This is a genomic window from Streptomyces sp. NPDC059696, assembly GCF_042733745.1.
Lineage (GTDB): Bacteria > Actinomycetota > Actinomycetes > Streptomycetales > Streptomycetaceae > Streptomyces.
In genome coordinates this window covers 1-55,580 of sequence record NZ_JBHWFG010000042.1, presented here as the reverse complement: position 1 = coordinate 55,580, position 55,580 = coordinate 1, and the positions used below count along the sequence as shown (strand labels likewise).

Below are 55,580 nucleotides of genomic sequence, written 5' to 3'. Positions count from 1 at the left end.
ACAGGTGGCGGCCGGACCGCGGGGGCCGGGCGAGGGCGCCCGCGGCGACGACGGCGGAGTGCGCCTCGGCGGCCAGGAGCGCGTGCAGGCGCACGGCGGCGGCCACGCGCGCGGTGACCGCTTCGGGCTCCCCCAGGGCGTATCCGGCCGCCGCGGCGACGGGCGCGGCGACCCGGGCGTCGAGGGCGGTGAGGATGTCGAGGACGCGCGCGTGCAGGCCGGCGCCGTCCTCCCCGGCGGGGAAGCGGGCCACGGCGGCCGGCCAGCCGGGCGGGAGCAGTGCCCCGGCCAGGTCGGTGACGACGGTGACCCGGTCGGGCACCATCTCGGCGGGGCTGAGCAGCACCGTCTCGCGCGGGTCGTGCAGGGTGTCGCGCCATGTCTCGTCACTGACCAGGTGCAGGCCGGCCCCCTGGGCGGCCTCGACGGTCTCGTGGAGCAGTTCCGGCGGGGCGACGGACGCGGTGGGGTCGTCGGCGACGGACAGCACGAGCAGCCGCGGGTCGCCGCCCTCGTCGCGCACCCGGCGCACGGTCTCCAGCAGGGCGTAGGGGTCGGGCACCCCGCCGCTCTCCGGCGGGGTCGGCACGTGGAAGGCGGGGCGTCCCAGCAGCCGTGCGTACGGCGCCCACCAGGCGGCGCAGGGCCTCGGCACGAGGACATCCCCGTCGAGGGCCGCGGTCAGGGCGAGCAGCAGGGCGGGAGAGCCGGGGGCGGCGGCCACCCGGTCCGGGTCGCAGTGCAGGCCGCGCCGGTCCCAGTAGCCGCAGGCGGCCTCGCGCAGGGCCCGGCCGCCGCCGACCGGCTCGTGGCCACCGCGGGACGCCGCGGCGGCCAGCACCGCGGACAGTTCCGGCAGGACGGGCAGCCCGTCGTCGGGGAGCGGCGGCCCGAACCGGACGGGGCCGTGACCTTCCGGGGCCGTCCGCCGCATCCGTACCTCCGCAGTGCCAGTGCCTGGTGCCGCCGTGTCGTGCCGCCCCGGCGCGTGCGCCGTCCGTACTCCGGTGGCCCGTGCCGTGCGGCGCGGGCCCTCGGCCACTGAGTACCCAGGGCGCCGCCGCCCCATGGGCGCCCGGCGGGTCGCGACCGTCACAGCATGAGCGGGCCGTGCCGGGGAAGCCGTGGTCGTCCGGGGTGGTGGACCTGGGGCTTCCGGGGGTGGAGACCCGGCCCTGCGGGGCGGTGGGCCCGGGTTTCGGGTGGTGGGGACTCGGCCGTCCGGGGCAACGGGCCGGGCCCCCGGGGTGGTGGAACTCGGCCACCCGGGCGGTGGACCGGGCCCTCCGGGGTGGTGGGATCCGGCGCTCCGGGGCGGTGGGCCGGGCCCGGCGGGTTCGGCGGGTCAGTGGTGGGGGTCGCCGGGCCGGTTGCGCAGCCGGTGCACGGCGGCTCCGAACGCGCCCGCGATCAGCACCCCGCCCGCGGCCAGGGCGGGTACGGAGTCGGTGAAGGCACCCCCGTCACCGGCCCGCACCCCGCGCTGCACCGGCGCCTCGCCGCACTCGGTGTGCCACGTCTCGCGGTGGTGCGAGGGCTCGGGGCAGGGCTTGTGGGTGGGCGGGTGCGTGGGCTTGTGGGACGGCTTGTCGGGCGCGGAGCCGTGGGTCACGGTGAACGTCGCGCTCCACGGTTTGCCCTCACCTCCGGGGGCGGCCGGGCAGGTGCCGTCGACGGTCCACGCCGACTCCTCCCCCGAGGCGTCCGGATCGCCCTCGAAGCTCTCCGCGGAGGCGATGAGGGCCGTGCCCCGGTAGGCCGGGCCGGAGACCTCGTCGTCGTTGCCGGTGACCCGTTGCAGGGGCACCGTGCCCTCCTCGAAGGCCTGCGAGGTGGCGTCGATGCTGTCGGGTGGCGGTCCCCCGGTCGGGTCACAGCTGACCGAGACGGTGAGTGTGTCTCCGGGCCGGACGGTGGCGGGACTGACCTCGGCGGCCGGTTCGGAGAACTCGGCCGGTGCGAAACCCACCAGGGCCGAGCCGGCCAGGACGGTGACGGACAGGGCATACAGGCTGCGGCGCATCGAGGGGACTCCTTCGGTGGTCAAACCCCTCTGCCATGACAGCCAGGCCCTCATGGCGTCGCGCGCGGCACGGCCCCATTGGCGGGACAGCGCCACTCAACCGAGTGAATCGGAGCGTTCCGGGGAGTCCGGCGCACCCGGACCGGCCGTCCGGACCGGCCGCCCGGGGCGCGGGAAGGGGCGGCGCGGCACGCCCGGGCCCGCCCGCACCCGGTACGTCCGCACCCGTACGTCCGCACCCGTACGTCCGCACCCGTACGTCCGCACCAGCACCCATACGTCCGCACGCATCGTCCGGGCAACCTCGTCGGTGTCGTCCAGTCCGCGGTCGGCGTCACCTGGTGCGACGCTAGGCGACGACGTCCCGCATGACCTGCTCCCGTACCCGGCCGCAGCACCGGCTGATCAGGCGGGACACGTGCATCTGCGAGATCCCCAGCTCCTCGGCGATCCGGCTCTGCGTCATGTCCCCGAAGAACCGCATGTAGAGAATGGCCCGTTCCCGCTCGGGCAGGGCGGCCAGCCGGGCCCGCACGGACTCGCGGTCGACGACCGTGTCCAGGGCCGGGTCGGTGGATCCGAGCGCGTCGCTCAGGGAGTACCCGTCCTCGCTGCCGGGCAGCTCCGCGTCCAGGGACAGCGCGGAGAAGCTGTCCAGCGCCTCCAGACCGGCCTGGACGTCCTCCTCGCTCATGTTCGCGTGCTCGGCGAGTTCGGCCACGGTGGGCTGCCTGCCGGAGACGGTCTGGGACAGCTCCTGGCCGGCGACCCGGACGCGGTTGCGCAGGTCCTGGACGCGGCGGGGTACGTGCAGGGTCCACATGTGGTCCCGGAAGTGCCGCTTGATCTCGCCGGTGACGGTCGGCACGGCGTAGCTCTCGAAGGCGTTGCCGCGCTCGGGGTCGTAGCGGCTGACCGCCTTGACGAGGCCGAGGGCGGCGACCTGGCGCAGGTCCTCGAAGCTCTCGCCGCGGCTGCGGAAACGTCCGGCGAGGCGGTCCGCCATGGGCAGCCAGGCCTCGACGATCTCGTCGCGGAGCGCGTCGCGCTCCGGGCCTGCGGGCATCGAGGTGAGCCTGCGGAAGGCCTCGTCGGTGTCGGGAGCGTCGTCGTGGGGGTGCTGCTTCCTGCTGGTTCGGGTCGGCATGATGCGTCCCCATTCCCTTGGTCGTGCTCGGGCTGGACGGTCACCGTGGAAGCGCGTCCGCTGTGGGACAGGGGCCTCGATGGCGGCGCGCGACACCGCTTCCACGGGCGTGCCTCCTGTCCGAAGCACTGGGGGGCGCCTGCCCCCGGCCCCCACCCCCAAACACGGAGAACGACGCCGGCCCGCGGGACCAAATGCCGTGAACCATCGGCTCGATCGGCCCCGACGGGTCGCGGGCCCGGGGAAGTGTCAGCGGGACGTGACCGGCGTCCCCGCAGGTGCGGGCGAAGAGGCGACCACCGAGCCGGCGGACGGAACGGCTGCCGGCTGACCGCGGTCGGCGTCCTCCTGTGGCAGCAGCAGTTCCTCGTAGCGGCCCAGGAACAGCACCACTGCGAGCATGAGCGGCGGTATGAGCACAGCGAGCAACGCCATGGCCGGTCCTTCCCCAGAGAGGTGTGGGGGGTGCGGTCCGGGTCTCCCGCAGGGCGTGGCGCAAACCAGTACGTGCGGCGGCGATCGGGCTGACGGAACCCGTGTCGCCCCGCGGTGTTCGGGTACGCGGTGCGGGCCCCCGAACGTCTGGAGGGAGACATGCAGCGAGGAAGCGACCGGCTGAGCGTCCACCGGGACGAGGAGATGAAGCACGAACTGCAGGGTCTGCTCAGGTCCGGGCACCCCACGCGCAGTGAGGAGTGGCACGACCCGGAGCCGACCGCCGAGGACGACCCCCCGGTCGCCCACGGGCCGGTGACGCCGAGCCGTGCGCCGACGTCACTGGAGTCCATCCGGCTGGAACTGGCCCGGATCCTGGGCCGCAAGGCGTTCCCGGCGACTGCGCGGGAACTGGCCCGCGAGCTGCGCGAGCACCAGGCGCCCGACGGCCTCGTCGAGGCGGTGGAGGGCCTGCCGCGCCAGGAGCGCTACGCCAATGTCCAGGAGCTGGCCCAAGCCCTGGTCCGGGCTCGTGAGACCGGGCCGCAGGAGTACGCGTAGGGGCAGCGGCGGGGGCGTCGCCGTAGTCGGCGGCGCCCCCCGTCGGCCCGGAAACGGAGGGAAGTGCCGAGTGATGGCCGAGTACGTCAAGGACGTGATGACGGCGGGTGTGGTCGCTGTGCGCCCCGATGCCTCGCTCGTCGAGGCGGCGCAGCTGATGCGCACGCAGAACATCGGCGACGTGGTGGTGGCCGAGGGACAGGACGTGATGGGTGTGCTCACCGACCGTGACATCACCGTACGGGCCGTCGCGGACGGCGCCGACCCGATGACGGTCAGCGTCCGGACCGTGTGCACCGCGAATCCGGTGACGGTGACGCCCGACGACCGGGTGGCGACCGCGGTGACGCTGATGCGCGAGCACGCGGTACGCCGCCTGCCGGTGGTGGAGAACGGGCTGCCCGTCGGGATGGTCAGCCTGGGGGACGTGGCCGAGGCCGAGGACCCCGCGTCGGCGCTCGCGGACATCAGCCGGGCCGAGCCCGACAGCCGGGGTGACGCGTGAGCACGGACCGGTCCCGGCAGATCAGTGCCTCCGGCGTCACCGTCGACGTCGGTGACGTCACGACCCGGTACCTGCTCTACGGACTGCTGCCCGGCTGGTTCGTGCCGGGCGTGGCCGACTGGGTGATGCACCGGCGGACCCGTATCGAGGACACCGCGGGCACCAAGGAGTCCCTGATCCACTCGCTGATGATGGCCGAGGTGGGTCTCCCGATCGCTCTGACGTTGCGCTACGAGGTCAATCCGCTGTTGCTGAGCGTTCAGCTGGGCGGGGCCGCGGTGCACGAGGCGACGGCGCTGTGGGACGTCCGCACGGCCGTGGACAGCGAGCGCGAGGTCAAGCCGGTCGAGCAGCACATCCACAGCTTCCTGGAGTCGTTGCCGTTCGGTGCGCTGGCCGCCCTGATGTGCCTGCACGCCGATCAGGTCGCGTCGCTGCTGCGCGGCGGCAGGGGCGATCCCGACGCGTGGCGGCTGGTGCCCCGCAGGCGGCCGCTGTCACGCGGCTACCTGGCGGGCATCGCGGCGGCCATCGGCACGTGCGTGCTGCTGCCGTACGGCGAGGAACTGCTGCGCTGCGTGCGCGCGGGCCGCAGGCGCAAGAAGAACGAGCACCACAGGAACCACAAGAACCACGAAAACCACGAGAACCACGAGAACCACGTGTGGGGCGACGCGGCGCACCGGAGCGCCGTTCGCTCCGGGAAAGGACGTTGAGCATCATGCGCATCGCGTTTCTGGTCGCACCCGAGGGCGTCGAGCAGGTCGAGCTGACCGATCCGTGGCAGGCGGCGAAGGACGCCGGTCACGAGCCCGTCCTGGTGTCGACGCAACAGGGTGAGATCCAGGCCTTCAACCACCTCGACAAGGCGGACACCTTCCCGGTGGACGAGGTCGTGGGCGACACCGCGCCGGACGCGTTCGGTGCGCTCGTCCTGCCGGGCGGCGTGGCCAACCCGGACTTCCTGCGGATGGACGACAAGGCCGTGGCCTTCGTGCGGGACTTCTTCGAGCACGGCCGGCCCGTGGCGGCGATCTGCCACGCGCCGTGGACGCTGGTCGAGGCCGACGTCGTGCGCGGCCGGGTCCTCACCTCGTGGCCGAGCCTTCAGACGGACATCCGCAACGCGGGCGGCACCTGGGTCGACCAGCAGGTGCAGGTCTGTGACCACGGGGCGAACAAGCTCGTCACCAGCCGCAAGCCGGACGATCTGAAGGCGTTCTGCGAGACCTTCCTGGAGGTGTTCGCGCAGGAGACCGCCTGACCGGATCCCGGCCTGCCGCTGCCGGCCCTGCGGGGCGTGGAGAGGCGGTGTTCCCGCCGGAGGGCGAGGGGCTCAGGTGCCGGGGGTGGTGGGAGTCGCCGACTCCCCGCTCCCCCGCTCCCGGGCCCCTTCACGGGTGCGGCCCGCGGCCACCGGACGGTGGGGGTTGCGGCGCAGGTACTCGCCCTCGAGCTGCGCCATGCGCTCGTTGTGGGCGCGCAGCGCGTCGTTCGATCCGTAGAGCAGTGTGTCGTGACGCGTGCGGTGGATGGTCTCCAGCTCTTTCATGAGCTGCTGGTCGTCCAGCCGGTCAGGGTCCACTCCGGTCATCGTGTCGCCCCGTTCGTCGTGTTCGTTCATGCGGCCCGGGTACCCGCCCCCGCAACAACTGAGCACTGCCCCCGAGCGGCATCCGGGAGGAACCATGGATCTCGCCTTTCTGCACCCACTGTACGAACACCCCGGGCCTTGGGCCTCCGTGTACGTCGACACCTCACGTCACACGGAGAGCACCCCGCACGAGCGTGAGCTGACCGCCCGGGCGATGGCCGGGTCGCTGGCCGAGCAGGGGGCGGACGAGGCGACCTGCCAGGCCGTGCGCAGTGCGATCGAGGAGCTGCGGCACTCCTCCGAAGCGCACGGCCGGGCCCTGTTCGCGCGGGCCGGCGAGGTCGTTCTGGACCCGCCGCTGATCCGTCCCCCGCAGGGCGGTGACTGGGCCGCATGGGCGCCGCTGCCGCGGGTCACGCCGCTGCTGGAGCTGGCCGGGGAGGACCCGGTGTGCGTGGTGGCGTACGTCGACCGCAAGGGCGCGGACTTCGAGCTGCGCAGCTCGCTGGGCCGTCAGGACGCCGGGAGTGTCACCGGGCGGGAGTGGCCGGTGCACCGGACGAGCTCCGCGGACTGGTCCGAGCGGCATTTCCAGCTGCGGGTGGAGAACACCTGGGAGCACAACGCGGCGGAGATCGCCGACGCGCTCGCCGTGTGCCAGGAGGAGACCAAGGCCGACCTGCTGATCCTCGTGGGCGACGACCGCGAGCGGCGGTCCGTGCACGAGCACCTGCCCAAGCGGCTGCACGACCTGGTGGTCGAGGCACCGCACGGCGCGGGCAGCCGGTTGCTCGACGAGGACGTGGAGCGGGTCAGGGCCGAGCACGTGGAGCGGCGCGCGGAGGCGGAGCTGGAACGCTTCCGGGCCGCCCGCACCCCGGACGACGAGGGCCGGGCCGCGGCCGTCGAGGGCGTGCCCGCCCTGGTCGACGCGGCGCGCGAGCACCGCATCGACGAGCTGCTGATCAGGGTGGACGGGCCCGACGCGCACCGTGAGGTGTGGATCGGGGAGGACCCCGACCAGCTCGCGGTGCGCCGTACGGATCTGAAGGTGCTGGGCGAGCAGCACTCCTGGCCGGCCCGGGCCGACGACGCGCTGATCCGTTCCGCGGTGGCCACGGACGCGCCCGCTCTCGCGGTTCCCCAGGAGGAACTGCCGGTGGGGGGCCTCGGGGCGCTGTTGCGCTGGAAGTGACCTTCCGCGCGCCCGGCCTCCCCGGCGGGGCCTCTTGTGCCGCGTGTGCGGGTACGTCGTGGACGGTCGCGCGGTCGCCCGCGCCCCCGGAGGGGCGCGGCGCCCTAGCGGGCGCGTTCCACTCTGCGTTCGTCCCAGACCGGGTCCGGGGTCTCCCGGACCCGGCCGTCGCTGCCGAAGACCAGGAAGCGGTCGAAGGAGCGGGCGAACCAGCGGTCGTGGGTGACCGCGAGGACCGTGCCGTCGAAGGCCTCCAGGCCCTCCTGGAGCGCCTCGGCGGACTCCAGGTCCAGGTTGTCGGTGGGCTCGTCCAGCAGCAGGGCGGTGACGCCCTGGAGCTCCAGCAGGAGAATCTGGAAGCGGGCCTGCTGACCGCCGGAGAGCCGCTCGAACGTCTGCTCGGCCTGCTGGGTGACCTCGTAGCGGCGCAGGCGGGACATCGCGGCGCCGCGGTCCTGTGCGTGCTCCTTCCACAGGATGTCGAGGAGGGTGCGTCCCTCCAGCTCCGGGTGAGCGTGCGTCTGCGCGAAGTGGCCGGGCACGACCCTGGCGCCGAGCTTCCACTCCCCCGTGTGCGCCACGTCGTCGCCGGCGAGCAGGCGCAGGAAGTGCGACTTGCCGGAGCCGTTGGAGCCGAGGACGGCGACCCGCTCGCCGTAGAAGACCTCCAGGTCGAAGGGCTTCATCAGGCCGGTGAGCTCCAGATGCGCGCAGGTGACCGCCCGGACGCCGGTGCGGCCGCCCTTGATCCGCATCCGGATGTCCTGCTCGCGCGGCGGCTCCGGGGGCGGTCCGGCCTCCTCGAACTTGCGCAGCCGGGTCTGCGCGGCCGCGTAGCGGGAGGCCATCTCATGGCTGACCGCGGCAGCCTGACGCAGCGTCAGGACCAGCTTCTTCAACTGGGCGTGCTTCTCGTCCCAGCGCCTGCGCAGCTCCTCGAAGCGGGCGAAGCGCTCCCGCCGGGCGTCGTGGAAGGTGGCGAAGCCGCCGCCGTGCACCCAGGCGTCGGCGCCCGCGGGGCCGGGCTCCAGAGAGATGATCTTCTCGGCGGCCCGGGCGAGGAGTTCGCGGTCGTGGGAGACGAACAGGACCGTCTTGCGGGTCTCCTTCAGCCGCTCCTCCAGCCAGCGCTTGCCGGGGACGTCGAGGTAGTTGTCGGGCTCGTCGAGGAGCAGCACCTCGTCGGTGCCGCGCAGCAGCGCCTCCAGGACGAGCCGCTTCTGCTCGCCGCCGGAGAGGGTGCGGACCTCCCGGAACTGCGCCTTGTCGTACGGCACCCCGAGCGCGGCCGTGGTGCACATGTCCCACAGCGTCTCCGCCTCGTAGCCGCGGGCCTCGGCCCAGTCGGCGAGGGCCTGCGCGTACTGCAGCTGGGCGGCCTCGTCGTCGACGGTCATGATGGCGTGCTCGGCCTTGTCGACGGCCTGCGCGGCCTCGCGGATGCGAGGTGTGGCGACGGACACGAGCAGGTCCCGCACGGTCGTCTCGTCGCGTACGGATCCCACGAACTGCCGCATGACCCCCAGGCCGCCGCCGACGACCACGGATCCGCCGTGCGGCTTGAGCTCACCGGCGAGCATCCGGAGCAAGGTGGTCTTCCCGGCACCGTTGGGCCCCACGAGGGCCACGACGGCCCCCTCGCCCACCCGGAACGAGACATCACCCAGCAGCGCCCTTCCGTCGGGCAGGTAGTACTCCAGGTGCGCGGCTTCGAGATGTCCCATGGGCGCGATTCTCCGGTCGCCCGGGGGCTCGGGGCAAACGGGTTTCGGCACCGGGGCGCGGGCCGGGCCGGCCCTCCGTGACTGACACCATGTCAGTCCATATACCGGGATACGGGTCTCACCATGTGGCGAGCGGGCGTACGGTGATCTCCTGCCGACCCGACCGGAAGGGGTGGGATCCGCCATGCCGGAACCTCGCGAGACCGCCGTCTACACCCATGGGCACCACGAGTCCGTGCTCCGCTCGCACACCTGGCGGACCGCGGCCAACTCGGCCGCCTACCTGCTCCCCTCGCTCAAGCCCCACATGAGGATCCTGGACGTCGGCTGCGGGCCGGGCACCATCACCGCCGACCTGGCGGCCCTCGTGCCCGACGGGCGGGTGACCGGCGTCGACCGCGCGCCGGAGATCCTGGATCAGGCGCGCGCCACGGCCGCCGGGCGGGGACTCGTGAACGTCGATTTCGCCGTCGCCGACGTGCACGCCCTGGACTACCCGGACGACACCTTCTGCGTGGTCCACGCCCACCAGGTGCTCCAGCACGTGGGCGATCCGGTGCGGGCGCTGCGCGAGATGAAGCGGGTCGTCAGGCCCGGCGGGATCGTCGCCGTACGGGACGCGGACTACGAGGCCATGACCTGGTATCCGGACATGTCAGGGCTCGACGCCTGGCTGGACCTCTACCGCCGGGTCGCCCGGGCCAACGGCGGCGAGCCGGACGCCGGACGCCGGCTGAAGGCCTGGGCGCTGCGGGCCGGCTTCACGGACATCACGGCGACCTCGGGGACCTGGACCTTCGCCACGCCCGAGGAGCGGGCCTGGTGGAGCGGGCTGTGGGCGGACCGCACGCTCGCGTCGGCGTACGCGGACCGGGCCCGGCTGGGCGGGCACGCCGGCGACGGGGAACTGCGGGCCGTGGCCGGGGCCTGGCGGGAGTGGGGCACACGCGAGGACGGCTGGTTCAGCGTGCTGCACGGAGAGATCCTCTGCCGCAAGGAAGCCTGAACACCGCCCGGGCGCATGCTCGCGTCTCCCCGGGCCTTCGCCGGGCCCGGGGAGACCGGTGGGCGTCGTCAGTCCCGCGGAAGCAGCGGTCCCAGCGGCCCGAGATCCAGGTTGAGGTCCTCGGGGCGCAGTCCGTAGCGCTCGCGCAGTTCGGTCATCCGCTCGTCGAGCAGCATGAGCGTGAGCCCGATCCGCTCCTCCTGCTCCTCGCTCAGGTCCCCCACGTCGAACCGGCGCAGCGCCTGGCGCTCCATGAGCTGGCGCAACAGCTCCACCACCGTGAGGACGAGCTTGACCAGGTCCCGCTCGACGGTGTCGGGCTCCAGGTCCATCCGGTGGGAGCGCGGCCGGGGGCCTTCCTGCTCGGTCACAGCAACTCCTCGAACGGTGAGGGCACCTGGGCGTTCACCGAGCTGATCAGCGCGTTGAGGTCGATACGGACGAGGTCGACGTCGGCGATGCGCAGGGTGATGTCCCCCGTGATCACCACTCCGCCGGCGAGCAGCCGGTCGAGCAGGTCCACGAGGGCGACCTCACGGCGTTCCACCACGGTCACGGATTGTCCCCCTTGTTCATGTGGCCTCCCCGGCGAAGGAATAGGCCGCCCAGGGGCCGGTGAGTTCGATGCGCATGCCAGGCATCTCGCCCTTCGTGCGGTCCACCAGTTCCACGAACTCCTCGGACTTCGCACGCGGCACGAGATAGGCGGCGTTCAGCACGTTCCGCCCGGTCGCCTTGGAAAGCGCGGGATTCTGCGGGGGATGCATCCGGGAATCCTCCGCGAACGCGGAGAGCTCCTCGTGCAGGCGGTCGGAGAAGGCCTCGGCCTTCTGCCACCTCTCTTCGTGGGACCTGGTCTGCATACGCCGCTGCCGCAGGTAGTCCCGGCCCGACGCGGGCTTCTGCGGGGGCCGGGCGCTCTCCTGGGGTTCGGACTCGGCGTAGACCTTGACACCCCACTCCACCCGGCCCTCCAGCCGGTCCAGGGTGCGGTGGAAGTCCTCCTCCCGGGCCTCGATCATCGTCCGCACGCCGCTGTCGTCGTGGAAGACGGTGCCCAGACGCAGCGGCAGCGGGGTGGTGACGGTGGTGAGCGCATCGATGACGCCCTGGTGGGCACGGGCGGTCTCGGTGAGCCAGTCCAGGTCCTCCAGATGGCGCCGGAGCGGCTCCTCGGCGAAGTCCCGCTCCGGCACGTGGCTCACCACGGCCACCAGGCCGTGGTGAGCCAGTGCTCTGGGCGGATCACCCGCGACGCCGGTCAGCTGGGCCTGGAGCGGGGTGCCGAAGGGGCGGCAGACGGCGTAGACGTACCGCAGTCCGGTCACGGTGCCTCCTTCTTCTCCGCGCGGCCGGGCTCCAGTTCCTCCAGCCGGGCCAGCCTCTCGCGCAACTCGGCGTTCTCACGGGACAGTTCGTCCCGGCGGGCCCGTGAGCTCAGGGCCGGGTCGGTCTCCCACCAGTCGATGCCCATCTCCTTCGCCTTGTCCACGGAGGCGACGATCAATCGCAGTTTGATGGTGAGGAGTTCGATGTCGAGCAGATTGATCCGGATGTCGCCCGCAATGACGATGCCCTTGTCCAGCACCCGTTCGAGGATGTCGGCGAGATTCGCACTGCTTCCCTGACCGTAGGGCTCGGGCATCCTGCTGGGCGTCGTCATCGCCGGCTCCCCGCCTCGACTTCCTCGTCCTCGTCCTCAGGTTCGTACTCGTCGTCCTCGTACTCGCCCTCGGGTTCCTCCTCGTCCTCGGGCTCCTCCTCGTCGTCGTACTCGTCCTCCGCGTCCTCGTCCTCGGGCTCGGGACGCTCTTCGTCTTCCTCGTCCTCGTCCTCGTACTCGCCCTCGGGCTCCTCGTCCTCTTCCGGCTCCTCGTCGCCCTCGTACTCGTCCTCGGCGTCCTCGCCCTCGGGGCGCTCCTCCTCGGAGCTCTCCTCGGACTCCTCCTCGGCGAGGGCGTCCTCGTGACTGCGGACGACTTCGCCGTCGCGGATCTCGCCGCGCCAGCCGTCCTCCGCCTCGCCCTTGAGGGTGATGAAGCGGACGAAGTTCTTCAGGTCGAGCCGGGCCCTGCGGCCCTGGGCACGCCAGATGTTGCCGGTCTTCTCGAAGAAGCCGGAGGGGTAGTACTCGATGACGAGCAGGACCCGGGTGAGGTTGTCGGTGAGCTGGTGGAAGGAGACGACGCCCTTCGTGGTGCCCTTGGCCCCCTCCGAGGTCCAGGCGATGCGATCGTCGGGGATCTGCTCGGTCGTCTTCGCCTTCCAGCTGCGGTTGGACCACCAGATCTTCGCCTGCCAGTCGGAGTGGGTGTCGTCGTCGCGGCTCGCGCTCTTGACGCCCTTCGCGAAGGTGCTGAAGTCCTGGTACTGCGTCCACTGGTCGTACGCCGTGCGCAGCGGCACGCCGACGTCGATGTGCTCGATGATGACGGTGGGCTTGTTGCCCGAACGGCCCTTGCCCTTCTTGCCCTTGCCCCCCAGGTTCTTGAAGGCGCCGGTGACCTTGTCCTTGAGGCTCGAACCGCCCAGCTCGACCGCCGAGCGCAGCGGGCCCTTGCCCTCGGCGATCTTGCGGCCACCGTCGAGGGCGAGCTTGGCGAAGCCGGGGCTGTTGCCCTCGGCGATGTCGTTCAGCTTGCCGGTGGTCTCCCCGAGCTTGCGGCCGACGCCGGTGAGCATGCGGGTGGCCTGGGCCGCGAGGTATTCCTGCAGTTCGGCCTTGAGCCGGTCCACCGCCTCGCTGTGGGCGAGGTCGGTGAGCGGGTTCTTCGCCTCTCCGTTGGCGGCGGACTTCGCCGAGCCGAGTGTCTCGCTCATCCCTCACCGCCTCCCTTCGGCATCCGCGAGCGGGCGCTGCCGCCCCTGCTCGCGGACGTCGCCTTCTTGGCGGCCGTGGTCTTCTTCGCCGCCGTCTTCTTCGCGGGCGCCTTCTTCGCGGCGGCCTTCTTGGCGGGGGCCTTCTTGGCCGCCTTCTTCGCCGTCTTCTTCGCGGACGGCCTCTTGGCCGGGGCCTTCTTCGCCTCCGGCTCCTCTTCCTCTTCCTCGTCCTCGTCCTGCCGCGGCGCGGAGTCCTCGGACTCGTCGTCCCGGGGCTCGTCGTCCCGGGGCTCGTCGTCCTCCTCCGGTCCCTCGTCCTCGTACTCGTCGTCCGCCTCGTCGTCGTCCCGGCCGCCGGGCACCGCGCCCGTCAGCTGGTCCCGCATCTGGGCGGTACGGCCGTGCAGCCGGTCGGACAGGGCGTCCAGCTGCCGCTCGACCATGGCACCGGAGGCCGCCTTGCCCACGCCGCGCAGGTCCTCGCGCAGCTGGTCCCCGATCTCCTTGAACTGCGGGTTGTTCCGCAGCTGCTGCTGGAGAAGCTCCGCGACCATGCGCGGACTCAGATTCAGCTTCTTCCCGGCGACCAGGCCTCCGACGGCGACCGCCATCTTGAGTTTTTTGGTGCGTCCCAGGAGATATCCGGCCCCCACCGCGAGGCCCAGTCCCATTCGGTTCATTGTGTCGTCCCGTTGCCTGTTCCCGCGCTCCTGCGCGAAGCGATCTCCAGCCGGTCGAGGAGTTCGTCCTCGAGGCGGTCGAACTCCTCTTCCGTGATCTCTCCGGCCTCCAGCTGTTCTTCCAGGCGGCCCAGTTCGGCCCGTACCGTGGCGGGGTCGTAGTAGATCCGCTCGGCTTCCTGGACGACCTGCTTGATGGCCCAGGCGCTGCCGCGTACCGGTGCGAACGGCAGCAGCAGCACCTCAGAGATCAGGCCCACGTCGTCACCCCGCTCCGGTGTCCGTGCCACTCACCGCGGTGCCCGCGGGCTCGGCCTGGCCGGGCTCGACGAAGCTGTACGGCGGCAGCGGTCCGTTGACCCGCACCTCCAGGTGCGGCATGTCCTTGCGGAGCTGTTCGACCGCGGCCAGGAAGGCCTCGGCCGACTCGCGGTCCACCAGGAACGACACGTTCGCCAGCCAGCCGGTCGACTCGGGGCCGACGCTCGTGTCGTCGGCGGCCGGCTCCAGCGCACGCCGCACCGCGGCACCGTCGTCGGCCTCCTTGGCCTTGACCGCGGCCGCGACCAGCTCGCCGAGCCGGATCTTGTCGTCGTAACTGCCGCCGCCCGCCTGCCGGTTGGCCTCCGCGAGCCCGCGGATGTCGGGGCTCTCGGCCATCACCTGGTGCAGGACGGCCTCTTCGACGTGATTGGCCTTGACGTTGTACTCGACCCGGTTGTCCAGGGCCCGCAGCCGCTCCTTGTAGTGCTCGGCGCGCTCGGCCAGCACCGCCGTGATGGAGTTGTCGTCCGGTGCGACGCTGCCGAACCGCATGGGCAGCACGCAGCCGGCCGCGCCGGCCTCGCTGAGCACGTTCTGGTGGGCCAGCAGGTCCTTGCGCTTGGGCCGCAGGCCCTCGGGTGCCTCACTGACGACGGCCGCCAGGTCGCCCTCCCGCAGAATGCGCACCTCGCGGGGCGGGTCGCCGACGCCGCCCATGCCCTCGGGCAGGGAGGGGTGCGAACTCGCCGCGATGCCGTAGACGTAGGTGCTCACTCCTGCTCCTCCTTACGGCGGGACGTGCTCTTGCGGGCTCGCGGACGCGACTCGGTCTCGCCCTCGCTCCGCGCCTGCTTGAAGGCGTCGGAGATGGTCTCGGCGGCGCCGGACAGCGCCCCCTTCGACTTGCCGCGGGCACCGGACTCGGTCATCTCCCCGACCAGGTCGGGCAGGCCCGGGTCCTTGCGCGGTCCGGCCTCCAGGTCGAGCCGGTTGCACGCCTCGGCGAAACGCAGATAGGTGTCGACGCTGGCGACGACGACGCGGACGTCGATCTTGAGGATCTCGATGCCGACCAGGGAGACACGGACGAACGCGTCGATGACGAGCCCCCTGTCCAGGACAAGCTCGAGCACGTCATAGAGACCGCTGCTGCCGCCTCCGCCGCCGGACTGCTGTGCCGGTACGACAGTCATGCCGGATGTTCCTCCTCGTGTGTGGGTGCGGGTCCGTTCAGGCGGCCTAGCGGCCGCCGGGCCTGCGCGCGTCGGACCGACCGCGTTCGTAGCGGCGGACGCGCCGGTACCCCGTGAGCTGCCCCTCGGCGTCGAGCTCCACCTGATAGCTCGCCATGAGGCTCATCGTGTCGGGCACGCGCTCGAGTTCGAGGACCTCGACCTCCAGCGCCCAGCCCTCCTCCGTCTGCTCGAAGGACGACACGGACTCCGCTTCCATGCCGGTGAGCTCCGCGAGCTGGCCGCGCGCCTGGCGCAGCACCTCCATCGGGCTCGGTCGGCTCTGGCTCTTCTGGTTGTCGTTCGTTCTGCGCGAATTCCGTGAGCTCTGGGGCTTCTGTGAACCCTGTGACTCTTGCGTGTTGTTTGTGTTCGACATGGCCACCTCCCCCTCCGTGTGGCCGCAAGAGTGTTCGCCAAACCTCTACGGACGCATGCATCTACCACCCGACCGGCCCCGGTCGGGTTGCGTCAGCCGCCCAGCGCGTTCAGCCGCCGCCGCGCCGGCCCGAGCGCCCGGCCACGGCCCGGCACGCCCGACCAGGGGTTCGTCCGGGCCTGCTCGACGGCGTCGGCGACCGTCCAGCGCCGGGCGTGCAGCTCCGGGTCGTCCAGCTGGTCCCAGGTGAGGGGGGTGGCCACGGGCGCGCCCGGGCGGGGCCGGACCGTGTAGGGCACGACGGCCGTCTGGGCGTAGGCGTTGCGCTGGATGTCGAGGTAGAGCCGCCCACCGCGCTCCTTCTTGCGTGCCGCCGTGGTGAGCCGGTCGGGGTGCGCGCGGGCTAGGGTGTCGGCGACGTCCCGGGCGAACGCCCGCACGTCGTCGAAGTCGTGCCGCCCGTTCAGCGGCACGATCACGTGCAGCCCGCGCGAGCCGGTGGTCATCAGGGCCGAGGGCAGCTCCAGCTCGTCGAGCAGTTCCCCGAGCAGCCGGGCAGCCCGGCGCACGGCCTCGAAGTCGTCCCCCGCCGGGTCGAGGTCGAAGACCAGCCGGTCGGGGTGGTCCACGGCGTCGGCGCGCGACAGCCAGCGGTGCAGGGTGATGCTCGCCTGGTCGACCAGGTACAGCAGGGTGGCCGTGTCGTCGCAGACGGTGTGGCGGACGGTGCCGCCCTCCTTGGCCACCTCGACCCTGCGGATCCAGTCCGGGTAGTGGTCCGGAGTGTTCTTCTGCATGAACGTCGGGCCGTCGATGCCGTCGGGGTGCCGTTCCAGCATCAGCGGCCGGCCGCGCAGGTGCGGCAGCATGAACGGCGCTACGGCCCGGTGGTAGTCCACCAGATCGCCCTTCGTGTACTCCTTCGCGTCGCCGCCGCCCGGGAAGAGCACCTTGTCCGGCCGGTGCACCTCCACCGTGCGGCGGCCCGCCCGCACCCTGCGCGTGCCGTCGCCGTCGCTCACCGCACGACCGCCTCCTCGACCAGCAGCCGTCCGGCCGCCGCGATGGACTCCGCGTCGATGCCCGAGGCGCGCAGCTGCTCCTCGGGGGACGCCGAACCCGGCATGGTCCGCACGCCGAGCCGGACCAGGCGTGGCACGGGCCGCCCGTCGGTGAAGGCGTCGAGGACCGCGTCGCCGATGCCGCCCTCGGGGTGGTGGTCCTCGACGGTCACCAGGCAGCCGGTCTCCTCGGCGGCCCGGCGCAGGGTGGCCCGGTCGACGGGCTTCACGGAGTACAGATCGATCACCCGCACCGCGATGCCTTCCTGCTCCAGGGCCTCGGCGGCGGCCAGCGCCTCGTGTACGGTGACGCCCGCCGCGACCAGGGTCAGCCGGTCCTGGCCGGAGGAGCGCAGCACCTTGCTGCCGCCGACCGGGAACTCCTCGTCCGGGCCGTAGATCACCGGGCTCTTGCCGCGCGAGGTGCGCAGGTAGCGGACGCCCTCCAGGCCGGCCATCGCGCCGACGAGCCGTGCGGTCTGGTTGGCGTCGCACGGGTACAGCACGGTCGAGCCGTGCACCGCCCGCATCATCGCCAGGTCCTCCAGGCCCATCTGGCTGGGTCCGTCCTGGCCGATGGCGACGCCCGCGTGGGAACCGACGAGGTTGATGCCGGAGCCGCTGACGGACGCCATCCTGATGAAGTCGTACGCGCGGGTGAGGAAGGCCGCGAAGGTGGCGGCGTACGGCACCCAGCCGCGGGAGGCGAGCCCGACCGCCGAGGCCACCAGCTGCTGCTCGGCGATGTAGCACTCGAAGTAGCGGTCGGGGTGCTCCTTGGCGAAGAACTCGGCGCGGGTGGAGTCGCCGACCTCGCCGTCCAGGGCGACGACGTCGCCGCGGCCGGTGCCGAGGGCGGCGAGCGCCTTGCCGAAGGCGTTGCGGGTGGCGACCTCCTCGCCCTTGTCCCACCGCGGCAGTTCGACGTCGCCGGTGTGCACGGAGTGCAGCATGCGGGCGGCGGGCGGCTCCTGCACCCGGACGCGGATGTCGCGAGGGCCGCCGAGTTCGGTGATCGCGTCCTCGGCCTCCGGGAGGGGCTTGCCGTGCAGGCCCTCGCGGTCCTGGACGCCCTCGACGCCCTTGCCCTTGAGGGTGCGGGCGAGGATCGCGGTGGGCTGGCCCTTGGTGGAGGCGGCCTCCGCATAGGCACGGTCGATCGCGTCCACGTCGTGGCCGTCGACCTCGACGGTGTGCCAGTCGAAGGCCTGGAAGCGCCGGGCGTAGGCGTCCAGGTCGTGGCCGTGCCGGGTGGGGCCGCGCTGGCCGAGCCGGTTGACGTCGACGATCACGGTGAGGTTGTCCAGGTGCTCGTACCCGGCGTGCTCGGCGGCCTCCCATACGGATCCCTCGGCCAGTTCGCTGTCGCCGCACAGCACCCAGGTGCGGTAGCCGGTGCGGTCGAGCCGCTTGCCGGCCAGCGCGATGCCGACCCCGACGGGCAGGCCCTGCCCGAGCGAGCCGGTGGCCGTCTCGACCCACGGCAGGCGCTGCGGGGTGGGGTGCCCTTCGAGGCGGCTGCCCAGCTTGCGGAAGGTGAGCAGCTCTTCGTCGTCGATGGCGCCGGCCGCCTTGTACGCGGAGTACAGCAGCGGGGAGGCGTGGCCCTTGGAGAGGACGAAGCGGTCGTTGCCGGGGTGGGCGGGGCGGTCGAAGTCGTAGCGGAGGTGGTTCGCGATCAGGACGGCCATCAGGTCGGCCGCGGACATCGAGGACGTCGGGTGCCCGGAGCCCGCCGCGGCGGCGGCGCGGACACTGTCCACCCGCAGCTGCTGTCCGAGGTCGGTGAGTTCACCGGTGTTCATGAGTCTCCTTTCGTGGAGTCGTCCGGGTCGTCCGGGACGCCCGGGACATCGGTTCGCTTGACGGGGCCGGGCGCGGGGTGGGGTGCCGGGGGCCGCTGCCCGGGGGCGGGTTGGTTCTTCGCGGGCTCACCGCCCGGCTGGTTCCGCACGGGCTCACCGCCCGGCTGGTTCCGCGCGGACTCACCGCCCGGCTGGTTCCTCGCGGGCTCGCCGCCCGGCCGGGGTTCGTCGGCGGCTCGCGCGGCGTCCGGTGCCGGGCGGCCCTTCGCCGTCTCGGGTTCGGTGAGGGGCCGTGCGTGCCCGGGGTTGGGGCCATCGGCGGCGGGGCGGCCCTTCGCCGTCTCGGACTCGGAGCGCGGCTGGGCGTGCGGCCGCGCGGCCCCGGATCCGGGCCGCACCTGCGTCGCCCCGGATCCGGGCCGCCCCTTCGCGGGCTCATCGGGGGGCCGGTACCGGCCCGGCCCGTCACCCCCGTCGTCCATGTCGGCCGCGAACGCCGCCCCCGGCCCGGACCGGGCGCTCGCCTCCTGCCGTCCCCCGGGCCCGCCCGGCACCCGGGCCACCTCGGGCGACGACGTGTCCAAGGGCACCGACCAGGACCGGACGAGCCCCAATTGCACGGCCTGGCGCGGCAGTACGGCGTCCAGCAGCCAGTCGGCCGCGACCCGGACACGGTTGCCGGGCATCGCGGCAAGGTGGTAGCCCCGCGTCACCGCACCCGCCGGTACGCCGGAGAGGGTCACGCCGAGCGGATTGGCGGCGGCCTTCGCCCCGCCCAGGTCGACGACGAAGCCGAGGTCGCGGTGGCGGTAGGGCGTGCGCGCACCGCCGAGGCCGAGCGACGCGGCGACGTTCTCGGCCGCGACCTTGCCGTGCCGCCAGGCGTGCTGCGCGGTCATCGGCGTGTAGCTCCCGGGGTTCTCCAGATCGGGCACCGCGGCCACGTCGCCGCACGCGAACAGCTCCGGCCGCCCGGGTACCCGGAGGTGCGGGTCGACGAGGAGCCGCCCCTTCTCCATGGGCAGCCCGAGGGACTCGACCAGCGGGTCGGGACGCACGCCCACGCACCACACCAGCGTCCGGGTCTCCACGAACTCGCCGTCGGTCAGCAGGACCCCGTCGTGCGTGGCCTCCTGCACGGAGGTCCCCATCCGCACGTCCACGCCCCGCTGCCGCAGCACCCGGTCGGCGGTCGTGGAGAGCCTCGCGTCCATCTCGGGCAGCACGCGGGGCGCCACGTCCAGCAGCATCCAGCGCGGTCGCATCCCCCGCCGCAGCGGGCGCTTGCGCACCTGCGCGTCGGTGTACATCTGCCCGTGCGCGGCGACCTCGGTACCGGTGTACCCCGCCCCGACCACGACGAAGGTGCAGCGCGCGGCGCACGCCTTCGGGTCGTCGGTGGAGGCCGCGAGCTCCACCTGCCGGGTGACGTGGTCGCGCAGGTACAGCGCCTCGGGCAGTCCCCGGAAGCCGTGCGCGTGCTCGGCGACGCCGGGGATGGGCAGCAGCTTGTTGACGCTGCCCGCGGCGAGCACCAGCCGGTCGTACACGAGGGTGCCGTCCTCCCCTTCGGGGCCGGTGTAGTGCACCGTGCGGTCGTCGAGGTCGATGCGCTCGGCCTCGCCCAGCACCAGCCGTACGTCCGGCAGCGTGTCCGAGAGGGAGACGGTGACCCGGCGTGGTTCCAGCACGCCGGCGGCGACCTGGGGCAGCAGGGGCAGGTACAGGAAGTAGTCGGTCGGGTTGAGCAGGGTGATGTGGGCCCGGCCCCGGGTGAGCCGGGACAGGGTGCGGGCCGTGCGGTACCCGGCGAAACCGGCACCGACGATCAGGATGCGGGGTCGACTCACGGTCGCTCGCCTCCGGCGCTGTCGCGTAGCTCGGGAGCCTTCCGCGTCCCCCTGGCCAGGGCACCCAAACGTCGGCGGGGCCCGCCCGCGCGGACGGCGCCGGTTTCCGGCCCCCGGCACGGGTACCCGGTGCGGGATACGGACCGCCGACGTCGCGGAGGCACCCTCCATGCCCGAGTACGGATACTTCCTCTCCTGCGAGCAGTACGGGCCCGCCGAGCTGATCGAGCAGGCGCGGATGGCCGAACAGGCCGGGTTCCAGGCACTGTGGATCTCCGACCACTACCACCCCTGGAACGACGAGCAGGGCCAGAGCCCGTTCGTGTGGTCGGTGATCGGCGCGCTGTCCGAGGCGGTGTCGCTGCCGATCCAGACGGCGGTGACCTGCCCGACCGTGCGCATGCACCCGGCGGTGGTGGCGCACGCCGCGGCGACCAGCGCGGTGATGACGAACAACCGCTTCCGGCTGGGCGTCGGCTCCGGTGAGGCGCTCAACGAGCACATCCTGGGCGACCACTGGCCCCCGGCGCACGTCCGGCTGGAGATGCTGGAGGAGGCCATCCAGGTGATGCGGCGGCTGTTCAGCGGCGAGGAGGTCAATCACCGCGGGCCGCACTACACGGTCGAGAACGCCCGTCTGTACACCGTCCCGGACGAGCCGATCCCGATCGACATCTCCGGCTTCGGTCCCGCCGCGACCCAGCTCGCGTCCCGCGTCGGCGACGGCTACGTCTCCGTCATGCCGGACGAGGCGATGGTGGAGCAGTACCGCAAGGGCGGAGGCGGCGGAAAGCTGGTCAGCGGCGGCACGAAGGTCTGCTACGGCACGGACAAGGAGGAGGCCGTCCGGACCGTCCACCGGCTCTGGGCGAACGAGCAGCTGCCGGGCGAACTGGGGCAGGTACTGCCTTCCCCCAAGCACTTCGAGCAGGCGCAGCAGCTGGTCACCGAGGACATGGTGCGGGAGAACCGGGTGTGCGGCGACGACCTGGACGAGCACGTGGCGGAACTGAAGCAGTTCGCCGACGCGGGCTACGACCGCACCTACGTCAACCAGATCGGCCCGGACCTGCGCGGCTTCTTCGACTTCTACCGCACCAAGGTGCTGCCGCAGCTCCAGCAGACGCTCTGACCCGCCTGCCCGACGAGGCACCGCGGCCCGTAGCGGGCAGAGACGTGCGCCCCTGCGGGTTCAGGGGGTGAAGACCTGCTCGAGACGGTCGACGGCGCCGTCCGCACCCAGGTGGTAGCGGAAGACCAGGCCGCTGTCGGGGTGCGCTTCCAGCCAGTCGAGGAACTCCTGCACGCCGATGGGCTGGTTCTCGGTGCTTGCCACGATGGGGTCGGTGACCGTGACGTACGCGGCCTGGTCCATGGGCAGGTAGGTCTCCTTGCCGACCGTCTCGAACGGCGCTCCGTCGGAATCCGGGCTCCCGCAACCCCAGTTGCCGTGCCGGATGATCAGACTCAGGGACCCGCCTTCGGGTGTGTAGCGGTTCACGGCGATCTCGTCGGGCGAGATCGGCATCTTGTGATCACAGCCGTCGTCCGTGCCACCTGTACCACCGGCTCCCCCGGACGACTCCGGACCAGAGGCCGACGCGGCGGGTTTCGCCGCCGGTACCGGGGGCGGGGACACCGTGGTGTCCGCCGGAGGTGAGATCTTGTCGGCGGGCACCGCCTGGGGGGATGCGGTTCCGCCCGTACCCTGCTCACCCTTGGCCGGTGAGGCGGTCACGGCCGGCGTCGCCGCGCCGCCCGAGCTCCGGGCGTCCGGGGAGCAGCCGGTGAGCGCCACGAGCCCGGCCACGCAGGCGCCCAGGGTCAGCGTCCGGAGCGCGATCGGTCTGCGGCGCCGTCTGATCAGCATGGTGGGTCCCCCGTCGTATGGCAGCGGTCACTCCGCCGCGTCCGCATGAGAGACCATATTCAGCCACGGTTGGCCGATTGCATCGAGCTCAGGGCCGTCTGTTGCGAACCGGTGACCGTACGCAGCTCCGGGTCGCCTCGTGCCGGCCGCTCAGGGCTGCCGGCGGGCCTGTTCGGCGGCCTGGTCGGCGGCCGCGTGTTCCGTCCTGGCGTCGGTGGTGCTCAGACGCCCGCCGCTGCTCTCCAGGTGGGCGCGCACGAACCACTGGAACAGCTCCAGCCCGCGCAACTGCTCGATGAGGATGTCCTGTGTGACCGGGTCGGAGGTCTCCGTCGCTGCCATCGCCTCACGATGGTCCTCGATGAGCCGGGTGTAGACCACGTCGAGAGCGCCCAGGTGCTCGATGGCCTCCGCCCTTCCGATGGAGTAGTCGTCCCAGGTACGGTCGGCGACCAGCGCCCCCGGCGTGCCCTGGGGCACACCGCCGAGCGTGGAGATGCGCTCGGCGAGATCGTCGGTCATGGCCCTCACCTGATCGACCTGCGGGTCGATCATCTCGTGTACCGCGATGAAGTGCGGGCCCACGACGTTCCAGTGGATGTGCTTCAACGTCAGGTGCAGATCGTTCAGCGAGTGCAGCCGCCGCTGGAGCAGTTCGACGATGGTTGAGCTGTCCTCGGCGGACATGCCTGGGACGGTGTACTGGAGCGAGGGCTCAGAAGCCACGGCCGCACCTTTCTTCCGGAGCCGAGAAGGACGTCCCCCGGGCCAGACAACCACCGCGCCCGCGCGGCGGCCCGTCCGAAACGGCCGTACGGATGCCGCCGCGCCGCTACGGGCCGCCTGTCCCGGGCGTCGCGCTGCTTGCCACGCCGGCGATCGACCCGTCGTCGCCTCCGGTCAGGCGCGCCATCGTCCTACGATGCCGATCGTCCGCCGATGCCGCCGCGCCCCTCACGGCTGATGGCGCGCCGCTGCCGCGCTGTGGTCGCGCCCCAGATACCGGCGTCCTCACCCTGCTCGATGGCCCAGGAACGGCAGGCGAGCAGGACACGGCACCGACGGCACACCGCGCGGGCCCGGGCGACCTGGGCATCGGTCTCCCGCTCCACCAGCGGGAAGAAGAGCTCCGGATCCTCGCCCAGACAGGCGGCATCCCGTAGCCATCCGCGAGCGGTGGCCAGGGTCTCGGCGATCTCGGCGATCTCGGCGATCTCGGCGCCGACGGCGGCGCGGTGACGGGTTCTGCGGTCCTCGGGCATGGCACACCTCCGCATGTGCCGGCTGAGCCGGCGGGTGGCTGCGGCATGACGCGGCCGCAGGCCCGGCAGAGGTCGCGCATCCATGCTAAAGGGACGGTGTCCGTCCGCGGAACGCCACGGCTCCCGGTCTTTCCCGGAGGATCCCTCGGCCCTCCCCGCCGCACGGAGCCCGTCAGGCCTGGCGCCGGGCCCCCACCAGCTTGCGTACGGTCAGGGCGGCGGCCGCCGTGGTGAGGGCCGCACCCAGCCGGCTCCGGTTGCGGGACAGCCACTGCTGCGGGCTGTCGTCGGTGGACTCCTCGTCGAAGCGCCCGTGCGCGCCGAAGTCCCGACCGTGCGGCCCGTCCGCCGGGGACCACAGGTTCGCGGGCCCCTCGGGCGCGCCGTCCTCCTGCTGCGCGTCGACGTTGGTGCGCGCCAGGTAGCGGTCGAGCAGCCCGGGGACCACCGCGTTGGCGAGGAGCGTCGCGACGGTGGAGCCGCCCACCCAGTACTCCCGGCGCCGGGCGTGCGACGCGGCGTGCACGATCGCGCGGGCCGCGACCTCCGGCTGGTACACCGGCGCCACGGGCCGGGCCCGCCCCGGCATGCGGTTCAGCACCCAGTCGAACTGCGGGGTGTTGAGGCCCGGCAGCTGCACCATCGTGGTCCGCACCCCGCTGCGCGCGTGCAGCAGCTCGCAGCGCAGCGACTCGTTGAACCCCTGGATCGCGTGCTTGGCACCGCAGTACGCCGACTGCAGCGGAATGCCCCGGTAGGCCAGCGCCGAACCGACCTGCACGATCGTGCCCCGGCCCTGCGGCAGCATGTGCCGCAGGGCCGCCCGGGTGCCGAACACGTAGCCCAGGTAGGTCACTTCGGTCACCCGCCGGAACTCGTCCGGGGCGACGTCCGTGAACGGCCCGAAGACTCCGGTGAAGGCGTTGTTGACCCACACGTCGATGCGGCCGTAGGCGTCGACGACCCGCTGGGCGGCGTCGTCGACGGCCTTGGCGTCGGAAACGTCGACGGGGACGACGAGCGCCTCTCCGCCGGCGCGTTCCACGTCGTCCGCCGCCGCGGCCAGTCCCTCACGCCCGCGGGCCAGCAGGGCGACCCGGTCGCCGCGCGCGGCGAAGGCCCGGACCGTGGCCCGGCCGACTCCGCCGCTGGCTCCGGTCACGACCACCACGCGACCGCGCCTGGTTCCTGCCGTGCGCACCCGGCATCACACCCCGCGGCGGGGCACGTCCGGGGCCTGTGCGGGCCGCGGGGGCACCGGGCCCGGCACCGCACGCGATGCGCCGGCCGCCGCCCGCCGGGCGTCGTCCCCGCCCGGCGCCGTACCGGCGGCGTGCTCCGCACCCGGCCGGTGCGGGCGGGCCATGCCGCGCAGCACGTAGGCCAGGGCGCCCAGGATCACGGCGGTGATCAGCGCGGCGGCCCAGTCGGGCAGGCCCAGGGCGAGGGCCAGCCCCACGGCGAGGGCGAGGGCCGCGCCCGCGTACAGGGCGAGCGCGCCGGACGCGGCGTACAGGGCGGCCTTGCGGCGCTGCCTCCGCGCCTGCTCGCGCAGTTCGTCCCGTACGGTCTCGCGCGCCACCTGTGCCAGCTCGTCGACGAGGTGTTTGTCCAGATGCTCCAGGTGATCCAACGGCTTCATGCCCGCCCGGGTACCCTCGGCCCCCTGCGCGTAACTAGGCTCGGTGGCATGGAGATTCTGGGTGCCACACTGCGTGTCTGCGTCGACGACCTCGAGACCGCGATCCCCTTCTACGAGCGGCTGGCGGGCGGCAGAGCCCAGCGCTTCGAGCGGGGAGGTGTCCAGGTGGCGGCCATCGGCTGCTTCCTGCTGATGAGTGGTCCCCCGGCCGAACTGGAGGTGCTGCGCAAGGTCGCCGCGACGATCGCGGTCACGGATGTCGAGGAGACGCACAAGGTGCTGACCGGCCTCGGCGCCCACATCGTCGCGGGCCCCATCGCCTCACCGGCGGGCCGCAATCTGATCGCCCTGCATCCGGACGGTTCGGTCTACGAGTACGTGGACCGCCAGGCGTAGGCGCCGCCGGGGCTCAGTCGCGTCCCGGGCGGGTGAGCATCTCGGTGGTGATCGCCCAGCGTTCGTGGTCGCGCCAGGCCCCGTCGACGAAGAGCATCTTCGGCGAGAAGCCCTCCAGACGGAATCCGCAGCTTCGGGCCAGGGCGATCGACGCGGCGTTGCCCGGCTGGACGTTGATCTCCAGCCGGTGCAGCCGCATCGGGCCGAAGGCGTACCGCACGACGAGGTCCAGTCCTTCGCGCATCAGCCCCCGGCCGGCGGCGTGCGCGAAGGCGCCGTAGCCCAGCGCCCCGGACTGGAAGCCGCCCTCGACGATGTTGTTGATGTTGATGAACCCGCCGATGGCCCCGTCGTCCTTCTCGCAGACCAGGAAGCCGGCCTTGGCGGGGTCCTCGATCAGGCGGCCCGCGTAGGCGGTGTACGCCTGTGCGGTGGTGGGCGGGAAGAGCCAGGGGTGGTGCAGGTCCTTGCTCTCGCGGGCGCGGGCGGTGAACTCCTCGCCGTCCTCGTGGGTGAAGGGGCGGATGCCCACCCGGGGGCCCTCGGCGAGGTGGCGGGTCGTGTGATGCGGCACCCTGCCACAGTAACCGCGCCGGCTGCCCGCCACCGGTCGTCGCGTCAGGGGCCGACGGCCGGCAGTCGCAGCACCCCCGTCCCGCCCGGCCCGTTGATCACGGTCACCGGCTTGACGCCACGGTTGCCGACGTACGCGTCGTCGCTCGCGGCGATCACGAACCGCAGCCGGTGGCCGGTCCCGTAGCGGTGCACGATGCCGGGCAGCGTGACGGTGAAGCTCTGGGTGACGTCCGGGACGCGCACCGGCGCGACCAGTCGGCGCACCAGGGTCCGGGTGCCGTCGGGGGCGACGTCGTAGAGCTTGGCGAACAGGACCAGCTTGTCGGCCGCGTCGGCGGAGTTCTGGGTGCGTTCGGCCTTCGGGGAGACGACCCGGAGCGTGGCCCGGGGTGCGCCGACGACGTCGAGGGGGCGCTCCAGGGGCTCGCTGGTCCAGGCGAGGTAGGTGCCCTCGGTGTCACGCGGCGGAGGGTCCGGAAGGCCGAGCAGCCCGGCCAGCGAGCTCTCCGAATGGCTGGTGGGGATGAGCCGGTTGCGGTAGGTCCGGCGGCCGTGGGTCACCTCGCGGCGGTCCTCGACGAGGGTGCCGTCGCCGGAGAGGTACAGCGTGCGGCTGAGGCCGGGGAGGTGCCCGGCGGTGGCGTAGGCGCGGTCCGGGTCGGCGATCCAGTCGCGGTGGTAGGCGAAGGCCGGTCCGGTGCCGGTGTGGGGGCGCCGGTGCAGGTACCGGTCGAACCAGGCGAGGACGCGCCGCCCGACGTAACTGGTGTCGAGGTTGCCCCGGGACAGGTCGAGTTCGCCGGCGGTGGGGCCTGAGCTGTGCCCCCAGGACTGCCAGATCATCTTGACGGGGGTGCCCCGGGCCCTGAGCGTGCGGTAGGTCGCGGTCGCCTCGTTGAGGTTGAACAGGGTGTCGGCCTGTCCCTGGACCAGCAGGGTGGGCGTGTCGACGCGGTCGAGGTACGAGGCCGGGGAGACGCGGTGCGCGAAGGCGAGCAGCTCGGCGGTCCGGTCGGCCGGGTAGCTCCCGGAGTTGAGGGTGCGGATGGTCCGGCAGGCGTCGGTGACGAAGTGCAGGCAGGTGAGGGCGTTGACGCGGGACGGGTCCAGGCTGGGCCGGAGCAGTGGCTGCCCCTCACCGATGAGGTAGAAGCCGTTCGTCCACTGCCACTTGAAGACTCCGGGGACGTTGCCGGCGCCGGCGGTGCTGTTGGGGTCGAGCGCGTACGCCAGGTCGTTCCAGGTGATCATGGGGACGAGCGCGTCGAGGCGGTGGTCGACGGCGGCCGTCGCCAGCTGGACCGCGCCGCCGTAGGAGCCGCCGATCATGCCGACGCGCGGGTCGCCGGGGGCGTCGCGGGTGACGAAGTCGGCGGTGGTGCCGTCGTCGGCGGCGCGGGTGCCGCCGAGGAAGTCGACCAGCCGCGAGGCGGCGACGCCGTCGATGGCCGGGTCGTCGAGGGAGATGAGGCAGCCGCTGCCGCCGAATCCGAGCCCGGAGTAGACGAGCGAGACGTAGCCGCGCCGGGCGAAGGCCTTGCCGATGGTGTCGGTGGAGCCGTCCGCCTTGCTGCCGCCGAAGCCGTTCGTGCCGAGCACGGCGGGCGCCGGGTGGTCGCGGTCCACACCCGCGGGGCGGTACAGGTCGGCGTCGACCGTGCAGGCGCGGCCGCCCGCCCGCACGGTGAACGTCAGCGGGGTGACGGTGTAGGCGTCGGCGGCGGTCGCGGGCGGGGTGAGGGCGAGGGGCACGGCCAGGGCGGCGCCCAGAGCGAGAGCGAGGGGTGCGCGGGTTCTGGGCACGCGTCGGGACACTCGGACCTCCACGGTGAGGGCAACCCGGATACCGACCGGTAGGTACCGGCCGGGTTGTCATGGTGTGACACGTGTCAGGAGCCGTCAATCACCGCAACGAAGGTTTCTTGACGGGGTTTCAGAGGCGGCCCGCTCAGCTCAGGGCCGGCCCGTCCAGCGTCAACGTGCCCGCCACGGCGTCCAGTTCGGCCGCGACTCCCAGGGGCATGGTCAGCGCTCCCTCGCCGTGCCCGAACCCGAACTCCTCCACGACCGGGACGCCCAGGCCACCGAGCCGGTCGGCGAGGACCGTACGCAGCTCCTCGTACGGACCGCACCCCGCCCAGGACCCGAGGACGATCCCGGCGACCCCGTCGAGCCATCCGGTGCGCAGGAGTTGGGTGAGATACCGGTCGACGCGGTACGGGCTCTCGGCGATGTCCTCCAGCAGCAACAGCCCGCCCCGCGCCCCGGGGTGGGCGTGCGGGGTGCCGAGGTCGCTCGCGAGCAGGCTCAGGCAGCCGCCGAGCGTGACGCCCCGGGCGCGGCCGGGGACCAGGGCGGTGCCGCCCGGGGAGGGAGCCGCGAGGGTCCGTACGGACTCGGGCTCGAAGAGGGTGGCCCGCAGGTGCTCCTGGGCGCGGGCGTGCTTGAGGAAGTCGACGCCGGCGGCCGCGGGCCCGTACAGGGTGACCAGGCCCAGGCGGGTGGCGAACGCCTGGTGCAGGACGGTGACGTCGCTGAACCCGGCGAACACCTTCGGGCCCGCCGCCCGCATCGCCTCCCAGTCGAGCAGGTCGACCATGCGCTGGGCACCGTACCCGCCCCGGGCGCACAGCACGGCCGCGACGGACGGATCGCACCAGGCGGCCTGGAGGTCGGCGGCGCGCTGCGCGTCCGTACCGGCCAGGTAGGGCAACTCCGCGTGCCGGGCGAGCACATGGGGCGCCGCCACGGGGTCGAGGTCCCAGCCGCGCAGGACGTCCAGCCCGGCCTGGAGCCGTTCCTCGGGCACCGGCCCGCTCGGAGCGACGACGGCGACGCGGGCGCCGGGGGCGAGCCGGGGCGGCCGGACGAGCTGTTTCACTTGGTGAGCTCCAGGGTGGGGACGCCGGGCGGGTCCAGGCGGAACACCTGGGCGTACAGGGAGAGTTCGGCCTCCAGGGCGCGCACCATGGTCTCCGCCCTGCGGAACCCGTGGCCCTCTCCCTCGAAGGCGAGGTAGGCGTGCGGCACCCGCCGGCCGGCCAGCCGGGCCAGGAACCGCTCGCACTGGACGGGCGGGCAGATCACGTCGTCCAGGCCTTGGAGCAGCAGGAACGGCACGGTGAGACGGTCGGCGTGGGCGGCGGGCGAGCGCTCGGCGTACCGGGCGGGCACGTCGGCGAGCGGTCCGATGAGGCTCTCCAGGTACCGTGACTCGAAGTCGTGGGTCTCGCCCGTGCCCCAGCCGGCCAGGTCCAGGATGGGGTACTTGATGGTGCCGCAGGCGTAGACCTCGGTGGTGGTGAGCGAGGCGGCGGCGGTCCAGCCGCCCGCGCTGCCGCCCCGCACGGCGAGCCGGCCCCGGTCGGCGGTGCCCTCGTCGGCGAGGGCCAGGGCCACGGCGGCGCAGTCCTCGACGTCGACCACACCCCACTGCTCGCGCAGCCGCTCGCGGTAGGGGCGGCCGTACCCCGTGGAGCCGCCGTAGTTCACTTCGGCGACGCCGATGCCGCGCGAGGTGAAGTAGGCGATCTCCAGGTCGAGCACGAGGGGCGCGCGGCCGGTGGGCCCGCCGTGCGCCCAGACCACGTAGGGCGGCAGTTCGTCGCCGGGCGCGACGCAGCCGGGGTGGTGCGGGGGGTAGATATGGGCGTGGATGTCGCGCCCGTCGGGGCCGGTGAAGGTGCGGATCTGCGGCTCGGGGTAGTAGGCGGGATCGACGGCGTCGTCGTGTTCGGCGCCGACGACCCGGGCCCGGCCGGTGCGGGCGTCCAGCTCGACGACCTCGTAGGCGCTGCGCGGGCTGGCGCCGACGGCGACGACGCGTTCGCCGTGGGCGGCGAGGGTGGGGGCGAACTCGGTCCAGGGTCCGGCCGCGTCGACGACCTCGCCGGTCTCGGGGTCCAGTACGCCGAGGGCGGTGGCGCCCCGGCCGTGCACGACGGCGATCAGACCGCTCTCCAGCGGCGTGAACCATCTCGATCCCAGCTTCCACAGCGCGCCGCCGAACTCCTCCTCGCGCGGGCACACCGGTTCCCCGTCGAGGTAGAGGTTCCACCAGCCGGTGCGGTCGCTCGCGTGCAGCAGGCGTCCGTCGCGGGTCCAGTCGGCCTGGGCGATCGACTCACCGGGACCGCCGGCCACGGTCCGGGCGCCGCTCAGGGTGCCTTCGGGGGTGACGTCGGCAAGGAGCAGGTCGGTGCCGTCCCAGGGCATGTGCGGATGGTCCCAGGCCAGCCAGGCGGCCCGGCGCCCGTCGGGCGAGAGCTTCGGCCCGGTCACGAACCGGTGCCGGGCGCCGGTGAGTTCCCGTACGGCGTCCCGGTCCCCGGCGGCGGATCCGTCCAGGGGGACGGCGGCCAGGACGCGGCGTACGTCGGTGGGCCCGTCCCCGGTGAACTCCTCCAGCACGCACCACACTTCGCCCCGCTCGGGCAGCGGCAGCGGCTCGGCCCAGCGCAGTCCCTCGCCGACCGGGGACACGGGGGTGAGAGGGCGGGGTTCGCCGCCGGGCTCGCAGCGGTACAGCCGCTGGTCGGCGAAGTTCACGAACACCACGAGCGGTCCGCTGTCGCCGTCGAGGGCGGCCCACGGGTGCCCGCCGTACTCGATGACCCGGCTGCGTACGTTCCACGGCGCGGGCAGCAGTGACTCCTCCCGGCCGTCGGCGTGCCGTCGCACCAGGGTGCGGCGTCCGCCCTCGGCGGGGCGCGGCTCGGTCCACCACACCTCGTCGCCGACGAAGCCCACGTACTCCGGGTGCCCGTCGTGCGCGGCGGTCAGGGCCGCGTCGATGGGCGAGGGCCACGCCCCGTAGGCCAGCGTCCGCACCGTCTCCCCCACTCTCCTAGGCCGTCCGCAGGAACCGGTCGAGCACGCGGACACCGAAGTGCAGCGCCTCGACCGGTACCCGCTCGTCGACCCCGTGGAACATGGCCGCGTAGTCGTAGCCGTCCGGCAGCTTCAGCGGGGTGAAACCGTAGCCGGTCACGCCGAGACGGGAGAACTGCTTGGCGTCGGTGCCACCGGACATGCAGAACGGCACGACGTGGCCCTCGGGCGCGAACTCCTCGATGGCCGCCCGCATCCCCGCGAAGGTCGCCGAGTCCACCGGCGACTCCAGGGCGACCTCGCGGTGGCTGAACTCCCAGTCCACGTCCGGCCCGGTGAGCCGGTCGAGGGTGCTGCGGAACTCCTCCTCGCCACCGGGCATGTACCGGCCGTCCACGTGGGCCACGGCCTCGCCCGGAATGACGTTCACCTTGTAACCGGCGTCCAGCATGGTCGGGTTGGTGCTGTTGCGCAGGGTCGGCTCGACGAGCTTCGCGGCCGGACCGAGCTTCTCCAGCAGTGCGTCCACGTCGGTGAGGTCGCTCTCGATGCCGTAGAGCGCGGCGAGTTCGGTGAGGGCGGCGCGCACGGTCGGGGTCAGCCTGAGCGGCCACTCGTGCGCGCCGATCCGCGCGACCGCGCCCGCGAGGCGGGTCACGGCGTTGTCGCGGTTGACCTTGGAGCCGTGCCCGGCGCGCCCGCGGGCGGTGAGCTTCAGCCAGGCGGTGCCGCGTTCCCCGGCCGCGATCGGGTAGATCTGCCGCCCGTTGCCGTCGTGGAAGGTGAAGGCGCCCGACTCGCTGATGCCTTCGGTGCAGCCCTCGAACAGGCCGGGGTGCCGGTCGGCGAGGAACCCGGAGCCGTCCTCGGCGCTGGCCTCCTCGTCGGCGGTGAACGCGATGACGACGTCCCGGCGGGGCCGGACACCCTGCCGTGCCCAGCCGCGCACGACGGCCAGGATCATCGCGTCCATGTTCTTCATGTCGACGGCGCCGCGCCCCCAGACGACCCCGTCGCGGATCTCCCCGGAGAACGGGTGCACGCTCCAGTCGGCGGCGGCCGCGGGCACGACGTCCAGGTGCCCGTGGAGCAGCAGGGCGCCGGCCGAGGGGTCGGTGCCCTCGATCCGGGCGACGACGTTGGTCCGCCCCTCGGTGCGCTCCAGCAGGGTCGGTTCGATCCCGGCGTCGGCGAGCCGTGCGGCGGCGTACTCGGCGGCGGGCCTCTCCCGGCAGTCGCCCCCGCCCCGGTTGGTGGTGTCGATCCGGATGAGGTCGGACGTGTACGTCACGACCTCGTCCAGCGCCTGCCCGTCCACCTGCTCAGCCATACTGCTCCTCCACCGCGGCCGAGACGATCGTGGTGACCGCCTTGAAGGCGCGGATGCCCTCGTACATGGTCCCGCTCGTGTACGCCACCTTGCGCTCCCCGATCCGTTCCACACCCGGGACGACGGTGGCGGCCATCGCCAGGTGCTCCGCGTCGAACTCCACGGCCACCGTGAACGGGCCGCCGTGCACGGGTTCGTGACGCACCGCCAGGGCGGCGGCCTCCTTGGCCGCCGCCCGGATGTCGGCCGCGGTGCGACCGGGTGTGCGGCACACGGCCGCGTAGCGCGACACATGGTCCTTGACCGCCACCTTCAGCGCCTCGGGCGCGTACCCGAGCGCGTCCTCGCAGGCGACGTCGTCCCCGGTGACCAGCACGACCGGCACGCCGTACTCGGCGACGACATGGGCGTTGAGCAGCCCCTCGCTCGCCCGTACGTCGTTCAGCCACACGCCCGTGATGGAGTTGGCGAGGTAGGTGTGCGCGAGGACGCCCTCCATGCCGGCGCCCGCGTGGTAGCCGACGAAGGCGATGCCGTCGACGTCGCCGTGCTGCACGCCCTCCACCATGGACAAAGTCTTGTGCCGGCCGGTGAGCAGCCGGGCGCGGTCGTCGAGCTGCTCCAGCAGCAGGTTGCGCATCGACCAGTGCGCCTCGTTGATGATCACCTCGTCGGCGCCGCCGTCGTGGAACCCCAGCACGGCGGCGTTGACGTCGGAGGTGAACAGGGAACGGCAGCGCTCCCACTGCGAGGCGCCCGGCACGACGTCGTCGGGCCAGGTGACGCCGGTGGCGCCCTCCATGTCGGCGCTGATGAGGATTCTCATGAGGAGCCGTCCGAGGCGGAGATGTTCATGGTTCGTCACGTTACGCGCTGCGGGCGGAACGGGCTACGAACCGCTCACCGACGGATCGGCAGGTCGGCGAGGAACGCGGTGCGGCGGGTCGGCCGGGGGGCGGTGGTCACGGGCCGAGTAGCGCTGCCGCAGCTTCGCGAGGAAGCCGCTGCGGGCGCTGCGGCGACGCGGCTCGCCCGGGCGTCCGTCCCCGTCCGTTGCCGTCCATCCCCGCCCGTCCCCGTCCGTCGCCATCCGTCTCAGGCCGTGCGCCCGGCCACCAGCCAGGTGGACGGCAGCTCGATGCGGGTGCCGTCGGGGCGGTACTCCGTGGTCCGCAGGGGCAGGCGACCGCTCGCCAGCACCGTCAGACCGGCCGAGCCCAGATACTCGGGCACGGCCTCGTCCGACACCTCCCCGGGCGCGATGCCGTGCCGGAGGACCGGCGCGAGCTTGGGCGGCGGACCCTCGGGGCCGCCGGCCAGGCCCGCCAGCACCTGCTTGGCGGCACCCGAGAGCTCCACCAGACAGGCACGGCCGCGCTCGCCGACCAGCGTGGCGATCCCGTCGACGAGGGCCTGCCGGTCCTCGGGCTCGCACTGGTGCAGGACACCCCGCAGGTAGACGTTGGCGTCGCCGAGCTCGGCGTGCAGCGCCTGCGTCTCCTCCTTCGCGGCGGCGTCCAGCTGCCGGTAGGCGGCCTGCCCCGCCGGGTCGGCCTGCCGGGCGTGCTCCAGGGCCGCGGCGGACAGATCGACGCCGAGGACGTGCGGGAAGCGGTCGGCGAGGTAGCGGGTCTGGGTGCCGTTGCCGCAGCCGAGATCCACCAACGGCAGTGCGGGATCGGCCAGATACGGCTCGAACAGGGCGAGGTGCGGGCTCGCGGTCAGGACCGGTTCCGCGTCCCAGAACACCGCCCCGGGCTCGGCGGGCGCCTCACGCCAGAACCCCTCCCAGGCTTCCCGGTACCTGCTCGTCACGCTCATGGCCCACTCCCCGGGGGTGCGAACGAATCCCGCCACACGACGGGCGAGTACGGTGTACCGCGCCCGCGCCGCGAGGACAAGAACGCGGGTGCGGCGCCCGCTCGGCCCGCCGGAGCCGCAGCCGTCGGCCGGCGGCGGGCGGCGGGCTGCGGCGGGCGACGGGCTGCGGCGGGCGGGCGGCGGGCCGGGCACGCTGCGGAATTCCGGCCGCCGTGCCGCGCCGCGCCTGCTGGACCGGCACGGACGGTGGTCAGCGCCGCGGCAGCGTCAGTTCGAACCAGACCGTCTTGCCGGTCCGGGTACGGCTGGTCCCCCACTCGCGGGCCAGAGTGCTCACCACCCGCAGACCGCGCCCGGCCTCGTCGAGCGGACCCGCGTGGAGCAGCGTCGGCAACTCGTGGTCGTCGTCGTCCACTTCGCACAGCAGGGTGTCGCCCCGGACCAGCCGCAGCACGACGGGGCGGGCGTGCGCGTGCCGCAGGGCGTTGGTCACGAGTTCCCCGGCCATCAGCTCGGCCGGCGCGATGAGCCGGGCGAGTCCCCAGTCGTGCAGTTGCTCGCGGACCGCGGCGCGGGCCCGGCCCGCCTCGGCCGGGTCGAGGGCCAGGCGCCATTCGGCCACGTCGTCCGGCTCGATGCCGTTGAGGCGGGCCATCAGCAGGGCGACGTCGTCCTTGCGGCCGCCGCGCGTGTTGAGCGCCCGGATGATGGTGTCGCAGGCGTCGTCCATGGACGCGGCCGGGTGCGCGGCCGACTCGCAGAGCGTCGCGAGGCCGACCCCGATGTCCTCGCCGCGCACCTCGACCAGCCCGTCGGTGCACATCACCAGCCGGTCGCCGGGTGCGACACTGACGCGTACGGCCTGGAAGGGCACTCCCCCGACGCCGATGGGGGCGCCCGTGGGCAGGTCCAGCAGGACGCTGCGGCCGTCGCCGGCCCGGACCAGGACGGGTGGGATATGACCGGCGTTGGCGAGGTGGAGCTCGCTCGCGATCGGGTCGTAGACGGCGTACAGGCAGGTCGCCAGGTAGCTGTCGCCGAGGCGCTGGGCGAGGTCGTCGAGGTTGCGCAGCAGCTGGGCGGGCGGCAGGTCGAGTCCGGCCATGGTCTGCACGGCCGTCCGCAACTGGCCCATCATCGCGGCGGAGTTCAGGCCGTGGCCCATGACGTCGCCGACGACGAACGCCGTGCGTCCGCCGTGCAGTTTCACCGCGTCGAACCAGTCGCCGCCGACCCGCCCGAGCAGCGTGCCCGGCAGATAGCGGGTGGCGATGTCGCAGCCGGCCATCCGGGACGGGATGTGCGGCAGCATGCTGTCCTGGAGCGTCTCGGCGACGTTCTCCTGGAAGGTGTACATGCGGGCGTTGTCGAGCACGAGGCCCGCGCGGGCGGCGAGTTCGGCGCCGGTGACACGGTCCATGTCGTTGAAGACGGGGCGCTCGGGGTGCCGCAGCAGGATCATGAAGCCGAGGACGACGTTGCGCGCCTTGAGGGGCACGACCAGCATCGAGCGGCCGGTGATGAGCGGCCGGATGTCGCGCTTTTCGAACTGCGCGGCGATGGCGTGTCCCATCTCCTCGCTGATGCGGGGCACGAGCACCGGTTCACCGCTGGTCATGCACTGGAAGAACGGCGTGTGCGCCGGGAACGGCATGGCCTCCCCGACGGGGACGACGTCGTCCCAGCGGCCCGGTTCGTCGGTGTGCTCCAGGGCGACCCGGTGCCACATCGTCGTCGTGTCGGGCACGCCGTCCTCGAACCCCTCGCCGGCGACGACCTGTTCGCGCAGATAGGTCCCGGCGACGTCGGTGAAACGGGGCACGACGGCCCTGCTGACCTCGGTGATGGTCCGCGCCAGGTCGAGGGAGGTGCCGATGCGTCCGCTGACCTCGTTGAGGAACTCCAGGCGTTCACGGACCGCGGCGTACTCGAGGTCCTCGCCCTCGTCCCGCAGGTCCTCGGGCACGGGCCGGCCCGCCGCCAGGGCCCGCGCGGCCCGCTCGCGGCGTGCCCTGCGCTCGGCGCGCCGGGCCACGCCCCAGTCAGGGGTGACGGGCACCCGGTCGTTCTGGCTGAACTCCAGGATGGGGTAGCCGAGTTCGAGGACCTGGGTGACGATCCGGGCGCTCTCGCCGACGCTCATGCTCGGCAGGATCTCGGGGAGCCGGCGGGCGAGGTCCTCCGCTCCGGGGAAATCGGTGTGCAGCGCGAAGCCGGGGGCGATCCGCTCGAACGACCCGTCGCCCGCGCGCAGTCCGTCAGCGTCGGCCGCCAGCACGAGCAGCCGCTCGGGACCGGGGCCCACCAGCGGATAGGCCCACCACAGGACGTCCACCCGGCCGTCCCCGGACGCGGTGAGCCGGGCGCGGCCCGCCGCCGGGTAGGAGAGCCCGCCGTCGAGGGAGGCCTCCAGGTCCGGTCCGGGCCCCTCGGAGGCGGCACCGGCGCCGGCGCCCGGCTCGCCGAAGGAGGCGAAGGCGCCGGGGTCCGGCACGTCGGGCAGGGCGCCGGAGACGGGGAGCAGGTCGAGGGCGGTGCGGCCGATCGCCTCTTCCCTGGAGAGGCCGAACAGGCGCCGTGCGCCGCGGCTCCAGTGGGAGACGAGCCCGTCGCGGTCGACCACGACGACGGCCAGCGGGACGCGGCCGGGCTCGGCGGGGTCCGCCCCCCTGCCCTGCTCAGCCTTGTCGGTGCCACGGTCCATGGCCCAGGCCCTCTCTCCCCACGGACGCAAGATCTGTCCCGGCGTCACCACCGTACGGCGAGGGGAGGCGGCGATGTGAGGCAACGCGGGAATTGCCCGCCGCGGGGTTCGCACCGGCGTGCGACCCCGCGCGCCGGTGCGCTCCGGTGCCGGCCGGTGCCCGTTCAGTCCTCGTGGCTCAGCTGGAGGTCCCGCTCGGTGCGGCCTCCTCCGGCGACCTGGAGCACGGTGGCGACCGGTGGGTAGCCGGCGGCGATGACGGTGTACTCGCCGGAGGACAGGTCGACGAAGCGGAACGTGCCGTCGGCCCCGGTGGTGAGGGTGTCGACCACGTTGCCCGCCACGTCGAGCAGGGTCACGCGCGCGTCCTCCACGGGCCGGCCGCCGCCCGCCCGCACCGTGCCGCGCAGCACGGCGCCGCCGGCCAGCTCGATGTCCCGGCGGGTCTCGCGGGACGCCTGGACGGTGACGGGAAGCGCGGCGGGGCGGAAGGCGGGCGCGCTGGCGGCGAGGGTGTACTCGCCGGCGACGAGGTCGGTGATGACATAGCCGCCCTCGCGGCCGCTGCGGGTGGTGGCGACGACCTCGCCGTGCACGTTGGTGAGGGTGACGGTGGCGTCCCGTACGGGCGTGCCGTCGGCGGTGACGACGGTTCCGACGAGGTTCCCGGCGCCGCCGAGGACGATGTCGAGCTCGACGGGCCGTTCGCCGACGGTCACCGTGACCGCCTGCGGCTGGTGGCCGCCGGCCGCGGCGATCAGCACGTACGAGCCCGGGCCGGGGGTGGCCAGGGCGTAGCGCCCGTCCTCGCCGCTCGCGACCCGTCCGGTCTGCTGCCCGGTGACGTCGATGAGCGTGAGCGCCGCGCGGGGTACGACGGTTCCGTCGTGGTGCTGTACCGAGCCGCACACGGGCACACCGGCGGCGTACGCGGTCCGGGCCTGCGGGACCGGGGCGTTCCCCGGCGCCGTGTCCGGGTCGGTGACGGGGACGTTGTGGGACACCAGGGGTTTCTCCTTGAGGAAGAGGGCGATGACCAGTCCGAGGACGAGCACCGGCACCAGGTAGAGGAAGATCCGCGGCATGGCGTCGGCGTACGCCCGGATGTAGTCGTCGCGCAGGGCCGGGGGCAGGGCGTGCACGAGCTGCGGGGTGAGGGACTCGGGGTCCGGGAGCCCGGCGCCGCCGCGCGCGGGGAGGCGCTCGTGGAGGGCGTCGGCGAGGCGGTCCGCGAAGAGGGTGCCGAAGACGGCGGCCCCGACGCTGCCGCCGATCTGCCGGAAGTAGTTGTTGGCGCTGGTGGCGGTGCCGAGGTCGGCGGGGCGCACGGAGTTCTGCACGGCGAGGATCAGCACCGGCATCACCATGCCGATGCCGGCGCCGAGGACGGCCATCCAGATGCTGTAGTGCAGCCGGGGCGTGCCGGTCTCCAGCCGCGACAGCAGCCACATGCCGACGGCGGAGAGGGCGCCGCCGAGGATCGGGTAGGCCTTGTAGCGGCCGGTGTGGCTGATGAGCTGGCCGACGACGATCGAGGCGCCGACGATGCCGGCCATCATCGGCAGCATGAGCAGACCCGACTCGGTGGCGGTCGCCCCGTCGACCATCTGGAGATACGTGGGCAGGTAGCTGGCGGCGCCGAACAGGCCCACGCCGGTCACCAGGCCGACCAGGCCGGTGACGTTGAAGACGGAGTCCTTGAACAGCCGCAGGGGGATGAGGGGTTCGACGGCGAAGCGCTCGGTGACGAGGAAGAGGACGGTCGCCGCCAGTGCCCCGGCGGCGAGGCCGAGGATCACGCGCGAGTCCCAGGCGTGCTCGGTGCCGCCCCAACTGGTCAGCAGGACCAGGCAGGTGGAGGCGGCGGTCAGCAGCAGGGCGCCGAGGACGTCCAGCCGGGCCCGCGCGGCCGGCTTGGGGAGCTTCAGTGTCACGGCGACGACGGCCAGGGTGACCAGGCCGAAGGGGACGTTGACGTAGAAGCACCAGCGCCAGGAGAGGTGGTCCGTGAAGTAGCCGCCGAGCAGTGGTCCGGCCACCGAGGCCAGACCGAAGGCCGCCCCGATCAGGCCCATGTAGCGGCCGCGCCGCCGGGGCGGCACGATGTCCGCGATGATGGCCTGGACGCCGATCATGAGGCCGCCCGCGCCGGCGCCCTGCAGGGCGCGGAAGGCGATCAGCTGGTCCATGGTGCGCGCCCGGCCCGCGAGCGCGGAGCCGACGACGAAGACGACGATCGCGAACTGGAAGACGCCCTTGCGGCCGAGGAGATCGCCGAGCTTGCCGTAGATCGGGAGGCCGACGGTGGCGGTGAGCAGGTAGGCGGTGATCGCCCACGACATCCGGTCCAGGCCGTGCAGTTCTCCGACGATCCTCGGGAGCGCGGTGGCGACGATCATCTGCTCCAGGGCGGCCAGGAGCAGGGCCAGCATCAGCGCGAAGAAGACGAGCCGCACCCGGCGCGGGCTCGGGCCGCCGTGCGGATCCGGTGGTGGCACGGGAGCATCGGGGGGTGCCACCGCCGGTTCGTCCTGCGTCAGAGTGATCCCGCCCACTCACCGCTCCCCTCGTCGCGCTGCCGCACCATTCCCGCGTAAAAGCGACAACTACGAGCAAGCGCGACGAGTTACGGCACAGGAGCGGGCCGTACGGAGATCACCCGAACCGGTGAGGGGCTGCAACACCCCTTGGTTCTGCGCGTTTTGGGAGGCCCGAGGACTACTTCTCGACCTCGGAGGCGAGCTTGGCGAGCATCGCGTCGTAGATCCGGCCGAGCCCCTTGGGTGCGAAGGTCCTCTCGAAGAAGCCGCCGATGCCGCCGGCGCCGGTCCAGGTCGTGGTCACGACGACCCGGGACGTGCCCTCGCCGGCCGGGGTGACCCGCCAGGTGGTGACCATGGAGGAGTTGCGGTCCTTCTCGACCAGCTCACCGTCGGTGGGCTCGGTGACCTCCAGGAGGCAGTCGCGCACGCGCTTGCTGGTGGCCTGGAGCTTCCAGTGGACGAGGGTGCCCTCGCCGTCGCCGCCCTCCCGGACCTCGTACTCGCTGAACTGCTCGGGCAGCAGCTTCGCGCGCGTGCCGCTGTAATCGGCGAGGGCGTCGAACACCGTCTCCGCGTCCGCCGCGACGATCCGCTCCGTAGTGGCCTCGACCTGCGCCATCGCTTTCCTCCAGGACCTGGTTGCTCGGGGGTCGGGGCAAGCCAACCACCCCGCCGCCCGGCCGCCCAAATCGGGGTGGCCGGGCGTGGCCGAACGCGTTCGGAAAACACCCTCGCACGATCAAGGGAACATGTGTTCTATTCTGTGGTCAGTGCTACCGAGGAGGCGTCATGCGCTGGGAGAACCTCACCGTGGACTCCGAACACAGCCGGGCCGATGCCGCGCTGTTCGGCGCGGACGCGGTGGTCACGCGTACCTTCGACACACCGGAGTTCCGCGGGATCACCTTCCACGAGATCCGGGCCCGCTCGATCATCAACCGGGTGCCGGCGGTGTCGCGGATGTCGTTCCAGTGGACGGTCAACCCCTATCGGGGCTGCTCGCACGCGTGCGTGTACTGCTTCGCCCGCAAGACGCACAGCTACCTGGACCTCGACACGGGTCTCGACTTCGACAGCCAGATCGTGGTCAAGACCAACGCGCCGGAGCTGCTGCGCCGGCAGCTCGGCTCGCGCCGCTGGCAGGGCGAGCACATCGCCATGGGCACGAACGTCGACTGCTACCAGCGCGCCGAGGGCCGCTACCGCCTGATGCCGGGCATCATCGCGGCGCTGCGCGACCACGCGAACCCCTTCTCCATCCTCACCAAGGGCACGCTCATCCTGCGCGACCTGGAGCTGATCAAGCAGGCGGCGCGGGTGACCGACGTGGGCATCTCCGTCTCGGTCGGCTTCACCGAGCAGGAGCTCTGGCGCACCGTCGAGCCGGGCACGCCCGCGCCCGAACGGCGCCTGGAGGTCGTGCGCGCCTTCAGCGACCACGGCATCGGCTGCGGGGTGCTGATGGCGCCGGTGATCCCGTTCCTGAGCGACACCCCGGCCCAACTCCGCGCCACCGTACGGGCGATCGCGGACTCCGGCGCCACGTCCGTGACGCCGCTGGTCCTGCACCTGCGGCCCGGCGCCCGCGAGTGGTTCATGGCGTGGCTGGGGCAGCACCACCCGCACCTGGTGGCCCGCTACGAGCGGATGTACGCGGAGGGCTCGTACGCCCCGAAGTGGTACCAGCGGCGGATCACCCGTCAGGTGCACGAACTGGCCGAGGAGTACGGCATCGGACCCACCCGCGCGGGGGCGCCGCGCCGCATCAGCCCTCCCGAGCCGGCCCCCGAGCCGCCGGTCGCGGGACCGACCCAGCTCTCGCTCCTCTAGGACCCGGCTCTCACTCCTCCAGGACCCGGCTCTCGCTCCTCCAGGACCCGGCCCTCGCTCCTCCAGGACCCGGCCCTCGCTCCTCCAGGACCCGGCCCTCGCTCCTCAGGAGGATCGGCCGGCTGCCCCCGTGAAACGGGCATTCGAGGGCATCCGAAGATCCGATCGGGTCATGAGCTGTACGCAATGAGTTCTTCCGGGACCGCTTTCCGGGACGATGCCGCGAGGACGGCGACCCCAGCGGTCCGACATCCCGCCGTCCCGGGAGGACTCCATGAGAAAACGGGCAGTCGCGCTGTGCGGCGCCGCCGTCGTCCTGGCCGGCACCTGCACGGCCGTTCCCGCCGAGGCGGGCGCGTCCGGCACCGCGACCACCCCTCGGTACGCCGGGCTCTCCTGGAAGAGCTGCGCCACCGAGGACCACCCGACGCTCCAGTGCGCGTCGCTGAAGGTGCCGCTCGACCACGCAAGGCCACAGGGCGAGAAGATCACCCTCGCCCTGTCCCGCGTCCCGCACACCGCCCGGACCTCGAAGGGCCCGCTCCTGGTCAACCCCGGCGGCCCCGGCGGCAGCGGGCTGAAGCTCGCCGGGTTCGTCGCGTCGGCGCTGCCCGCGAAGGTCGCGGCCCAGTACGACGTCGTCGGCTTCGACCCGCGCGGCGTCGGCGCGAGCGGGCCCGCACTGGACTGCCGGCCGGGCCACTTCGACCCGGTCCGCCCGGACTCACTGCCGACGGCACCCGCGATCGAGCGGGCCAACCTCGACCGCGCCCGGTCCTTCGCCGCCGCCTGCGGCAAGAAGTACGCGCATCTCCTGCCGCACATCGACACCACCGGCGCCGCACGCGACCTGGACGCCGTCCGGCAGGCCCTGGGCGCGCCGCGGATCAGCTACTTCGGCTACTCGTACGGCACCTACCTGGGGGCGGTCTACGCCCGGCTCTTCCCGGAGCGGGTCCGGCGCATGGTGCTGGACTCCGTGGTCGACCCGACCGCCGTCTGGTACGAGGCCAACCTCAACCAGGACGTGGCCTTCAACGACCGCCACCGCGCCTTCCTGGCCTGGGTCGCCCGGAACGACCCGGCGTACCGGCTCGGCACCGATCCGGAGAAGGTCGAGGCCGGGTGGTACGCGATGCGCGCGGCCCTCGCGAAGAAGCCGGCGGGCGGCCGGGTCGGCGCCTCGGAACTGGAGGACACCTTCATCCCCGGCGGCTACTACAACGGCTACTGGCCGATCCTCGCCGAGGCGTTCGCGGCGTACGTGAACGACAAGGACCCGGAGCCGCTCGTCGAGGCGTACGAGGACTTCGGCGCGGTCGACGCCTCCGGCGACAACGGCTACAGCGTCTACACGTCGGTGCAGTGCCGGGACGCCGGGTGGCCGCGGGACTGGCGGCGGTGGCGCGAGGACAACTGGGCGGTGTACGAGAAGGCGCCCTTCATGACCTGGAACAACGCCTGGTACAACGCACCGTGCGCGTTCTGGCCGGCCGGCTCGCTGCGCCCGCTGAACGTGGCGAACGGGAAAGTGCCGCCGGTGCTGCTGTTCCAGGCGACCGGCGACGCGGCCACCCCGTACGAGGGCGGCGTCACCATGCACCGTCTGCTGGCGGGCTCCAGCCTGGTCGTGGAGGAGGGCGGCGGCAACCACGGCGTGACGCTGAGCGGCAACGCCTGTCTGGACGCGCACCTGGCGGCCTACCTGGCCGACGGCACCGTGCCGCGCGGGCACGGCGAGGCGGACGCGGTCTGCGAGGCGCTGCCCGACCCGAAACCCGCTGCGGCGGCCGCGAAGGCGACGCCGGCCTCCTCGAACGGCCCGGCACTGCACGGCCTGCTCGGATTCCGACGCTGAGCGGCCCCCGCCGGCGAGCGGCTGACGACCCGTCGGGGGCGGTGCCGTCGGTGCCGTCGATGCCGTGGTCCACCATGGGGCCATGAAGGAACCGACGAGGACCACCGCCCCCGACGGCGTCGCCGCGGCCGCCCCGCTCCGCCTCCAGGTCGCGTCATGAGCCTGCGGATACGGGAGATGACGCTCGCCGACTGCGACCGCGTCGCGGAGATCCGCGTCGGCGGCTGGCGCAGCGCCTACCGGGGCCTGATCCCGCAGTCCTACCTGGACGGGCTCAGCGTCGAGGCGGACGCCGAGCGGCGTCGTGCGTACCTGGCACAGGGCGACGGCGGCGTGGTGAACCTGGTCGCCGAGGACGCCGGCGGCGGGCTCGCCGGCTGGGCGTGCCACGGGCCGTACCGGGAGGGGGAAGTCCGCACCCGGGACGCCGAGTTGTACGCCCTCTACGCGCACCCGGACCGGGTGGGGCGGGGTGTGGGGCGGGCCCTGCTCACGGAGTCCGTGGCCCGCTGCCGCGCCGCGGGCCACGGCAGTCTCCTGCTGTGGGTGCTCAAGGAGAACGTCCGGGCCCGCCGCTTCTACGAGCGGGCCGGGTTCCGGGCGGACGGCGCCGAGGAGCCGTTCGAGGTGGACGGGGTCGAGGTCCCCGAGGTGCGGTACGCCATGCCGCTCCCCCGCTGATCTCACCTCTGCTTCGGGATCCGCCCCAGCGCCCGCACCGCCGCCTCGGCCAGCGCCGGGTGCGCGAGGGCCTCGTTGAGCACGGGTCCGGCCCGGACGTCGCCCAGCGCGCCGAGCCCGTCCACGCAGGCGAGGGCCACGCGGCGGTACGGGTCGTGCGGGCGCAGCCGCCGCCGGAGCGTGGTGATCAGCGCGGGCACCGCCTCGGGCGCCCGCAGCTCGACCAGGAGCCGTACCGGGTGCAGGGCGTAGGCGACGCGCAGTTCGTTGGTGGCGAGGGCGGCGGCCGCGCGGGCGGTGCGCGGGTCGCCGAGCCGGGCCAGGGCGTGGGCGGCGGAGGCGCAGCGCGGGGGATCACGGTGGTTGAGCAGCAGCACCAGCGCCTCGAACGCCCGCCGGTCCTGCGCGAGCCCCAGCCGGAACGCGGCCAGTTCCCTCGCCCACAACGGCTGCCCGGGCTCGGTCAGCACCGCCGCCAGGGCGTCGGGGTCGTCGGTCGCCACGAGCCGCTCGAACGCGGGCGAGGCCCCCGACTCCCGCCGTAAGCGCTCCGTGAGTGATCGCAACTCTTCGTCCATGGATCAGAGGTTAGGGCGTGGGGAGCCGGGCGGGACGTACATCACAAAGACGAGGGCTGGCGCGCTCGTTACCCGCCAGTTAAGCTCAGACGAGCGAGTTACCCACTCGCATTCCTCGCGGCGGTCTGGTGACGCGGCTGTCGCGGGAGCAGTCGGTTCGGTGCCTCAGGTACCGCAGTACGGCTCGGCCCCGGGACAGGGCCGGTCGGATCCGCCGTCCCACGGGCGTGTGCACGCCCGCGGCGCGGCACCGGGCGTGTGCGCTTCGCAGCCCGGCCAACACCCGCACTTCACCACGCACCCGGTGCGCCCGTGGTCCGGCCCCTGCCGGGCCGCCTCCGGCGCACCCGGAGCGCGTTCCCCGTCGTCACCCTCATCCTGGAGTCCCGCGATGGCCACTCCCCTTTCCGACCCGTCCCTGTCCCCGCTGCGGACCGTCGCCGTCGTCGGCCTCGGCACGATGGGCACCGGCATCGCCGAGGTCCTCGCCCAGGCCGGCCGCACGGTCGTCGGCATCGACATCAGCGAGGCCCAGGCCGCGAAGTGCGTCGCCGCGCTGGAGGCCTCCACCGCCCGTGGCGTCGAGCGCGGTCGGCTGACCGAGCAGGAGCGCGCCGAGATCCTCGGCCGGGTCCGCACCTCCGCCGACCTGCGTTCCGCCGCCGACGCCGACCTGGTCATCGAGGTGGCCCCGGAGTCGTACGAGATCAAGCAGCAGATCTTCCGGGAACTCGACGGGATCGTGCGCCCGGAGACGATCCTGGCGACCGGCACCAACGCCCTGTCCGTGACCCGGCTGGCCGCGGACTCCTCCCGTCCCGAGCGGGTGCTGGGCCTGCACTTCTTCAACCCCGCCCCGGCCATGAAGCTGGTCGAGGTCGTCTCCTCGGTGCTGACCGCCCCGGCGGCCGTCACGGCCGTCACCGATCTGGCGCTCGACCTGGGCAAGGAGCCCGTCGCGGTCGGCGACCGGCCCGGTTTCGTCGCGGACGGCCTGCTGTTCGGCTACCTCAACCAGGCGGCCGCGATGTACGAGGCGAAGTACGCCTCCCGCGAGGACATCGACGCCGCGATGCGGCTGGGCTGCGGGCTGCCCATGGGTCCGCTGGCCCTGCTGGACCTGATCGGCGTCGACACCGCGCGCACGGTTCTGGAGGCCATGTACGCCGCCTCCCGCGACCGTCTGCACGCCCCGGCCCCGATCCTCAAGCAGCTCAGCGAGGCGGGCCTGACGGGCCGCAAGGCGGGGCGCGGCTTCTACACGTACGAGGCGCCGGGCAGCGCGGTCGTCGTGCGGGACGCGCTGACCCCGCTGGAGGGCGGCGACCTGGTCCCCGGCCGGGAGATCCGCTCGGTCGGTGTCGCGGGTTCGGGCACCATGGCCTCCGGTATCGCCGAGGTCTTCGCCAAGGCCGGGCACGAGGTGGTCCTCGCCGCCCGCAGCGCGGAGAAGGCGCAGACCGCGAAGGCCCGGATCGGCAAGTCCCTGTCCCGCTCGGTCGACAAGGGCCGGATGACCGCCGAGGCGGCCGCCGAGACCCTGGACCGCATCACGGCCACGGGCACCTACGAGGACTTCGCCGGGGTCGACCTGGCCGTCGAGGCGGTGGCGGAGGACCTGGAGGTCAAGCGGCAGCTGTTCGCGGCGCTGGACAAGGTCTGCAAGCCGGGCGCGATCCTGGCCACCACGACCTCCTCGCTGCCGGTCGTCGCCTGCGCCCGGGCCACCTCGCGCCCGCAGGACGTCATCGGGATGCACTTCTTCAACCCGGCGCCGGCCATGAAGCTGGTCGAGGTCGTCCGCACGGTCCTGACCGCCGACGACGTGCACGCCACGGTCCGCGAGGTGTGCGCCCGGATCCGGAAGCACCCGGTCGACTGCGGTGACCGGGCCGGCTTCATCGTGAACGCGCTGCTCTTCCCGTACCTGAACAACGCGATCAAGATGGTCGAGGAGCACTACGCCTCCCTCGACGACATCGACGCGGCGATGAAGCTCGGCGGCGGTTACCCGATGGGCCCGTTCGAGCTGCTGGACGTCGTCGGACTGGACGTCTCGCTCGCCATCGAGAAGGTCCTGCACCGCGAGTTCCGCGACCCGGGGCTCGCCCCGGCGCCGCTGCTGGAGCACCTGGTGGCCGCGGGCTGCCTCGGCCGCAAGACCGGCCGTGGCTTCCGCGAATATGCCAAGCGCTGAGCGTCCCGGCGACCGGTTCCGGTCCGGCGCCGAGTGGGGCGGCCTGCTCGGTCCGGACCGGTTCCACCCGGCCGGCCGGGCCGCCCCTCCCCCGCCCCCGGGGGCCGGGACGGAACCGGGTCATGCGCGGCGAGCTGCGCACATGCAGTACGTTCAGGGCATGCCCCAGCCCGCCAAGTCCTCACGTACACCCGCCACGGCCGACGCGCCGGAGAGTGCCGCCGGCTCGCGTGCCGCCGCCCAGCGGCTCAAGATGCGCCGGGAACTGGCGGCCGCAGCGATGGAGCTGTTCGCGAGCAAGGGGTACGAGGCGACCACCGTCGACGAGATCGCGGCCCAGGCCGGCGTCGCCCGGCGCACGTTCTTCCGCCACTTCCGCTCCAAGGAAGAGGCGATCTTCCCCGACCACGACGACACCCTGATCCGCGCCGAGGCGGTGCTCAACGCCGCGCCCGCGCACGAGCATCCGCTCGACACGGTGTGCCGCGGCATCAAGGAAGTCATGCGGATGTACGCGGCCCGGCCGGAGATCTCGGTGGCCCGCTACAAGCTGACGCGCGAGGTGCCCACCCTGCGCGAGGCGGAGATCGCGTCGGTGGCCCGCTACGAGCGCCTGTTCACCCGCTACCTGCTCGGCCACTTCGACGAGCGGGCGCACGCCGACGACGCCAACGACGACCCGCTGCTGGCGGAGGTCGCCGCGTCCGCGGTGGTCACGGCCCACAACCACGTGCTGCGGCGCTGGCTGCGCGCGGGCGGCCAGGGCGACGTGGAGGCGCAGCTGGACCACGCCTTCGCGATCGTGCGCAAGACGTTCGGCACCGGCATCGGGGCCGGGCGCTCCACGGAACCGCAGGCGGCCGTGGCCACCGCCTCGGCGCAGGGCGAGGTGCTGGTGACCGTCGCCCGTACTGACGCGCCGCTGGACGAGGTCATGCGGACCATCGAGCAGGCACTCAAGGAGCGCTGAACGCCCCTCCACGTGTGTGATGACGGCCACCCCCCGGGGTGGCCGTTTTGGCATGTCAGGGGGCGTTTTGCAGGCTCTTGAAAAGCCCGTTCGATCGATCATCGCTCATGTGTTACGTAAAGATTTCATCTGAGGCCAAGTTCTGGCACTCAGTGCCTTGCGGGGTGACACGCGGTGTCATACGTTGAAGGAGTCCGGACGACGTCCCGGCAGGCCGAACCCGCCTGCACGCCCGGACGCCTGCGTCACAGGCAACCTCCCGCGCCACCATGCGCTGCCGAACAGCACCACCGCCGAACCGACGGCACAACCTCAACCCTCAGCAGCACCGACGTAACCATCGGCGCCCCTCCCTCAGGGCGCTCACCGCCGGAGGCAACACCGTGACCGTTAAGGACATCCTGGCCGCGATCCAGTCGACCGACTCCACGTCGGAGGACTTCGCCGCCCTCCCGCTCCCCGAGTCGTACCGCGCGATCACCGTGCACAAGGACGAGACGGAGATGTTCGCGGGCATGACGACCCGCGAGAAGGACCCGCGCAAGTCGATCCACCTGGACGAGGTGCCGCTGCCCGAGCTCGGCCCGGGCGAGGCCCTGGTGGCCGTCATGGCCTCGTCGGTGAACTACAACTCGGTGTGGACCTCGATCTTCGAGCCGCTGTCCACCTTCGGGTTCCTGGAGCGCTACGGCCGCACCAGCGAGCTGGCCAAGCGCCACGACCTGCCGTACCACATCATCGGCTCCGACCTCGCGGGCGTCGTGCTGCGCACCGGCCCGGGCGTCAACGCCTGGCGGCCCGGTGACGAGGTCGTCGCGCACTGCCTGTCCGTCGAGCTGGAGTCCAGCGACGGCCACAACGACACGATGCTCGACCCCGAGCAGCGCATCTGGGGCTTCGAGACCAACTTCGGCGGCCTCGCCGAGATCGCCCTGGTCAAGTCCAACCAGCTGATGCCGAAGCCCGACCACCTGTCGTGGGAGGAGGCCGCCGCCCCCGGTCTGGTCAACTCCACCGCCTACCGGCAGCTGGTCTCCCGCAACGGCGCCGGCATGAAGCAGGGCGACAACGTCCTGATCTGGGGCGCGAGCGGCGGACTCGGCTCCTACGCCACCCAGTTCGCGCTGGCCGGCGGCGCCAACCCGATCTGTGTCGTCTCCAGCGACCAGAAGGCGGACATCTGCCGCTCGATGGGCGCCGAGGCGATCATCGACCGCAACGCCGAGGGCTACAAGTTCTGGAAGGACGAGAACACCCAGGACCCCAAGGAGTGGAAGCGCTTCGGCAAGCGCATCCGCGAGCTGACCGGCGGCGAGGACATCGACATCGTCTTCGAGCACCCCGGCCGTGAGACCTTCGGCGCGAGCGTCTTCGTGACGCGCAAGGGCGGCACCATCACCACCTGCGCCTCAACCTCCGGCTACATGCACGAGTACGACAACCGCTACCTGTGGATGTCGCTGAAGCGGATCATCGGTTCGCACTTCGCCAACTACCGCGAGGCCTGGGAGGCCAACCGGCTCATCGCGAAGGGCAAGATCCACCCCACCCTGTCGAAGGTGTACTCCCTGGAGGACACCGGCCAGGCCGCGTTCGACGTGCACCGCAACCTGCACCAGGGCAAGGTCGGCGTGCTGTGCATGTCCCCCGAGGAGGGCCTGGGCGTGCGCGACCAGGAGAAGCGCGCCCAGCACATCGACGCCATCAACCGCTTCCGCAACATCTGAGACACCCGGGGTCATAGATGACTGAGCGTCAGCCCGCCGAGGTGAAGCGGGAGAAGGACCGGCCGTGGCTCATGCGCACGTACGCCGGTCACTCCACGGCCGAGGCGTCCAACGAGCTGTACCGGCGCAACCTCGCCAAGGGCCAGACAGGTCTGTCGGTGGCGTTCGACCTGCCCACGCAGACCGGCTACGACTCCGACCACGTCCTCGCCCGCGGCGAGGTCGGCCGGGTCGGCGTGCCGATCGGGCACGTCGGTGACATGCGCCGGCTGTTCCAGGACATCCCCCTGGAGCAGATGAACACCTCGATGACGATCAACGCCACCGCCATGTGGCTGCTGGCGCTCTACCAGGTCGTCGCCGAGGAGCAGGGCGCGGACATCACCAAGCTCCAGGGCACGACCCAGAACGACATCGTCAAGGAGTACCTGTCCCGGGGGACGCACGTCTTCCCGCCGGGGCCCTCGCTCCGCCTGACGACGGACATGATCGCGTACACGGTCTCGCACATCCCGAAGTGGAACCCGATCAACATCTGCAGCTACCACCTGCAGGAGGCGGGCGCCACGCCGGTCCAGGAGATCGCGTACGCGATGTCCACCGCGATAGCCGTCCTGGACGCCGTGCGCGACTCCGGCCAGGTGCCGCAGGAGCGCATGGGCGATGTCGTGGCGCGCATCTCGTTCTTCGTGAACGCGGGCGTCCGCTTCATCGAGGAGATGTGCAAGATGCGGGCGTTCGGCCGCATCTGGGACCGCATCACCCGCGAGCGGTACGGCATCGAGAACCCCAAGCAGCGCCGCTTCCGCTACGGCGTCCAGGTCAACTCCCTGGGCCTGACCGAGGCGCAGCCGGAGAACAACGTCCAGCGGATCGTCCTGGAGATGCTGGCCGTCACCCTCTCCAAGGACGCCCGCGCGCGTGCCGTGCAGCTGCCCGCCTGGAACGAGGCCCTGGGCCTGCCCCGCCCCTGGGACCAGCAGTGGTCGCTGCGCATCCAGCAGGTGCTGGCCTACGAGAGCGATCTGCTGGAGTACGAGGACATCTTCGAGGGCTCGAAGGTGATCGAGGCCAAGGTGGAGCAGCTGGTCGAGGAGGCGTCCGCCGAGATCGAGCGCATCCAGGAGATGGGCGGCGCGATGGCGGCCGTCGAGTCCGGCTACCTCAAGTCGCAGCTGGTCGCCTCGCACGCCGAGCGCCGGGGCCGGATCGAGTCCGGCCAGGAGAAGATCATCGGCGTCAACGCCTTCGAGGGCACCGAGCCGAACCCGCTGACCGCCGACCTGGACACCGCGATCCAGACGGTGGACCCGGCGGTCGAGGCCCGGGTCATCGCCGGGCTGGAGCAGTGGCGCGACAGCCGCTACCAGCCGCCCTTCAACCACCCGCGCCCCTGCAAGGCCCTGGAGCGGCTGAAGGAGGCCGCACGCGGCGACGAGAACCTCATGGAGGCCACCCTGGAGTGCGCCCGTGCCGGCGCGACCACCGGCGAGTGGGCCGGGGCGCTGCGCGAGGTGTTCGGCGAGTTCCGGGCGCCCACGGGTGTCTCCTCGGCGCCGGTGGCCGTGCCCGTCGAGGCGGGCAGCGCGCTCGACCTGGTCCGCCGCAAGGTGGACATGACGGCCGAGGACCTGGGCGTGGGCAAGCTGCGCTTCCTGGTGGGCAAGCCCGGCCTGGACGGTCACTCCAACGGCGCCGAGCAGATCGCGGTCCGTGCGCGTGACGCCGGGTTCGAGGTGGTCTACCAGGGCATCCGGCTGACGCCGGAGCAGATCGTGGACGCGGCCCTCGCCGAGGACGTGCACGCGGTGGGCCTGTCGATCCTGTCCGGCTCGCACGCCCAGCTGGTGCCGGACGTCCTCGAACGGCTGCGTGTGGCCGGTGCCACAGACATCCCCGTGATCGCCGGTGGCATCATCCCGAATGGTGACGCCGAGCAGCTCAGGGAAGCCGGAGTGGCCGCGGTCTTCACCCCGAAGGACTTCGACATCACCGGAATCATCGGCCGCATCGTCGACGAGATCCGGAAAGCGAACAAGCTCGACCCCCTGGAGGTCCCCGCATGACCACGGTCAACCGCCTTCGCCCCCGGCGTTCCTGCCTGGCGGTACCGGGCTCGAACCCGCGCTTCCTGGAGAAGGCCCAGGGCCTCCCCGCGGACCAGGTCTTCCTCGACCTGGAGGACGCGTGCGCCCCGCTCGCCAAGCCCGAGGCGCGGCACACCATCGTCAAGTTCCTCAACGAGGGTGACTGGACGGGCAAGACGCGGGTCGTGCGCGTCAACGACTGGACGACCGAGTGGACCTACCGCGACGTCGTCACGGTCGTGGAGGGCGCCGGCCAGAACCTCGACTGCATCATGCTGCCGAAGGTGCAGACGGCCCAGCAGGTCGTCGCCCTGGACCTGCTGCTGACGCAGATCGAGAAGACGATGGGCTTCGAGGTCGGCAAGATCGGCATCGAGGCGCAGATCGAGAACGCGCAGGGCCTGAACAACGTCAACGAGATCGCGACGGCGTCCCAGCGCGTCGAGACCATCATCTTCGGCCCGGCCGACTTCATGGCGTCCATCAACATGAAGTCGCTGGTCGTGGGCGAGCAGCCGCCCGGCTACCCGGCGGACGCCTACCACTACATCCTGATGAAGATCCTGATGGCCGCCCGCGCCAACAACCTCCAGGCGATCGACGGCCCCTACCTGCAGATCCGCAACATCGACGGCTACCGCGAGGTCGCCCAGCGCGCCGCCGCGCTCGGCTTCGACGGCAAGTGGGTGCTGCACCCGGGTCAGGTCGAGGCGTCCAACGAGATCTTCTCGCCCTCCCAGGAGGACTACGACCACGCCGAGCTGATCCTGGACGCGTACGACTACTACACGTCCGAGGCGGGCGGCAAGAAGGGCTCGGCGATGCTCGGCGACGAGATGATCGACGAGGCCAGCCGCAAGATGGCCCTGGTCATCTCCGGCAAGGGCCGCGCCGCCGGTATGCAGCGCACCAGCAAGTTCGAGATTCCGGAGGGCTGAGCGCGATGCAGTTCGGGCGCACCTACGAGGAGTTCGAGGTCGGGGCGACGTACAAGCACTGGCCGGGAAAGACGGTCACGGAGTACGACGACCACCTGTTCTGTCTCCTCACCATGAACCACCACCCGCTCCACATGGACACGAACTATGCGGAGAAGACGACGGACTTCGGCAAGAACGTCGTCGTCGGGAACTACATCTACTCGCTGCTGCTCGGCATGTCCGTGCCGGACATCTCCGGCAAGGCCATCGCCAACCTGGAGATCGAGTCGCTCAAGCACGTGGCGCCGACCTTCCACGGCGACACCATCTACGGCCAGACGACCGTGCTCGACAAGTGGCCGTCGAAGTCGAAGAACGACCGCGGCATCGTGCACGTCGAGACCAAGGGCTACAAGCAGGACGGCACGCTGGTCTGTGTGTTCCGCCGCAAAGTGATGGTGCCGACCGAGACGTACATCAAGGAGCGCGGCGGCGAGCAGCCCGGCCGCCCCGAGCTCAAGGAGCAGGAGAAGTAGCCATGGCGCGACTCGCCCAGACCGCCGGTCTGACGGACGTCCAGCAGGAGATCCTGTCCACTGTCCGGGACTTCGTGGACAAGGAGATCATTCCGGTCGCGACCGAGCTGGAGCACCGCGACGAGTACCCCCAGCAGATCGTCGACGGGCTGAAGGAGTTGGGCCTGTTCGGCCTGATGATCCCCGAGGAGTACGGGGGTCTGGGCGAGTCGCTCCTGACCTACGCGCTGTGCGTGGAGGAGATCGCCCGCGGGTGGATGTCGGTGTCCGGCATCATCAACACCCACTTCATCGTGGCGTACATGCTCAAGCAGCACGGCACGCAGGAGCAGAAGGACCACTTCCTGCCGAGGATGGCGGCCGGCGACATCCGGGGCGCCTTCTCGATGTCGGAGCCGGCCCTCGGCTCGGACGTGTCGGCGATCACGTCGAAGGCGGTGAAGGACGGCGAGGAGTACGTCCTGAACGGCCAGAAGATGTGGCTGACGAACGGCGGAACGTCGTCTCTGGTGGCCGTTCTGGTCAGAAGTGACGAAGGTCACCCCGAGGGCACGGCGCCCCACAAGTCGATGACCACCTTCCTGGTCGAGAAGGAGCCCGGCTTCGGCGAGGTGCGTCCGGGCCTCACGATCCCCGGCAAGATCGACAAGATGGGTTACAAGGGGGTCGACACCACCGAACTCATCATGGATGGCCTGCGGATTCCTGCGGATCGCGTGCTCGGCGGGGTCACCGGCCGTGGTTTCTACCAGATGATGGACGGGGTCGAGGTCGGCCGGGTGAACGTGGCGGCACGTGGTTGCGGCGTCGCTCAGCGTGCGTTCGAACTGGGCGTCCAGTACGCGCAGCAGCGCCACACCTTCGGCAAGCCGATCGCCCAGCACCAGGCGATCCAGTTCAAGCTGGCCGAGATGGCTACCAAGGTCGAGGCCGCCCATGCGATGATGGTGAACGCAGCTCGCAAAAAGGACTCCGGGGAGCGAAACGACCTCGAAGCAGGGATGGCGAAGTACCTCGCCTCCGAATACTGCAAGGAGGTCGTCGAGGACGCCTTCCGGATCCACGGCGGCTACGGCTTCTCCAAGGAGTACGAGATCGAGCGCCTCTACCGCGAGGCCCCGATGCTGCTCATCGGTGAAGGTACCGCCGAGATCCAGAAAATGATCATCGGCAGGCGGCTGCTCGAAGAGTATCGATTCCAGGGCTAGATGTCCGGATACGGGGTGTTTTCTTGGAGAAGAAGATCACACCCCGTCAACACTCTTCTGCCGCCGACTCGGCTGCCTGGCTTACCCAGTTACGGCTCCGAGCCGCTACGATCGCCGGAAAGCCGCCGTCCCCCGTCAGAGTGCGGCATCATCCGCTACGAAGGTCATCCATGCCCCACAGCCAAACCTCTGCACCTCGCGACAGCCGGGCCGGCGTACGCCTCGCGCGCGGAGCATCGCCGTGGCTCCTTCCGACCGTCGCCACCGCAGCACTCAGCCTCGCCCGCGCGCGCCGCTCCGGCGCCGCCAAGGCCGTGGCCGTTCCCGCCACCGCGCTGGCGGCGGGGATGCTGTGGTTCTTCCGCGACCCCGAGCGCGAGATCACCCAGGGCCGGGTCATCTCGCCCGCCGACGGTGTGGTGCAGAGCATCATGCCGTGGAAGGACGGCCGCACCCGCGTCGCGATCTTCATGAGCCCGCTCAACGTCCACGTCAACCGCGCGCCGCTGGCCGGCACGGTGACGTCGGTCGAGCACATCCCCGGTGGCTTCGTTCCCGCCTTCAACAAGGAGAGCGAGAACAACGAGCGTGTCGTCTGGCACTTCGACACCGAGCTCGGCGACATCGAGATGATCCAGATCGCCGGCGCGGTCGCCCGCCGCATCGTCCCGTACCTGCCCGAGGGCACCAAGGTCGAGCAGGGCGAGCGGATCGGCCTGATCCGCTTCGGCTCGCGCGTGGACCTCTACCTGCCCGAGGGCGTGGAGGTCGCGGTCGAGGTCGGTCAGAAGACCGTGGCGGGGGTGACTCGCATTGACCGTGATTGATCCTGATACCAAGGCCGGCTGGGTCCCGGAGGCCGACGAGGTGGACGAGGAAGAGGAGATGCCTCTTTCTCTTCGTCTGTCGATAGCGGACACGCTGACGCTCGGCAACGCGACGTGCGGCTTCATGGCGGTGTACTTCACCACCACCGGCATCCTGATCCCGGACCTCATGGGCAGCCAGGAGTCCGGCATGGCGCGCAACAGCGCGGCCACGGCGGTCATCCTGATGCTGTGCGCGGCGGTCTTCGACCTGTTCGACGGTCTGGTGGCGCGCAAGCTGCGCTCCTCCCCCATGGGCGCCGAGCTGGACAACCTGTCCGACCTGATCAGCTTCGGCCTGGCGCCGGCGTACTTCGTCCTCGTCTACGGCATGGTGGCCGAGGGCGCGTACCAGCGGGTCGCGGCGGTCGGGGCGATCGTGGTGCTGCTGGCGGTGGTGCTGCGGCTTGCCCGGTTCTCGTGCGTCACGGTCAAGGACGGCACCTTCCAGGGCATGCCGTCACCGTTCGGCGCACTGACGGTCGTGTCCATCGTGCTGCTGGAGCTGCCCTTCGTGGCGACGCTGCTGGCGATCCTCGGGACGGCGTGGCTGATGGTGAGCCGCGTGGAGTACCCGAAGCCGCGGGGCCGGCTCGCGGTGGCGATGCTGTCCTGGATCGTCGTGGGCATGGGCATGATGGCCGCCTGGGCGTTCGACGCGCCGAGCGGCCAGCTGCTGCTCCAGACGGGTTGTGCGCTCCAGCTGGTCATGGGCGCGGTGATCCCGCTGTTCGCGACGGCCCGGCGCGTGAACAACTTCCGCGGCAACCGCCGGGAGGCGCGGGCGGCGCAGCTGCCCTGATCCCGGCATCGCACGAACGGGTGTGGCCCGGGCCTTCGAGGCCCGGGCCCCCCCCATTACCGATA

The 55,580-nt window shown here is 72.2% G+C and carries 55 protein-coding genes (1 of these 55 running past the window's edge); 20 read left to right on the top strand and 35 right to left on the bottom strand.

From position 1 onward, the window contains the following. The 4 genes from ACFV20_RS32415 to ACFV20_RS32400 form a co-directional block, all read right to left on the bottom strand. A protein-coding gene (locus ACFV20_RS32415) for an aminotransferase class I/II-fold pyridoxal phosphate-dependent enzyme (RefSeq protein WP_385663360.1) crosses the window boundary here: on the bottom strand, positions 1–934 show its 5' portion. The gene continues 314 nt to the left of window position 1, outside the view; only the first 934 of its 1,248 coding nucleotides appear in the window; the start codon lies at positions 932–934; its stop codon lies beyond the left edge, outside the window. Positions 935–1,345: 411 nt separating this feature from the next. Next, positions 1,346–2,023, bottom strand: a complete 678-nt coding sequence (locus ACFV20_RS32410) for a hypothetical protein (protein WP_385663357.1) — start codon at positions 2,021–2,023, stop codon at positions 1,346–1,348. A 349-nt stretch (positions 2,024–2,372) separates the two neighbouring features. Further along, on the bottom strand, positions 2,373–3,170 hold the full coding sequence (locus ACFV20_RS32405; RefSeq protein WP_385663354.1) for an RNA polymerase sigma factor SigF: 798 nt from the start codon (positions 3,168–3,170) through the stop codon (positions 2,373–2,375). Between the two features lie 249 nt (positions 3,171–3,419). Further along, the gene (locus ACFV20_RS32400; protein ID WP_385663351.1) at positions 3,420–3,605 is read right to left on the bottom strand and encodes a hypothetical protein; all 186 of its coding nucleotides are present in this window, start codon (positions 3,603–3,605) and stop codon (positions 3,420–3,422) included. A gap of 159 nt (positions 3,606–3,764) precedes the next feature. Between ACFV20_RS32400 and ACFV20_RS32395 the strand changes: the two genes are divergently transcribed. The 4 genes from ACFV20_RS32395 (at position 3,765) to ACFV20_RS32380 (ending at position 5,935) form a co-directional block, all read left to right on the top strand. Further along, positions 3,765–4,166: a DUF2795 domain-containing protein gene (locus ACFV20_RS32395; RefSeq protein ID WP_385663348.1), complete on the top strand. Its 402-nt coding sequence runs from the start codon at positions 3,765–3,767 to the stop codon at positions 4,164–4,166. Between the two features lie 73 nt (positions 4,167–4,239). Further along, on the top strand, positions 4,240–4,671 hold the full coding sequence (locus ACFV20_RS32390) for a CBS domain-containing protein (RefSeq protein ID WP_385663346.1): 432 nt from the start codon (positions 4,240–4,242) through the stop codon (positions 4,669–4,671). Next, on the top strand, positions 4,668–5,387 hold the full coding sequence (locus tag ACFV20_RS32385) for a diguanylate cyclase (protein WP_385663343.1): 720 nt from the start codon (positions 4,668–4,670) through the stop codon (positions 5,385–5,387). The genes ACFV20_RS32390 and ACFV20_RS32385 overlap by 4 nt, the downstream gene beginning before the upstream one ends. Before the next feature lie 5 nt (positions 5,388–5,392). Beyond that, positions 5,393–5,935, top strand: coding sequence for a type 1 glutamine amidotransferase domain-containing protein (locus tag ACFV20_RS32380; protein ID WP_385663340.1), 543 nt, complete (start codon positions 5,393–5,395; stop codon positions 5,933–5,935). Between the two features lie 72 nt (positions 5,936–6,007). Here the strand turns inward: ACFV20_RS32380 and ACFV20_RS32375 are convergent, their stop codons facing one another. Then, the gene (locus ACFV20_RS32375) at positions 6,008–6,295 is read right to left on the bottom strand and encodes a DUF6158 family protein (RefSeq protein ID WP_385663337.1); all 288 of its coding nucleotides are present in this window, start codon (positions 6,293–6,295) and stop codon (positions 6,008–6,010) included. Between the two features lie 64 nt (positions 6,296–6,359). Here ACFV20_RS32375 and ACFV20_RS32370 point away from each other — a divergent pair, with 64 nt between their 5' ends. Then, positions 6,360–7,460: a Vms1/Ankzf1 family peptidyl-tRNA hydrolase gene (locus tag ACFV20_RS32370; protein ID WP_385663334.1), complete on the top strand. Its 1,101-nt coding sequence runs from the start codon at positions 6,360–6,362 to the stop codon at positions 7,458–7,460. 104 nt (positions 7,461–7,564) lie between these two features. Here ACFV20_RS32370 and ACFV20_RS32365 read toward each other — a convergent pair whose 3' ends face one another. Further along, on the bottom strand, positions 7,565–9,184 hold the full coding sequence (locus tag ACFV20_RS32365; protein ID WP_385663331.1) for an ATP-binding cassette domain-containing protein: 1,620 nt from the start codon (positions 9,182–9,184) through the stop codon (positions 7,565–7,567). Positions 9,185–9,368: 184 nt separating this feature from the next. Here ACFV20_RS32365 and ACFV20_RS32360 point away from each other — a divergent pair, with 184 nt between their 5' ends. Further along, entirely contained in the window at positions 9,369–10,190 is an 822-nt protein-coding gene (locus tag ACFV20_RS32360; protein WP_385663328.1) for a class I SAM-dependent methyltransferase, read from the top strand. A gap of 68 nt (positions 10,191–10,258) precedes the next feature. Here ACFV20_RS32360 and ACFV20_RS32355 read toward each other — a convergent pair whose 3' ends face one another. The 13 genes from ACFV20_RS32355 to ACFV20_RS32295 form a co-directional block, all read right to left on the bottom strand. Continuing rightward, positions 10,259–10,522, bottom strand: coding sequence for a gas vesicle protein K (locus ACFV20_RS32355; protein ID WP_031108664.1), 264 nt, complete (start codon positions 10,520–10,522; stop codon positions 10,259–10,261). Between the two features lie 35 nt (positions 10,523–10,557). Beyond that, the gene (locus tag ACFV20_RS32350; protein ID WP_003994122.1) at positions 10,558–10,746 is read right to left on the bottom strand and encodes a gas vesicle protein; all 189 of its coding nucleotides are present in this window, start codon (positions 10,744–10,746) and stop codon (positions 10,558–10,560) included. 16 nt (positions 10,747–10,762) lie between these two features. After that, on the bottom strand, positions 10,763–11,518 hold the full coding sequence (locus ACFV20_RS32345) for a GvpL/GvpF family gas vesicle protein (RefSeq protein ID WP_385663324.1): 756 nt from the start codon (positions 11,516–11,518) through the stop codon (positions 10,763–10,765). Further along, positions 11,515–11,853: a gas vesicle protein gene (locus tag ACFV20_RS32340; RefSeq protein ID WP_385663321.1), complete on the bottom strand. Its 339-nt coding sequence runs from the start codon at positions 11,851–11,853 to the stop codon at positions 11,515–11,517. Before ACFV20_RS32340 ends, ACFV20_RS32345 begins: the two co-directional genes overlap by 4 nt. Beyond that, complete coding sequence (locus ACFV20_RS32335; RefSeq protein ID WP_385663318.1) at positions 11,850–13,010, bottom strand: SRPBCC family protein; 1,161 nt, start codon at positions 13,008–13,010, stop codon at positions 11,850–11,852. Before ACFV20_RS32335 ends, ACFV20_RS32340 begins: the two co-directional genes overlap by 4 nt. Then, entirely contained in the window at positions 13,007–13,690 is a 684-nt protein-coding gene (locus tag ACFV20_RS32330) for a DNA primase (RefSeq protein WP_385663316.1), read from the bottom strand. Before ACFV20_RS32330 ends, ACFV20_RS32335 begins: the two co-directional genes overlap by 4 nt. Further along, entirely contained in the window at positions 13,687–13,950 is a 264-nt protein-coding gene (locus ACFV20_RS32325) for a gas vesicle protein GvpG (RefSeq protein WP_033309170.1), read from the bottom strand. Before ACFV20_RS32325 ends, ACFV20_RS32330 begins: the two co-directional genes overlap by 4 nt. A 4-nt stretch (positions 13,951–13,954) precedes the next feature. Then, positions 13,955–14,728: a GvpL/GvpF family gas vesicle protein gene (locus ACFV20_RS32320; RefSeq protein ID WP_385663312.1), complete on the bottom strand. Its 774-nt coding sequence runs from the start codon at positions 14,726–14,728 to the stop codon at positions 13,955–13,957. Then, positions 14,725–15,147 (bottom strand): gas vesicle structural protein GvpA, encoded by a 423-nt coding sequence (locus tag ACFV20_RS32315; protein ID WP_351640666.1) that lies wholly within the window; start codon positions 15,145–15,147, stop codon positions 14,725–14,727. Before ACFV20_RS32315 ends, ACFV20_RS32320 begins: the two co-directional genes overlap by 4 nt. A 46-nt stretch (positions 15,148–15,193) precedes the next feature. Then, positions 15,194–15,565 (bottom strand): gas vesicle protein, encoded by a 372-nt coding sequence (locus ACFV20_RS32310; RefSeq protein WP_385663308.1) that lies wholly within the window; start codon positions 15,563–15,565, stop codon positions 15,194–15,196. Between the two features lie 92 nt (positions 15,566–15,657). Further along, complete coding sequence (gene ligD / locus ACFV20_RS32305; protein WP_385663306.1) at positions 15,658–16,587, bottom strand: non-homologous end-joining DNA ligase; 930 nt, start codon at positions 16,585–16,587, stop codon at positions 15,658–15,660. Then, positions 16,584–18,431, bottom strand: a complete 1,848-nt coding sequence (locus ACFV20_RS32300) for a transketolase (protein ID WP_385663303.1) — start codon at positions 18,429–18,431, stop codon at positions 16,584–16,586. Before ACFV20_RS32300 ends, ligD begins: the two co-directional genes overlap by 4 nt. After that, positions 18,428–20,281 (bottom strand): FAD-dependent oxidoreductase, encoded by a 1,854-nt coding sequence (locus ACFV20_RS32295; protein ID WP_385663301.1) that lies wholly within the window; start codon positions 20,279–20,281, stop codon positions 18,428–18,430. The genes ACFV20_RS32300 and ACFV20_RS32295 overlap by 4 nt, the downstream gene beginning before the upstream one ends. 169 nt (positions 20,282–20,450) lie before the next feature. On the opposite strand from ACFV20_RS32295, the gene ACFV20_RS32290 reads away from it, so the two are divergent. Beyond that, positions 20,451–21,413: a TIGR03557 family F420-dependent LLM class oxidoreductase gene (locus ACFV20_RS32290; protein ID WP_385663298.1), complete on the top strand. Its 963-nt coding sequence runs from the start codon at positions 20,451–20,453 to the stop codon at positions 21,411–21,413. 60 nt (positions 21,414–21,473) lie between these two features. On the opposite strand, the gene ACFV20_RS32285 is transcribed toward ACFV20_RS32290, so the two are convergent. From ACFV20_RS32285 to ACFV20_RS32265, 5 genes are all read right to left on the bottom strand, one after another. Further along, positions 21,474–22,151 carry a hypothetical protein gene (locus ACFV20_RS32285; RefSeq protein ID WP_385663295.1) on the bottom strand — a complete coding sequence of 226 codons (678 nt, stop codon included), beginning with the start codon at positions 22,149–22,151 and terminating at the stop codon, positions 21,474–21,476. A gap of 150 nt (positions 22,152–22,301) precedes the next feature. Then, positions 22,302–22,838, bottom strand: a complete 537-nt coding sequence (locus ACFV20_RS32280; RefSeq protein WP_385663384.1) for a Dps family protein — start codon at positions 22,836–22,838, stop codon at positions 22,302–22,304. Between the two features lie 230 nt (positions 22,839–23,068). After that, on the bottom strand, positions 23,069–23,413 hold the full coding sequence (locus ACFV20_RS32275) for a WhiB family transcriptional regulator (protein WP_385663292.1): 345 nt from the start codon (positions 23,411–23,413) through the stop codon (positions 23,069–23,071). 172 nt (positions 23,414–23,585) lie between these two features. Further along, positions 23,586–24,581 (bottom strand): SDR family oxidoreductase, encoded by a 996-nt coding sequence (locus tag ACFV20_RS32270; RefSeq protein ID WP_385663381.1) that lies wholly within the window; start codon positions 24,579–24,581, stop codon positions 23,586–23,588. A 39-nt stretch (positions 24,582–24,620) separates the two neighbouring features. Beyond that, positions 24,621–25,055: a phage holin family protein gene (locus ACFV20_RS32265; RefSeq protein ID WP_385663289.1), complete on the bottom strand. Its 435-nt coding sequence runs from the start codon at positions 25,053–25,055 to the stop codon at positions 24,621–24,623. 48 nt (positions 25,056–25,103) lie between these two features. On the opposite strand from ACFV20_RS32265, the gene ACFV20_RS32260 reads away from it, so the two are divergent. Continuing rightward, positions 25,104–25,451, top strand: a complete 348-nt coding sequence (locus ACFV20_RS32260) for a VOC family protein (protein ID WP_107453794.1) — start codon at positions 25,104–25,106, stop codon at positions 25,449–25,451. 13 nt (positions 25,452–25,464) lie between these two features. Here the strand turns inward: ACFV20_RS32260 and ACFV20_RS32255 are convergent, their stop codons facing one another. From ACFV20_RS32255 to ACFV20_RS32210, 10 genes are all read right to left on the bottom strand, one after another. After that, the gene (locus ACFV20_RS32255) at positions 25,465–26,025 is read right to left on the bottom strand and encodes a GNAT family N-acetyltransferase (RefSeq protein ID WP_385663284.1); all 561 of its coding nucleotides are present in this window, start codon (positions 26,023–26,025) and stop codon (positions 25,465–25,467) included. A 44-nt stretch (positions 26,026–26,069) separates the two neighbouring features. Then, on the bottom strand, positions 26,070–27,854 hold the full coding sequence (locus tag ACFV20_RS32250; RefSeq protein ID WP_385663281.1) for a CocE/NonD family hydrolase: 1,785 nt from the start codon (positions 27,852–27,854) through the stop codon (positions 26,070–26,072). Positions 27,855–27,975: 121 nt separating this feature from the next. Further along, positions 27,976–28,908 (bottom strand): LD-carboxypeptidase, encoded by a 933-nt coding sequence (locus tag ACFV20_RS32245; RefSeq protein ID WP_385663278.1) that lies wholly within the window; start codon positions 28,906–28,908, stop codon positions 27,976–27,978. Further along, complete coding sequence (locus tag ACFV20_RS32240) at positions 28,905–30,869, bottom strand: S9 family peptidase (protein ID WP_385663276.1); 1,965 nt, start codon at positions 30,867–30,869, stop codon at positions 28,905–28,907. Before ACFV20_RS32240 ends, ACFV20_RS32245 begins: the two co-directional genes overlap by 4 nt. A 4-nt stretch (positions 30,870–30,873) precedes the next feature. Then, entirely contained in the window at positions 30,874–32,187 is a 1,314-nt protein-coding gene (locus ACFV20_RS32235) for a M20/M25/M40 family metallo-hydrolase (protein ID WP_385663273.1), read from the bottom strand. Then, positions 32,180–33,013 carry a M55 family metallopeptidase gene (locus ACFV20_RS32230; RefSeq protein WP_385663270.1) on the bottom strand — a complete coding sequence of 278 codons (834 nt, stop codon included), beginning with the start codon at positions 33,011–33,013 and terminating at the stop codon, positions 32,180–32,182. Before ACFV20_RS32230 ends, ACFV20_RS32235 begins: the two co-directional genes overlap by 8 nt. Before the next feature lie 269 nt (positions 33,014–33,282). Beyond that, positions 33,283–34,008: a class I SAM-dependent methyltransferase gene (locus tag ACFV20_RS32225; RefSeq protein WP_385663267.1), complete on the bottom strand. Its 726-nt coding sequence runs from the start codon at positions 34,006–34,008 to the stop codon at positions 33,283–33,285. Between the two features lie 250 nt (positions 34,009–34,258). Beyond that, complete coding sequence (locus ACFV20_RS32220) at positions 34,259–36,712, bottom strand: SpoIIE family protein phosphatase (protein ID WP_385663264.1); 2,454 nt, start codon at positions 36,710–36,712, stop codon at positions 34,259–34,261. 164 nt (positions 36,713–36,876) lie between these two features. Beyond that, positions 36,877–39,267, bottom strand: coding sequence for an MFS transporter (locus tag ACFV20_RS32215; RefSeq protein ID WP_385663261.1), 2,391 nt, complete (start codon positions 39,265–39,267; stop codon positions 36,877–36,879). Positions 39,268–39,430: 163 nt separating this feature from the next. Continuing rightward, positions 39,431–39,874: an SRPBCC family protein gene (locus tag ACFV20_RS32210; protein WP_385663258.1), complete on the bottom strand. Its 444-nt coding sequence runs from the start codon at positions 39,872–39,874 to the stop codon at positions 39,431–39,433. 170 nt (positions 39,875–40,044) lie between these two features. Here ACFV20_RS32210 and ACFV20_RS32205 point away from each other — a divergent pair, with 170 nt between their 5' ends. The 3 genes from ACFV20_RS32205 to ACFV20_RS32195 all read left to right on the top strand — a co-directional run bounded on the left by ACFV20_RS32205 (position 40,045) and on the right by ACFV20_RS32195 (position 43,624). Beyond that, positions 40,045–41,085, top strand: coding sequence for an Rv2578c family radical SAM protein (locus ACFV20_RS32205; RefSeq protein ID WP_385663255.1), 1,041 nt, complete (start codon positions 40,045–40,047; stop codon positions 41,083–41,085). Between the two features lie 274 nt (positions 41,086–41,359). Next, positions 41,360–42,943: an alpha/beta hydrolase gene (locus tag ACFV20_RS32200; RefSeq protein ID WP_385663251.1), complete on the top strand. Its 1,584-nt coding sequence runs from the start codon at positions 41,360–41,362 to the stop codon at positions 42,941–42,943. A gap of 156 nt (positions 42,944–43,099) precedes the next feature. After that, positions 43,100–43,624 (top strand): GNAT family N-acetyltransferase, encoded by a 525-nt coding sequence (locus tag ACFV20_RS32195; RefSeq protein ID WP_385663248.1) that lies wholly within the window; start codon positions 43,100–43,102, stop codon positions 43,622–43,624. A 2-nt stretch (positions 43,625–43,626) separates the two neighbouring features. Here ACFV20_RS32195 and ACFV20_RS32190 read toward each other — a convergent pair whose 3' ends face one another. Then, positions 43,627–44,202 (bottom strand): adenylosuccinate lyase, encoded by a 576-nt coding sequence (locus ACFV20_RS32190; protein ID WP_385663245.1) that lies wholly within the window; start codon positions 44,200–44,202, stop codon positions 43,627–43,629. A 391-nt stretch (positions 44,203–44,593) separates the two neighbouring features. Between ACFV20_RS32190 and ACFV20_RS32185 the strand changes: the two genes are divergently transcribed. The 9 genes from ACFV20_RS32185 to pssA all read left to right on the top strand — a co-directional run bounded on the left by ACFV20_RS32185 (position 44,594) and on the right by pssA (position 55,515). Continuing rightward, a complete protein-coding gene (locus ACFV20_RS32185; RefSeq protein ID WP_385663242.1) occupies positions 44,594–46,399 on the top strand; it encodes a 3-hydroxyacyl-CoA dehydrogenase family protein in 1,806 nt (601 codons plus the stop codon). A gap of 160 nt (positions 46,400–46,559) precedes the next feature. Further along, positions 46,560–47,369 (top strand): TetR family transcriptional regulator, encoded by an 810-nt coding sequence (locus ACFV20_RS32180; protein WP_385663239.1) that lies wholly within the window; start codon positions 46,560–46,562, stop codon positions 47,367–47,369. 383 nt (positions 47,370–47,752) lie between these two features. After that, a complete protein-coding gene (gene ccrA / locus ACFV20_RS32175) occupies positions 47,753–49,096 on the top strand; it encodes a crotonyl-CoA carboxylase/reductase (protein WP_385663236.1) in 1,344 nt (447 codons plus the stop codon). 17 nt (positions 49,097–49,113) lie between these two features. After that, the gene (locus ACFV20_RS32170; RefSeq protein WP_385663233.1) at positions 49,114–51,162 is read left to right on the top strand and encodes a protein meaA; all 2,049 of its coding nucleotides are present in this window, start codon (positions 49,114–49,116) and stop codon (positions 51,160–51,162) included. Next, complete coding sequence (locus ACFV20_RS32165; RefSeq protein ID WP_361299735.1) at positions 51,159–52,121, top strand: CoA ester lyase; 963 nt, start codon at positions 51,159–51,161, stop codon at positions 52,119–52,121. Before ACFV20_RS32170 ends, ACFV20_RS32165 begins: the two co-directional genes overlap by 4 nt. A gap of 5 nt (positions 52,122–52,126) precedes the next feature. Further along, positions 52,127–52,639 (top strand): MaoC family dehydratase, encoded by a 513-nt coding sequence (locus ACFV20_RS32160; RefSeq protein WP_016431745.1) that lies wholly within the window; start codon positions 52,127–52,129, stop codon positions 52,637–52,639. Positions 52,640–52,641: 2 nt separating this feature from the next. Beyond that, complete coding sequence (locus ACFV20_RS32155; RefSeq protein WP_361921659.1) at positions 52,642–53,847, top strand: acyl-CoA dehydrogenase family protein; 1,206 nt, start codon at positions 52,642–52,644, stop codon at positions 53,845–53,847. 170 nt (positions 53,848–54,017) lie between these two features. Next, positions 54,018–54,674 carry a phosphatidylserine decarboxylase gene (locus tag ACFV20_RS32150; RefSeq protein WP_053671161.1) on the top strand — a complete coding sequence of 219 codons (657 nt, stop codon included), beginning with the start codon at positions 54,018–54,020 and terminating at the stop codon, positions 54,672–54,674. Positions 54,675–54,732: 58 nt separating this feature from the next. Then, positions 54,733–55,515, top strand: coding sequence for a CDP-diacylglycerol--serine O-phosphatidyltransferase (pssA, locus tag ACFV20_RS32145; protein ID WP_037832427.1), 783 nt, complete (start codon positions 54,733–54,735; stop codon positions 55,513–55,515). The last annotated feature ends 65 nt before the right edge of the window (positions 55,516–55,580 follow it).

Bases quoted from the DNA above. Each gene is read 5' to 3' on its own strand.
- ACFV20_RS32205 (WP_385663255.1), top strand. From the start codon at position 40,045: ATGCGCTGGGAGAACCTCACCGTGGACTCCGAACACAGCCGGGCCGAT.
- ACFV20_RS32150 (WP_053671161.1), top strand. From the start codon at position 54,018: ATGCCCCACAGCCAAACCTCTGCACCTCGCGACAGCCGGGCCGGCGTA.
- ACFV20_RS32210 (WP_385663258.1), bottom strand. From the start codon at position 39,874: ATGGCGCAGGTCGAGGCCACTACGGAGCGGATCGTCGCGGCGGACGCG.
- ACFV20_RS32165 (WP_361299735.1), top strand. From the start codon at position 51,159: ATGACCACGGTCAACCGCCTTCGCCCCCGGCGTTCCTGCCTGGCGGTA.
- ACFV20_RS32220 (WP_385663264.1), bottom strand. From the start codon at position 36,712: ATGGACCGTGGCACCGACAAGGCTGAGCAGGGCAGGGGGGCGGACCCC.
- ACFV20_RS32390 (WP_385663346.1), top strand. From the start codon at position 4,240: ATGGCCGAGTACGTCAAGGACGTGATGACGGCGGGTGTGGTCGCTGTG.
- ACFV20_RS32230 (WP_385663270.1), bottom strand. From the start codon at position 33,013: ATGAGAATCCTCATCAGCGCCGACATGGAGGGCGCCACCGGCGTCACC.
- ACFV20_RS32355 (WP_031108664.1), bottom strand. From the start codon at position 10,522: ATGGACCTGGAGCCCGACACCGTCGAGCGGGACCTGGTCAAGCTCGTC.
- ACFV20_RS32265 (WP_385663289.1), bottom strand. From the start codon at position 25,055: ATGAAGCCGTTGGATCACCTGGAGCATCTGGACAAACACCTCGTCGAC.
- ACFV20_RS32285 (WP_385663295.1), bottom strand. From the start codon at position 22,151: ATGCTGATCAGACGGCGCCGCAGACCGATCGCGCTCCGGACGCTGACC.
- ACFV20_RS32290 (WP_385663298.1), top strand. From the start codon at position 20,451: ATGCCCGAGTACGGATACTTCCTCTCCTGCGAGCAGTACGGGCCCGCC.
- ACFV20_RS32235 (WP_385663273.1), bottom strand. From the start codon at position 32,187: ATGGCTGAGCAGGTGGACGGGCAGGCGCTGGACGAGGTCGTGACGTAC.
- ACFV20_RS32160 (WP_016431745.1), top strand. From the start codon at position 52,127: ATGCAGTTCGGGCGCACCTACGAGGAGTTCGAGGTCGGGGCGACGTAC.
- ACFV20_RS32330 (WP_385663316.1), bottom strand. From the start codon at position 13,690: ATGAACCGAATGGGACTGGGCCTCGCGGTGGGGGCCGGATATCTCCTG.
- ACFV20_RS32375 (WP_385663337.1), bottom strand. From the start codon at position 6,295: ATGAACGAACACGACGAACGGGGCGACACGATGACCGGAGTGGACCCT.
- ACFV20_RS32315 (WP_351640666.1), bottom strand. From the start codon at position 15,147: ATGACTGTCGTACCGGCACAGCAGTCCGGCGGCGGAGGCGGCAGCAGC.
- ACFV20_RS32180 (WP_385663239.1), top strand. From the start codon at position 46,560: ATGCCCCAGCCCGCCAAGTCCTCACGTACACCCGCCACGGCCGACGCG.
- ACFV20_RS32370 (WP_385663334.1), top strand. From the start codon at position 6,360: ATGGATCTCGCCTTTCTGCACCCACTGTACGAACACCCCGGGCCTTGG.
- ACFV20_RS32190 (WP_385663245.1), bottom strand. From the start codon at position 44,202: ATGGACGAAGAGTTGCGATCACTCACGGAGCGCTTACGGCGGGAGTCG.
- ACFV20_RS32155 (WP_361921659.1), top strand. From the start codon at position 52,642: ATGGCGCGACTCGCCCAGACCGCCGGTCTGACGGACGTCCAGCAGGAG.
- ACFV20_RS32170 (WP_385663233.1), top strand. From the start codon at position 49,114: ATGACTGAGCGTCAGCCCGCCGAGGTGAAGCGGGAGAAGGACCGGCCG.
- ACFV20_RS32360 (WP_385663328.1), top strand. From the start codon at position 9,369: ATGCCGGAACCTCGCGAGACCGCCGTCTACACCCATGGGCACCACGAG.
- ACFV20_RS32340 (WP_385663321.1), bottom strand. From the start codon at position 11,853: ATGACGACGCCCAGCAGGATGCCCGAGCCCTACGGTCAGGGAAGCAGT.
- ACFV20_RS32275 (WP_385663292.1), bottom strand. From the start codon at position 23,413: ATGCCCGAGGACCGCAGAACCCGTCACCGCGCCGCCGTCGGCGCCGAG.
- ACFV20_RS32300 (WP_385663303.1), bottom strand. From the start codon at position 18,431: ATGAACACCGGTGAACTCACCGACCTCGGACAGCAGCTGCGGGTGGAC.
- ACFV20_RS32380 (WP_385663340.1), top strand. From the start codon at position 5,393: ATGCGCATCGCGTTTCTGGTCGCACCCGAGGGCGTCGAGCAGGTCGAG.
- ACFV20_RS32335 (WP_385663318.1), bottom strand. From the start codon at position 13,010: ATGAGCGAGACACTCGGCTCGGCGAAGTCCGCCGCCAACGGAGAGGCG.
- ACFV20_RS32365 (WP_385663331.1), bottom strand. From the start codon at position 9,184: ATGGGACATCTCGAAGCCGCGCACCTGGAGTACTACCTGCCCGACGGA.
- ACFV20_RS32395 (WP_385663348.1), top strand. From the start codon at position 3,765: ATGCAGCGAGGAAGCGACCGGCTGAGCGTCCACCGGGACGAGGAGATG.
- pssA (WP_037832427.1), top strand. From the start codon at position 54,733: ATGCCTCTTTCTCTTCGTCTGTCGATAGCGGACACGCTGACGCTCGGC.
- ACFV20_RS32405 (WP_385663354.1), bottom strand. From the start codon at position 3,170: ATGCCGACCCGAACCAGCAGGAAGCAGCACCCCCACGACGACGCTCCC.
- ACFV20_RS32310 (WP_385663308.1), bottom strand. From the start codon at position 15,565: ATGTCGAACACAAACAACACGCAAGAGTCACAGGGTTCACAGAAGCCC.
- ACFV20_RS32400 (WP_385663351.1), bottom strand. From the start codon at position 3,605: ATGGCGTTGCTCGCTGTGCTCATACCGCCGCTCATGCTCGCAGTGGTG.
- ACFV20_RS32410 (WP_385663357.1), bottom strand. From the start codon at position 2,023: ATGCGCCGCAGCCTGTATGCCCTGTCCGTCACCGTCCTGGCCGGCTCG.
- ACFV20_RS32185 (WP_385663242.1), top strand. From the start codon at position 44,594: ATGGCCACTCCCCTTTCCGACCCGTCCCTGTCCCCGCTGCGGACCGTC.
- ACFV20_RS32280 (WP_385663384.1), bottom strand. From the start codon at position 22,838: ATGTCCGCCGAGGACAGCTCAACCATCGTCGAACTGCTCCAGCGGCGG.
- ACFV20_RS32260 (WP_107453794.1), top strand. From the start codon at position 25,104: ATGGAGATTCTGGGTGCCACACTGCGTGTCTGCGTCGACGACCTCGAG.
- ACFV20_RS32225 (WP_385663267.1), bottom strand. From the start codon at position 34,008: ATGAGCGTGACGAGCAGGTACCGGGAAGCCTGGGAGGGGTTCTGGCGT.
- ACFV20_RS32195 (WP_385663248.1), top strand. From the start codon at position 43,100: ATGAGCCTGCGGATACGGGAGATGACGCTCGCCGACTGCGACCGCGTC.
- ACFV20_RS32200 (WP_385663251.1), top strand. From the start codon at position 41,360: ATGAGAAAACGGGCAGTCGCGCTGTGCGGCGCCGCCGTCGTCCTGGCC.